At 33.7% G+C, this 57,671-nt stretch carries 61 protein-coding genes, 1 tRNA gene and 1 riboswitch (2 of these 63 cut by a window edge); of the genes, 54 read left to right on the top strand and 8 right to left on the bottom strand.

Features of this window, described 5'->3' with window-relative positions; genetic code table 11:
- From WMO18_RS00900 to WMO18_RS00870, 7 genes are all read left to right on the top strand, one after another.
- Positions 1–481 carry the 3' portion of a DnaJ domain-containing protein gene (locus tag WMO18_RS00900; RefSeq protein ID WP_211147529.1) on the top strand. Its footprint begins 134 nt before the window's first position, so only the last 481 of its 615 coding nucleotides appear in the window; the start codon falls outside the window, past its left edge; the stop codon is at positions 479–481.
- Positions 481–1,014, top strand: a complete 534-nt coding sequence (locus WMO18_RS00895) for a hypothetical protein (RefSeq protein ID WP_022505657.1) — start codon at positions 481–483, stop codon at positions 1,012–1,014. The genes WMO18_RS00900 and WMO18_RS00895 overlap by 1 nt, the downstream gene beginning before the upstream one ends.
- A 13-nt stretch (positions 1,015–1,027) precedes the next feature.
- Positions 1,028–3,154: an SH3 domain-containing protein gene (locus WMO18_RS00890; protein WP_211147528.1), complete on the top strand. Its 2,127-nt coding sequence runs from the start codon at positions 1,028–1,030 to the stop codon at positions 3,152–3,154.
- Positions 3,155–3,168: 14 nt separating this feature from the next.
- Positions 3,169–3,972, top strand: a complete 804-nt coding sequence (gene proC / locus WMO18_RS00885; RefSeq protein ID WP_211147527.1) for a pyrroline-5-carboxylate reductase — start codon at positions 3,169–3,171, stop codon at positions 3,970–3,972.
- A 61-nt stretch (positions 3,973–4,033) separates the two neighbouring features.
- Positions 4,034–4,681 (top strand): hypothetical protein, encoded by a 648-nt coding sequence (locus tag WMO18_RS00880; protein ID WP_022505660.1) that lies wholly within the window; start codon positions 4,034–4,036, stop codon positions 4,679–4,681.
- A 21-nt stretch (positions 4,682–4,702) separates the two neighbouring features.
- Positions 4,703–5,644 (top strand): YesL family protein, encoded by a 942-nt coding sequence (locus WMO18_RS00875; protein WP_211147526.1) that lies wholly within the window; start codon positions 4,703–4,705, stop codon positions 5,642–5,644.
- Positions 5,637–6,557 carry a hypothetical protein gene (locus WMO18_RS00870; protein WP_211147525.1) on the top strand — a complete coding sequence of 307 codons (921 nt, stop codon included), beginning with the start codon at positions 5,637–5,639 and terminating at the stop codon, positions 6,555–6,557. The genes WMO18_RS00875 and WMO18_RS00870 overlap by 8 nt, the downstream gene beginning before the upstream one ends.
- A gap of 116 nt (positions 6,558–6,673) precedes the next feature.
- On the opposite strand, the gene WMO18_RS00865 is transcribed toward WMO18_RS00870, so the two are convergent.
- The 3 genes from WMO18_RS00865 to WMO18_RS00855 form a co-directional block, all read right to left on the bottom strand.
- Positions 6,674–6,835, bottom strand: a complete 162-nt coding sequence (locus WMO18_RS00865; protein WP_211147524.1) for a hypothetical protein — start codon at positions 6,833–6,835, stop codon at positions 6,674–6,676.
- A 172-nt stretch (positions 6,836–7,007) separates the two neighbouring features.
- Entirely contained in the window at positions 7,008–7,235 is a 228-nt protein-coding gene (locus tag WMO18_RS00860) for a hypothetical protein (protein WP_138157913.1), read from the bottom strand.
- A 12-nt stretch (positions 7,236–7,247) separates the two neighbouring features.
- Positions 7,248–8,486: a Y-family DNA polymerase gene (locus WMO18_RS00855; protein ID WP_138157912.1), complete on the bottom strand. Its 1,239-nt coding sequence runs from the start codon at positions 8,484–8,486 to the stop codon at positions 7,248–7,250.
- Positions 8,487–8,625: 139 nt separating this feature from the next.
- Between WMO18_RS00855 and WMO18_RS00850 the strand changes: the two genes are divergently transcribed.
- A complete protein-coding gene (locus WMO18_RS00850; RefSeq protein WP_211147523.1) occupies positions 8,626–9,945 on the top strand; it encodes an MATE family efflux transporter in 1,320 nt (439 codons plus the stop codon).
- A 107-nt stretch (positions 9,946–10,052) separates the two neighbouring features.
- Here WMO18_RS00850 and WMO18_RS00845 read toward each other — a convergent pair whose 3' ends face one another.
- Positions 10,053–11,765, bottom strand: a complete 1,713-nt coding sequence (locus WMO18_RS00845) for a phospho-sugar mutase (protein WP_211147522.1) — start codon at positions 11,763–11,765, stop codon at positions 10,053–10,055.
- A gap of 212 nt (positions 11,766–11,977) precedes the next feature.
- Between WMO18_RS00845 and WMO18_RS00840 the strand changes: the two genes are divergently transcribed.
- A complete protein-coding gene (locus WMO18_RS00840; protein WP_211147521.1) occupies positions 11,978–13,075 on the top strand; it encodes a hypothetical protein in 1,098 nt (365 codons plus the stop codon).
- A gap of 182 nt (positions 13,076–13,257) precedes the next feature.
- Here WMO18_RS00840 and WMO18_RS00835 read toward each other — a convergent pair whose 3' ends face one another.
- Entirely contained in the window at positions 13,258–13,992 is a 735-nt protein-coding gene (locus WMO18_RS00835) for a YebC/PmpR family DNA-binding transcriptional regulator (RefSeq protein ID WP_211147520.1), read from the bottom strand.
- 252 nt (positions 13,993–14,244) lie between these two features.
- Between WMO18_RS00835 and WMO18_RS00830 the strand changes: the two genes are divergently transcribed.
- The 22 genes from WMO18_RS00830 (at position 14,245) to WMO18_RS00725 (ending at position 33,901) form a co-directional block, all read left to right on the top strand.
- A complete protein-coding gene (locus WMO18_RS00830; RefSeq protein ID WP_211147519.1) occupies positions 14,245–15,123 on the top strand; it encodes a YicC/YloC family endoribonuclease in 879 nt (292 codons plus the stop codon).
- 9 nt (positions 15,124–15,132) lie between these two features.
- Positions 15,133–15,381, top strand: coding sequence for a DUF370 domain-containing protein (locus WMO18_RS00825; protein WP_022506101.1), 249 nt, complete (start codon positions 15,133–15,135; stop codon positions 15,379–15,381).
- Positions 15,374–15,949 (top strand): guanylate kinase, encoded by a 576-nt coding sequence (gmk, locus tag WMO18_RS00820; RefSeq protein ID WP_211147518.1) that lies wholly within the window; start codon positions 15,374–15,376, stop codon positions 15,947–15,949. The genes WMO18_RS00825 and gmk overlap by 8 nt, the downstream gene beginning before the upstream one ends.
- 22 nt (positions 15,950–15,971) lie before the next feature.
- Positions 15,972–16,175, top strand: a complete 204-nt coding sequence (rpoZ, locus tag WMO18_RS00815) for a DNA-directed RNA polymerase subunit omega (protein ID WP_022506103.1) — start codon at positions 15,972–15,974, stop codon at positions 16,173–16,175.
- Positions 16,165–18,609, top strand: coding sequence for a primosomal protein N' (gene priA / locus WMO18_RS00810; protein ID WP_211147517.1), 2,445 nt, complete (start codon positions 16,165–16,167; stop codon positions 18,607–18,609). Before rpoZ ends, priA begins: the two co-directional genes overlap by 11 nt.
- 10 nt (positions 18,610–18,619) lie before the next feature.
- Positions 18,620–19,084 (top strand): peptide deformylase, encoded by a 465-nt coding sequence (def, locus tag WMO18_RS00805; protein ID WP_022506105.1) that lies wholly within the window; start codon positions 18,620–18,622, stop codon positions 19,082–19,084.
- Positions 19,084–20,001 carry a methionyl-tRNA formyltransferase gene (gene fmt, locus WMO18_RS00800; RefSeq protein ID WP_211147516.1) on the top strand — a complete coding sequence of 306 codons (918 nt, stop codon included), beginning with the start codon at positions 19,084–19,086 and terminating at the stop codon, positions 19,999–20,001. The genes def and fmt overlap by 1 nt, the downstream gene beginning before the upstream one ends.
- Positions 20,002–20,004: 3 nt before the next feature.
- A complete protein-coding gene (locus tag WMO18_RS00795; RefSeq protein WP_022506107.1) occupies positions 20,005–20,709 on the top strand; it encodes a zinc metallopeptidase in 705 nt (234 codons plus the stop codon).
- A 3-nt stretch (positions 20,710–20,712) separates the two neighbouring features.
- The gene (rsmB, locus tag WMO18_RS00790; protein ID WP_022506108.1) at positions 20,713–22,041 is read left to right on the top strand and encodes a 16S rRNA (cytosine(967)-C(5))-methyltransferase RsmB; all 1,329 of its coding nucleotides are present in this window, start codon (positions 20,713–20,715) and stop codon (positions 22,039–22,041) included.
- Positions 22,042–23,073, top strand: coding sequence for a dual-specificity RNA methyltransferase RlmN (gene rlmN, locus WMO18_RS00785; RefSeq protein WP_022506109.1), 1,032 nt, complete (start codon positions 22,042–22,044; stop codon positions 23,071–23,073).
- Positions 23,074–23,075: 2 nt separating this feature from the next.
- On the top strand, positions 23,076–23,801 hold the full coding sequence (locus tag WMO18_RS00780) for a Stp1/IreP family PP2C-type Ser/Thr phosphatase (RefSeq protein ID WP_022506110.1): 726 nt from the start codon (positions 23,076–23,078) through the stop codon (positions 23,799–23,801).
- A gap of 12 nt (positions 23,802–23,813) precedes the next feature.
- Positions 23,814–25,955 (top strand): Stk1 family PASTA domain-containing Ser/Thr kinase, encoded by a 2,142-nt coding sequence (gene pknB, locus WMO18_RS00775; RefSeq protein WP_022506111.1) that lies wholly within the window; start codon positions 23,814–23,816, stop codon positions 25,953–25,955.
- A 12-nt stretch (positions 25,956–25,967) separates the two neighbouring features.
- Positions 25,968–26,855 carry a ribosome small subunit-dependent GTPase A gene (rsgA, locus tag WMO18_RS00770; protein WP_022506112.1) on the top strand — a complete coding sequence of 296 codons (888 nt, stop codon included), beginning with the start codon at positions 25,968–25,970 and terminating at the stop codon, positions 26,853–26,855.
- Positions 26,852–27,475 carry a thiamine diphosphokinase gene (locus WMO18_RS00765; protein ID WP_022506113.1) on the top strand — a complete coding sequence of 208 codons (624 nt, stop codon included), beginning with the start codon at positions 26,852–26,854 and terminating at the stop codon, positions 27,473–27,475. The genes rsgA and WMO18_RS00765 overlap by 4 nt, the downstream gene beginning before the upstream one ends.
- A 9-nt stretch (positions 27,476–27,484) precedes the next feature.
- The gene (locus tag WMO18_RS00760; protein WP_211147606.1) at positions 27,485–28,189 is read left to right on the top strand and encodes a hypothetical protein; all 705 of its coding nucleotides are present in this window, start codon (positions 27,485–27,487) and stop codon (positions 28,187–28,189) included.
- Positions 28,190–28,199: 10 nt separating this feature from the next.
- Complete coding sequence (gene ybaK, locus WMO18_RS00755; RefSeq protein WP_211147607.1) at positions 28,200–28,685, top strand: Cys-tRNA(Pro) deacylase; 486 nt, start codon at positions 28,200–28,202, stop codon at positions 28,683–28,685.
- Between the two features lie 38 nt (positions 28,686–28,723).
- A tRNA-Ala gene (locus tag WMO18_RS00750) sits at positions 28,724–28,799 on the top strand.
- A gap of 148 nt (positions 28,800–28,947) precedes the next feature.
- Positions 28,948–29,052, top strand: a riboswitch (TPP riboswitch).
- A 58-nt stretch (positions 29,053–29,110) separates the two neighbouring features.
- Complete coding sequence (gene thiS / locus WMO18_RS00745; RefSeq protein WP_022506116.1) at positions 29,111–29,305, top strand: sulfur carrier protein ThiS; 195 nt, start codon at positions 29,111–29,113, stop codon at positions 29,303–29,305.
- 57 nt (positions 29,306–29,362) lie between these two features.
- Complete coding sequence (locus WMO18_RS00740; protein WP_138157898.1) at positions 29,363–30,133, top strand: thiazole synthase; 771 nt, start codon at positions 29,363–29,365, stop codon at positions 30,131–30,133.
- Between the two features lie 13 nt (positions 30,134–30,146).
- Positions 30,147–31,400 (top strand): 2-iminoacetate synthase ThiH, encoded by a 1,254-nt coding sequence (gene thiH / locus WMO18_RS00735; protein WP_022506118.1) that lies wholly within the window; start codon positions 30,147–30,149, stop codon positions 31,398–31,400.
- Positions 31,393–31,986: a thiamine phosphate synthase gene (locus WMO18_RS00730; RefSeq protein WP_211147608.1), complete on the top strand. Its 594-nt coding sequence runs from the start codon at positions 31,393–31,395 to the stop codon at positions 31,984–31,986. The genes thiH and WMO18_RS00730 overlap by 8 nt, the downstream gene beginning before the upstream one ends.
- 268 nt (positions 31,987–32,254) lie before the next feature.
- Positions 32,255–33,901, top strand: coding sequence for a PASTA domain-containing protein (locus WMO18_RS00725; protein ID WP_211147609.1), 1,647 nt, complete (start codon positions 32,255–32,257; stop codon positions 33,899–33,901).
- A 43-nt stretch (positions 33,902–33,944) separates the two neighbouring features.
- Here WMO18_RS00725 and WMO18_RS00720 read toward each other — a convergent pair whose 3' ends face one another.
- Positions 33,945–34,586, bottom strand: coding sequence for a helix-turn-helix domain-containing protein (locus WMO18_RS00720; protein WP_211147610.1), 642 nt, complete (start codon positions 34,584–34,586; stop codon positions 33,945–33,947).
- A gap of 64 nt (positions 34,587–34,650) precedes the next feature.
- On the opposite strand from WMO18_RS00720, the gene WMO18_RS00715 reads away from it, so the two are divergent.
- The 3 genes from WMO18_RS00715 to WMO18_RS00705 all read left to right on the top strand — a co-directional run bounded on the left by WMO18_RS00715 (position 34,651) and on the right by WMO18_RS00705 (position 37,153).
- A complete protein-coding gene (locus WMO18_RS00715) occupies positions 34,651–35,283 on the top strand; it encodes a histidine phosphatase family protein (RefSeq protein WP_022506123.1) in 633 nt (210 codons plus the stop codon).
- Positions 35,284–35,350: 67 nt separating this feature from the next.
- Positions 35,351–36,424 carry a 3-isopropylmalate dehydrogenase gene (gene leuB / locus WMO18_RS00710; RefSeq protein ID WP_211147611.1) on the top strand — a complete coding sequence of 358 codons (1,074 nt, stop codon included), beginning with the start codon at positions 35,351–35,353 and terminating at the stop codon, positions 36,422–36,424.
- Positions 36,425–36,442: 18 nt separating this feature from the next.
- Complete coding sequence (locus tag WMO18_RS00705) at positions 36,443–37,153, top strand: CpsB/CapC family capsule biosynthesis tyrosine phosphatase (protein ID WP_211147612.1); 711 nt, start codon at positions 36,443–36,445, stop codon at positions 37,151–37,153.
- 55 nt (positions 37,154–37,208) lie between these two features.
- Here WMO18_RS00705 and hisF read toward each other — a convergent pair whose 3' ends face one another.
- Positions 37,209–37,964 (bottom strand): imidazole glycerol phosphate synthase subunit HisF, encoded by a 756-nt coding sequence (hisF, locus tag WMO18_RS00700; protein ID WP_138157892.1) that lies wholly within the window; start codon positions 37,962–37,964, stop codon positions 37,209–37,211.
- Positions 37,964–38,578, bottom strand: coding sequence for an imidazole glycerol phosphate synthase subunit HisH (gene hisH / locus WMO18_RS00695; protein WP_211147613.1), 615 nt, complete (start codon positions 38,576–38,578; stop codon positions 37,964–37,966). The genes hisF and hisH overlap by 1 nt, the downstream gene beginning before the upstream one ends.
- 209 nt (positions 38,579–38,787) lie before the next feature.
- On the opposite strand from hisH, the gene WMO18_RS00690 reads away from it, so the two are divergent.
- From WMO18_RS00690 to WMO18_RS00595, 20 genes are all read left to right on the top strand, one after another.
- Entirely contained in the window at positions 38,788–39,666 is an 879-nt protein-coding gene (locus WMO18_RS00690; RefSeq protein WP_211147614.1) for a MurR/RpiR family transcriptional regulator, read from the top strand.
- Position 39,667: 1 nt separating this feature from the next.
- The gene (locus tag WMO18_RS00685) at positions 39,668–40,903 is read left to right on the top strand and encodes a BaiN/RdsA family NAD(P)/FAD-dependent oxidoreductase (RefSeq protein WP_211147615.1); all 1,236 of its coding nucleotides are present in this window, start codon (positions 39,668–39,670) and stop codon (positions 40,901–40,903) included.
- A 4-nt stretch (positions 40,904–40,907) separates the two neighbouring features.
- Positions 40,908–41,576, top strand: coding sequence for a (d)CMP kinase (cmk, locus tag WMO18_RS00680; protein ID WP_211147616.1), 669 nt, complete (start codon positions 40,908–40,910; stop codon positions 41,574–41,576).
- Entirely contained in the window at positions 41,576–42,259 is a 684-nt protein-coding gene (locus tag WMO18_RS00675) for a lysophospholipid acyltransferase family protein (protein ID WP_211147617.1), read from the top strand. The genes cmk and WMO18_RS00675 overlap by 1 nt, the downstream gene beginning before the upstream one ends.
- Positions 42,259–44,235, top strand: a complete 1,977-nt coding sequence (locus WMO18_RS00670) for a bifunctional 4-hydroxy-3-methylbut-2-enyl diphosphate reductase/30S ribosomal protein S1 (RefSeq protein WP_211147618.1) — start codon at positions 42,259–42,261, stop codon at positions 44,233–44,235. Before WMO18_RS00675 ends, WMO18_RS00670 begins: the two co-directional genes overlap by 1 nt.
- Before the next feature lie 120 nt (positions 44,236–44,355).
- Entirely contained in the window at positions 44,356–44,907 is a 552-nt protein-coding gene (locus WMO18_RS00665; protein ID WP_022506133.1) for a TIGR01440 family protein, read from the top strand.
- Positions 44,908–44,916: 9 nt separating this feature from the next.
- Entirely contained in the window at positions 44,917–45,513 is a 597-nt protein-coding gene (locus WMO18_RS00660; protein ID WP_138157886.1) for a hydrolase, read from the top strand.
- 2 nt (positions 45,514–45,515) lie between these two features.
- Positions 45,516–47,501 (top strand): NAD-dependent DNA ligase LigA, encoded by a 1,986-nt coding sequence (gene ligA, locus WMO18_RS00655; RefSeq protein WP_211147619.1) that lies wholly within the window; start codon positions 45,516–45,518, stop codon positions 47,499–47,501.
- Positions 47,502–47,594: 93 nt separating this feature from the next.
- Complete coding sequence (locus tag WMO18_RS00650; protein WP_211147620.1) at positions 47,595–48,536, top strand: ATPase, T2SS/T4P/T4SS family; 942 nt, start codon at positions 47,595–47,597, stop codon at positions 48,534–48,536.
- Positions 48,526–49,002 (top strand): stage III sporulation protein AB, encoded by a 477-nt coding sequence (locus WMO18_RS00645; protein ID WP_367286226.1) that lies wholly within the window; start codon positions 48,526–48,528, stop codon positions 49,000–49,002. Before WMO18_RS00650 ends, WMO18_RS00645 begins: the two co-directional genes overlap by 11 nt.
- 9 nt (positions 49,003–49,011) lie before the next feature.
- A complete protein-coding gene (gene spoIIIAC / locus WMO18_RS00640; protein WP_022506138.1) occupies positions 49,012–49,206 on the top strand; it encodes a stage III sporulation protein AC in 195 nt (64 codons plus the stop codon).
- Entirely contained in the window at positions 49,203–49,598 is a 396-nt protein-coding gene (locus tag WMO18_RS00635; protein WP_138157882.1) for a SpoIIIAC/SpoIIIAD family protein, read from the top strand. The genes spoIIIAC and WMO18_RS00635 overlap by 4 nt, the downstream gene beginning before the upstream one ends.
- Entirely contained in the window at positions 49,595–50,719 is a 1,125-nt protein-coding gene (locus tag WMO18_RS00630; protein ID WP_367286225.1) for a stage III sporulation protein AE, read from the top strand. Before WMO18_RS00635 ends, WMO18_RS00630 begins: the two co-directional genes overlap by 4 nt.
- Positions 50,716–51,180: a stage III sporulation protein AF gene (locus WMO18_RS00625; RefSeq protein WP_367286224.1), complete on the top strand. Its 465-nt coding sequence runs from the start codon at positions 50,716–50,718 to the stop codon at positions 51,178–51,180. Before WMO18_RS00630 ends, WMO18_RS00625 begins: the two co-directional genes overlap by 4 nt.
- Positions 51,181–51,609: a SpoIIIAG-related protein gene (locus tag WMO18_RS00620; protein ID WP_367286223.1), complete on the top strand. Its 429-nt coding sequence runs from the start codon at positions 51,181–51,183 to the stop codon at positions 51,607–51,609. It abuts the gene before it with no gap.
- Positions 51,610–51,611: 2 nt separating this feature from the next.
- The gene (locus tag WMO18_RS00615) at positions 51,612–52,151 is read left to right on the top strand and encodes a SpoIIIAH-like family protein (protein ID WP_211148103.1); all 540 of its coding nucleotides are present in this window, start codon (positions 51,612–51,614) and stop codon (positions 52,149–52,151) included.
- A 64-nt stretch (positions 52,152–52,215) separates the two neighbouring features.
- Positions 52,216–52,626, top strand: coding sequence for a transcription antitermination factor NusB (nusB, locus tag WMO18_RS00610; RefSeq protein ID WP_248004721.1), 411 nt, complete (start codon positions 52,216–52,218; stop codon positions 52,624–52,626).
- Complete coding sequence (locus WMO18_RS00605; RefSeq protein ID WP_211148102.1) at positions 52,626–53,558, top strand: tRNA (adenosine(37)-N6)-threonylcarbamoyltransferase complex transferase subunit TsaD; 933 nt, start codon at positions 52,626–52,628, stop codon at positions 53,556–53,558. Before nusB ends, WMO18_RS00605 begins: the two co-directional genes overlap by 1 nt.
- Positions 53,503–54,750 (top strand): exodeoxyribonuclease VII large subunit, encoded by a 1,248-nt coding sequence (gene xseA, locus WMO18_RS00600; RefSeq protein ID WP_367286222.1) that lies wholly within the window; start codon positions 53,503–53,505, stop codon positions 54,748–54,750. The genes WMO18_RS00605 and xseA overlap by 56 nt, the downstream gene beginning before the upstream one ends.
- A 1-nt stretch (position 54,751) precedes the next feature.
- A protein-coding gene (locus tag WMO18_RS00595; RefSeq protein WP_367286221.1) for a DNA polymerase III subunit alpha crosses the window boundary here: on the top strand, positions 54,752–57,671 show its 5' portion. The gene runs 590 nt beyond the window's last position; only the first 2,920 of its 3,510 coding nucleotides appear in the window; it begins with the start codon at positions 54,752–54,754; its stop codon lies off the right edge, out of view.

Raw genomic sequence — 57,671 nt, 5'->3', positions numbered from 1 at the left:
AGATGAAAAAATGAAAGAAATAAACGAAGCATATGATATGATTATGGATATGAGAAAGAACAAAAATTCTCAGAATCAATCATCATATGGTTCAAGTGCCGGTTATGGTGGTGAATCTGACCCAATTTTCCAGAGAGTTCGTCAGCTGATTATGACAAACAGTCTTGATGAAGCTGACAGAATGTTGGATTCAATGGCAGATTCTCAGAAGATTGCTGAGTGGTACTTCCTAAAGGGTATGATTGCTTCAAAGAAAGGTTGGGGAGAACAAGCCTTTCAGTATATCCAAAGGGCAGTACAAATGAATCCCGGTAATCCTGAATATACAGCAGCTTATCAGAACATAATGCGTGCAAGACAGTATGGTGCAGGTGGTGCATATAATCAGCCTAATCAACAGTATGGCTGTAGTTGTTGCGATATGTGTGCCGGTATGATGTGTGCAGATATGTGTTGTAACTGCTGTGGTGGTGGATGCTAATGAAACAAACTCAAGCCTTTAAAATTGCCATTGGTGGTGTAATTTCTGCAGTATCTTTAGCACTTATGATGTTTACAGGTATTTTTCCTTTTGGCACATATGCCTTTCCGGTTCTATCAGGAATTTTTCTAATTTCAATTTTCCTGGAATTTGGTTTTGGTTGGTCAATGCTTGTTTATGCAGTAATCTCCATAATGTCAATTTTGTTTGTTTCCGATAAAGAGGCAGCACTGTTCTTTACTTTGTTTTTTGGTTATTATCCTGTAGTAAAAAGCTATATAGAAAGACTAAAAAGTAAAGTGGTTCAGTATATCATAAAATTTGCAATTTTCAATGCTGCTTGTGTATCTGTTTATTTCTTAATGCTTTTTGTTTTTTCATTACCAAAGGATGCATTTGAAGTTTTTGGAGTTAACATTCCTTTAATTTTTCTATTAGCAGGTAATTTGATTTTTATACTTTATGACTTTGCAATTAAGGTAGCAGTTGCTCAGTACATAGATAAGTATAGAAAAATATTTTTTAAACAATGAGTGGGTGATTTCAATGGATAATTCGTTTTCAGCTAGAAAAGCTATTAGTGTTTTTCTGGCTATGATAATCGTAATTTCAACCTTTTTTGTTATGCCTATAACTTCTTCAGCTTATAGCAACAAGTATAAAGTTACTGCAAACGGTAATTTTAATATGAGAAAGTCAGCTAGTTCAAAAGGTAAAGTTGTTAAGAAAATAAAAAAGGGACAAGCACTTTACATTCAAAAGAATAGTAGTGGTAGCTGGGTTTATTGTAAAGACAGCTCAGGAAAAGCAGGTTATGTTCCGGTAAAGCATATTAACAAAACTAAGGGCTCATCTGTTTATATGACTTGTAAAACTACCGATAATGTAAATTTAAGAAAAGGTGCCGGTACTTCCTACGGAGTAATTACTGTTGTTCCAAGTGGCACAACAATGAATATGTCCAATAACGGTAATTCTTCATGGTCAAAGGTAAGTTACAACGGCTCAACAGGTTATCTTTCTAAATCTTACATAAGCATTTATTTTAAAACTACAAAAACATCACCAACACCTCCATCTACAGGTGGTGTAACAAAAGGTCCTCTTACTTTAAAGAGTACATCAGCCTCTGTATATAAAGGCAGTTACTACGGTATTCAGTATAGCAATACTTCAAGTTCAAAGATAAAGTGGACTTCAAGTAACTCTAAAGTTGCAACAGTTGATGATGAAGGTATTTTGTATGGTAAAGCAAATGGCTCAACAACAGTTAAAGCCAGTGTTGGTTCAAATTCTTTGTCTTGTAGTGTAAATGTTCGTGCAAAGAATAATAGTGTAAATATTTCAAATAAAAAATATAATATCACTAAAGGTAAATCAGTTTATTTAACTTCTTCTTCATCCGGTGCAAGTTGGTCCAGTTCAGATAATTCAGTAGCTACTGTTACAAATTATGGTTTGGTAACAACTAAGAAAGCCGGTAAAGCAGTTGTTTATTGCAAAACATCTTATGGTTGGGCAAGTTGTTTGCTAGATGTTAAGGGTGCAGAAGCTGTAAAGTTTACATATGCAAATCCTAACTCAGCACCAAAGAATAGCACAGTAACATTTGTTGCTATTACAGATAAAAGCAGAAGTGCAGTTAAATTTGATGTTACAATCGGTAGCAAAAAATATACTGTAAAAGCAACAGAAAAATCCGAAAGTGGTAACAACTACATTTGGAAAGGTAAGAAAAAGTTAACTGAGTCCGGTAAGTACAAGGTAGTTGCTTATTCACAACACAACGGTACTTGGTCAAAAAGTGTCGGTAGTTATGGTAAAGCTTTTGTAACTAAGGTTACCAGCAATACAGAAACTTCTTGTGAAGAAAGACACGCAAGTAACAGTGTTATTAACTTTATCTCTAACTACGAAGGTCTGCTTTCAAATGCTATGTTTGACCCATTAACCAGTTTCCCTTGCTTAACTGTTGGTTATGGTAGAGTTATTTATTCAGGTGACTCATTCTACAACGGAATGACCAAGAGTGAAGCTATGGCTTATCTAGTTGATTCTGTAGAGACTGATGGTTATGTTACTAAGGTAAATAATTTCCTACTTGGCAACAAAATAAAGTTTAATCAAAGACAATTTGATGCTTTAGTTACACTTGTATATAACTGTGGTACAGGTATTTTATCCAACGATAGTGATATTATTAATATGTTTGTTAATCATTCATATCCAAGTTCAAGTTCCAACCCAACTAAGGTTAAGACAACTGCGAAAGTTTCTATGAAAAAGTCTGCATCTGATAGTTCAGCTAATGTAAAAACTATTTCCAAAGGTGCTACACTTAAACTTGCCGGTGCTTCAATATACAGTAAAAAATATTATAAGGTAATTGACAGTAAGGGTGCAGTTGGTTATATTAACTACAAGTATCTAAATGTAACTTCTTATAACAAGAAAGGTACTCGTGACCTAAAGAATGTGTTTATCAAGGACTTTATCAGCAATATTTTCTGTTACCATCATGCCGGTGGCAGTTGCTATGCAGGACTATTGTATAGAAGAATTGATGAAGGTGAAATGTACTATTACGGTGACTATACCCGTGATGGTGAAAAGAATAAAAACAACTTCTATTATCGTTGTGTATATCATAACCCAAGCTTTGGTTGTAGCTAAAAGGAGAGAGAATAATGGATAAAAAAATAGGTTTTATTGGTGCAGGTAATATGGCAACTGCCATTATTAACGGACTGCTAAAGAATAAGGTGGTTGCACCTGAAAACATTAATGTTTTTGATGTTAACGAAAATCAGCTTAAGCTAATGGCTGAAAAAGGTGTTACTACTTGTGATACTTCTACTAAGGTAGTTACTGATAGCAATATTATTGTTTTAGCAGTTAAACCTCAGAACTATGAAGAAGTGCTTAGTGGTGTTAAAGACTCAGTAAGCGAAGAAAAGATTTTTGTTTCTATTGCAGCAGGTATCTCAATTTCTTATGTACAAAAGGCCCTAGGATGCAATTGTCCTATGGTTAGAGTTATGCCAAATACACCATTACTACTAGGTAAAGGTGCAACTGCTCTTTGCCCATCAGATAATATCAGTGATGAGGACTTTTCTGTAGTAAAGGATATGTTTGGTCTTAATGGTGCAGTAGAAGTGTTTACTGAGGATCATATGAATGAAATTATTGCAGTAAACGGCAGTAGTCCGGCATATATTTACCTATTTGCAAAGGCAATGGCTGACTATGCTAATGAGTGTAACATTCCTTATGAAAGTGCGTTAAACCTTATTGTTGCTACCCTAGAAGGCAGTGCAGCTATGATTAAGGATAGTGGTGACTCTCTTGATACTCTTATTAAGAAAGTATCTTCACCGGGTGGTACTACTCTTGCAGCACTAAAAACTTTAGAAGACTACAAATTCTATGATGGTATCAAAGAAGCTATGAAGTCTTGTACAAATCGAGCAGAAGAGCTTGGTAAATAATCATAAATAAATAAATCCTTTCATATATATTCTTACATAAGGACAACTTATGGAGGTATATATGAAAGGAATAGTTTTAAAAATTAAATCACCAAAAAATTTTCACAACAGAAAAAATAACATAACCTACTTTATAAAAAGATACGGTATCTTTGCTATGTTTCTTATTTCAATTTTAGTAGGTTTTATTCTGGGTATATATTTCGGGGTAAATACCGATTTAGAATTTAAAAAGTCCTTTGACTTTTTATTTCCAACTGATTTTACAAGTAGAGCAAGTCTTGATTATTTGGGTGTGTTTAGTTGTAATTTTGCCCCTATATTTATATTTTTTGTGGCAATATTTTTACTTGGATTTTGTCCATGGGGCAACGGACTTACACCACTTGTTACTATGTTTAAAGGTTTTGGTATGGGTCTATCCTTAACAACCTTATGTTCAATCAGTGGTCTAAAGGGTTTTGGATTTTTCCTGCTTGCTATGATACCCGGTTTTTTTGTTTCTTCTGCTTCACTTGCTTTACAAGGTGAAAAGACCTTTCATCTTTCAGCAAATGTTTTTAAGGTGATTATCAAGAAAGAGAATATTTCTCTTGAATTAAGAGAATTTGTTGAAGATTCAGCCACTTGCCTTTTTATAGCAATGGTTGGTTCTGTGGTGGATTCGGTACTGTTTTTGTTACTGTATTTTCACTTCTTTAACATATAAAATTCAGGATAAGGAATTATAATGGCGACAGAAAGAAAAAAATTTACTTTTGAAAATCTAGTTTCTATTTATTTTAGAAAAATACATAAAATCATTTTTACAAATTTACTTTTTGCTTTACCATTTGGTATTGTAGGTTTTTTGCTACACCTTATAGGTAACAACTTTGGTTCAGTACTTAACATTGTTATTACTACACTTGTTATACCTATATGTTATCCACTATATGCAGGTGTAACCAAGGTAACAAGAAACCTTGGTCGTGGTGAAGATGTAGATGTTTTTACAACTTTTATTAGTGGTGTAACCGAAAATTATAGGCAATTTTTAATTCATAGTATTATACTTTACTTTGTGTTTACTATAGGAGTTTTCTCTTTTTCTTTTTATGCAGGAATGGCAAAAGTCCTTGGTGGCTCAATGTATGTAATGCTTGTGGTAGAGATTTTAATTGCTTTGTGGGTACTTTTTATGTATCTATATATTCCACTAATGACAGTAACTTTTGAATTATCCGAAAAGGATATTCTCAAGAACAGTGCATTAATGGCCATCGGTGAACTAAAGGTTAACTTTGCTGCACTTTTCTCTTTAGCAATTTTAACTGCAATTTGTGCAACACCACTTATATTCTGTATGGGTAACGGTGTGGCAGTTTTAGTGGTTTCTGCTATTATGTTACTACTGATTTATCCTGCATCATTTTCTCTTGTATCTAACTTTTTTATTCAAGAAAATATGATGATGATGATTACAGGTAAAGCTGATTTAGTTCACGATAGAAAAAGTACAGAAGAAAAGTTAGCTCAACTACGCAATGAGTCCAAAGAAGACTTTAGTGATGTTGATGTAGAAAAAGTTAAGAAAAGTAAAGAGGACTTTATTTTCCATAAAGGTAAAATGATTAAAAGGGATGTTCTATTACAAATGATAGAAGAGAAAGAGAGTGAAAAGAATGAGTGACAATAAAAGACCTTATGATGATGAACAGGTCAATATTAATGACCTTAATGATGGTTTAGACAAAACAAAGGTCTTTAACCTTAACAGTAAAAGTGATAATCAAAATACCGGTGAATATGTTTCAAAACATTCACTAAGTAATGATGATTATGGTGATGACTTTTCCAGTGATAATCAGGATAATGAAGAAATCAGTAGCTATTCTCAAGCAGATAAAGCTAACTATAAAGATGATTATGATATGGGTCAGGTTGATGATGAACCAAAACCTATTATTTCTCGTACAGATACATATGGTTCACCTAAGAAGAAAAATAACAACAAAAAGTCTCTTATTATCGGCTTGATTGCAGCAGCAGTTGTACTTATTATTGTTGTAGTTGTTATAGTTCTCAATAGCTGCGGCAAAAATAAAAGTGATAACACAACTACTTCAACTACTACTTCTTCTACAACTACAGTAACTACAACTTCAGAAGAATATTCTACATCTGAAGAAGATACTACAGAATATACAACTGAACCTACAACAGAAGAAACTACAGAGCCTACTACCGAGGAAGAAACAACAGAGCCAACTACTACAGAAGCAGAACCAACAACTGCTCCTAATTCCGGTACCGGTAGTGGTGTAACTGCTTCATTTGCACCATATAAGTGCATTACTCCTGATGGTGATGTTATTTCTGATGACTTTTCTAAGGAACTAAAGGGTGATGTTTCTTTATCACTAAATAGTAACGGTACTTACACTTTAAAGGTTGGTAATGTAGCTAACGAAAGTGGTAATTACGAAATTGACGGTAATTCAATTACTTTAGGTTCATATGACGGCAATATTTACTTCGATAATGCCGGTAATCCGGTAGGTGTTACAGTTTATGTTGATGATTATACAGTGTCATTTAACTAAATAAATATTTATAAAAACTAAGGTGCAGTAATTTTTACTGCACCTTTTCTATACCTAATAAATCAATTAATTTAATATTAACTGAGTAAATACCTTGAAACAATATTATTATTTTTCTACTTTTTCAAATCCCAAACAACATCACCTTTACTATGTTTATTTAATCTTTCTAATGCAATTTGTCTACCATTAAAATCTTTAGTTTCCTTTTTAAAAAGCTCAACTTTATCAGGTGAAACTTCAAATGACCCTCTTATTGGTACTGTAAGTACTGACATAGTTGTTTTCTCCTTTTAGTTACCATTTTTTAATATTATATCACACTTAAAAACAATATAATTCTATATGATTTATTGTGTTTAGTCAATTAGTTACTGAGTTTTCAATATAATTTGATTGATGCTATTTTGACTTAACAACATAGTTATTCATTCCCAATATAGTGTAAAATTATTTTTCAACAAACCATCGGTTACTTTCTAAATATAAATACCTTGTGTGGTTCATAATTTGACAGGTGTATCTAACACCAACACCACCACTTTTAAGGGAACTTGCAAAACGAATATCGGTGATTTTGTCAATTTTATATTTTCTGCCATCATCCCAGTTTATCACCAAAGGTAACAAACTTCCATCTTCATCAAATTTTGCCGTAACGCTAACATATTCTTTCATAAAATTTCTCCATTAAAAAAATCCTACAGGGTGAATAATATGGTCATCTTTTGGATTTAATAAAGTAAGGTTTTTGTCTTTCATCAAAAAGGCAGGGCGTACTGCATAGTTGCCAAATCTATTTTTTAGTGAATCAAGTGTCTTATCCAGCTTTTCATCTCTAATATCCTTGTTGTTATCCTCAAAGAAAGATAGCTGGAATGGTGAATTGTCACCAATAAGCCCACTAACAGATACACCGATTGACCGTATAGGTTTTCTAAAGTTATAGTTGTTTCTAAATAATTCCAAAGCCTTGTCACGAATATCACCGGTACAACTGCTGAAATTCTTTAGCTGACCTTGCCTAGTGAAAGAGAAAAGGTCTTTATCTCTAATAGATATAGTGACAGTTTTACACCTAAAGCCTAATTCTCTCATTCTCCTGCCAACACTGTCACTTAGTATTTGTACAATCATTTTTACATCAGAATAATTTTCCAAATCTCTGGGTGTGGTTGTAGAGTTACCGATAGATTTTACATCAGGTCTTTCATCAAATTGTGCAACAGGAGAAGAGTCAAGACCATTTGCAAAGGTGTGTAGAACTTCACCCATTTTGCCTAAGTTACTGTTAAGTATCTCTACAGGACAATTTGCAATGTCGCCAATTGTGTATATACCGATAGTGTGTAAATGCTTTTTAGTTGCTCTGCCAACATAAAGTAAGTCCTCGCAAGGGAGAGGCCACACCTTGTTTTTGTATCCGTCATAACCGTCAATATCAATCTTAGTTATAGCATCAGGTTTCTTGTAGTCACTGCCTAGCTTTGCAAAAATTTTGTTAAAGCTAACACCGATACTAACAGTAATTCCAAGTTCATATTTAATTCTTTCGTTAATTTCTTTTGCAATTTCATAACCACTTCTATTGCAACCGGTAACATCAAGCCATGCCTCATCTAAACCAAAGGACTCAACTCTATCGGTATATTCAGCATACATAGCCTTAGTCAATTTTGAGAATTTCATATATTGGTCAAAGTGTGGTTCAATAACAACAAGTTCAGGACACTTATTTTTTGCTTGCCAAATAGCATCACCGGTTTTTACAAAATATTTTTTGGCAAGTTCATTTTTAGCTAGAATAATACCATGCCTGTTTTCGGCATCACCTGCAACGGCAAGTGGCTTATCTCTGTATTCCGGATGTAGTAAAGACTCTACACTGGCATAAAAACCATTGCAATCACTGTGTAATATTGTTCTCATTTTGCTTTTCCTTTCCTTTGTTCTATATAATTATAGAACATTTGTTCTATAAAGTCAATACCATAAATGGGACAGTAAATTTATGTTGATATTCTTGTTTAATTGTGTTACAATCAGTTACTATGGAATGGGGGATTATATGACCATAGCAAAAAGTAATAACAAAAGTGTTACCAAGAAATTTGTAAGATATGTTTCTCAAAATGTTTTGGGAATGATAGGCATGTCACTATATATTCTTGCAGATACTTTTTTTATTTCAGAGTCAGTTGGTGCTAACGGTATTACGGCTCTAAATATTGTGTTGCCTATATATAGCTTTATTTTTGCAATAGGTGCAATGATTGGTGTTGGTTCAGCAATACGATTTTCTATTAATAAAAATAAAGGCTCAAAAAGTAAAACAAATTATTTCTTTAATGCACTGTTTTGGGGAACAACTATAGGTCTTATATTTTCATTAATAGGTTTATTTTTTCCGGGACAAGTTGTTTCTATTATGGGTGGTGACAGTACCATTGTAGAAGTGGGAAGAGGTTACACAATGATATTTATGTCATTTGCACCATTTTTTATTTGGAATCATATTTTCAATGCATTTGTTTTAAATGACGGTTCACCATCAATAGCAATGTCAGCAACATTATTCAGTAGTTTGTTTAATATTATATTTGACTATGTGCTAATGTTCCCACTAAATATGGGTATGGAAGGCGCTGCCCTAGCAACTGCATTGTCACCGATAGTAGGTGTAATGATTTGCTTTATCCATATCTTTTCAAAGAAAAATACAACATCATTAAAGCCACAGAAACCATCATTTAAGAAGCTTGTTTATTCTTGTCAGGTTGGTATATCCTCATTTGTAGGACAAATTTCATCAGGTGTTATCACAATAGTATTCAACTTCCTTATTTTAGGTTTAACAGGTAACACAGGTGTTGCAGCTTACGGTATCGTAGCAAATGTTTCTCTTGTGGGAATTTCCGTATTTAATGGTGTATCACAAGGTAGTCAGCCTTTATTTAGCGAACATTACGGTAAAGGTGATAAAGACGATATAAAAATTTTAAGAAAACTGAGTATTATAACTTCTTTGTTACTGTCGGCAATAATGATTTTACTTATCTTTGTGTTTACAGATTTTATTGTTGGTATGTTTAACAGTGAAAATAATCTATTACTTGAAAAGTATGCAGTAGTAGGTTTAAGATTATATTCAATAGGCTTTATATTTGCAGGTTTAAATGTAGTAGGTTCAGGTATATTCAGTGCAACAAATTTTCCTAAGTGGGCATTTGCAACATCAATGGCAAGAGGTTTTGTACTGATTATACTTTCGGCAGTTGTTATGTCAATTTTATTCGGTATGACAGGTGTGTGGTTAGCTTTTGCAGTGGCAGAGCTTTTGACACTAATAATCACTTCAGTAGGTTTAACCAAGATTACAAAATTCTAAATTTTATATTTATAATAAATTAAGGTGGCTGTAATCAGCCACCTTTTTATACGCAAAAATAGGCTATGTAGAAACTCTACATAGCCATAATTTTATGATTAATTAAATTAGTTTAGACCTAACTGAGCCTTAACATCATCAGCAATCTTGTTACCAATTTCGACTGATTCTTCTTCTGTCTTACCGATAGAAGTAATGTAAAGCTTAATCTTTGGTTCAGTACCACTAGGTCTTATGATAACTGCATTACCACCTAAGCAGAAGTGAAGTACATTTGACTTTGGTAGGTCAATAGGTGTGATTTCACCTGTAGCAACATCTTTTTCTTCACTCTTTAGGTAATCGTAAATTTTCTTAACAGTTTCACCGTTAACAGTCTTTAGTGGGTTTTCACGAAGATTATCCATAATTTCCTTCATCTTCTTCATACCACTGGCACCATCAAATTCAAATGAAAGTGTTGTGTTTCTGTAATAGCCGTATTCTTTGTAAATTTCATCAATTACATTAGCAAGTGTCTTACCTTGCTTTCTGTAATAAGCAGCCATTTCACAGATTAGCATTGAAGCAACAACAGCATCCTTATCTCTTACATAAGTACCTGCAAGATAACCGTAGCTTTCTTCAAAACCAAATACAAATCTTTCTTTTTCATTCTTTTCTTCAAGTCTTAGGATAACTTCACCAATGTACTTAAAGCCTGTTAGAACTTTCTTTAGTTCACAGTTGTACTTCTTACAGATTTCATCAATTAGTAGGGAAGTAACAATAGTTCTTACAACGATAGGATTTTTAGGTAATGTGCCTTTTTCTTTTCTAACGCTTAGTAGGTAGTTAGTTAGCATAATACCTGTTTCGTTACCTGTAATTAGTCTGTATGTGCCATTATCAGGAACTGCAATACCAACTCTATCAGCATCAGGGTCAGTAGCAAGTAGTAGGTCAGGCTTAACCTTTTCACACATATCAAGACCTAACTGTAGAGCTTCCTTGATTTCAGGGTTAGGGTAAGGACAAGTTGTAAAGTTACCGTCAGGCATTTCCTGTTCAGGAACAACTGTTACATCATTAATACCGATTTCCTTTAGAACTCTTCTAACCAGCTTGTTACCTGTACCGTTAAGTGGTGTGTAAACAACCTTTAGACCTGAGTCAGCACATAGACCTTCATTTACCTGCTGTTCTTTAACATTAGCAAGGTATTCTGTATATACATCATCATTAACATATTCAATAAGACCTTCTTCAACTGCCTTGTCAAAGTCCATAGTCTTAACACCTGTGAACATATCAATCTTTTGAATTTCATCATAAACTGCACCGGCAGCATTGTCTGTCATCTGACAACCGTCACTACCATATGCTTTATAACCATTATATTTTGCAGGGTTATGAGAAGCAGTAACCATAATACCTGCTTTACAACCAAAGTGTCTTACTAGGAAAGAAAGAACAGGTGTTGGTTGTAGTTCACTGGTGATATATGCCTTAATGCCGTTAGCAGCAAGAACCTTAGCAGCTTCATTCATAAATAGGTCAGCTTTAATTCTGCTATCGTGGCTAATTGCAACTGCACCACCACCAATGTTATTTACATAGTTTGCAAGACCCTGAGTAGCCTGACGAACAACATAAATGTTCATTCTGTTAGTACCTGCACCGATAACCCCTCTAAGACCGGCAGTACCAAATTCTAGGTTCTTGTAAAATCTTTCGTAAATTTCATCTTCATTGCCTTTAATTGCAGCTAATTCTTCAATTAAATCTTTATCTTCCTTGGCGTTTTCGCACCATACATTGTATAAAGTGTTAGAATCCATCTCAAGTTTCTCCTTTATGAGTTGCTTTTTCTTTAAGGAACATATTTCCTTGCTTAAAAATATACCACAAAATCAACCTTCTATCAATAAGTTTTTTGGATTTTTATTAAATTGTTATAACTTTATCAATATATATAAAAATAAAAATGTTGATTTATTGAGAATAATATTGTATAGTAGTATATAGCAAAATTTTTGAAAGGAATATTCTAATGGATAATAACGAAAACAATATCAACAATGAAAACCTAGTTGAGGAAAATACCTCAGCTAAGGAAACTAACGGTGTAGACGAAAACGGTGGTTATGTATCACAGTTCGGTGAATTAACAAATGCAGATGGTGAACCACTGGAAACTACTGCACCAACAGAAGAACCAAAGAAAAAGTTCTTCCTATTTAAGTACATTCACCCAAGTATCTTTATTGCAATTTGTGTATTCTTAGTAGCACTTATTGCTTTTGGTGTTTATTGGATTTTTGGTTCAAAGACAATCACAGGTACATGGATGAGAGAAGTAGAGAACAACAGTTCAGCATCTTCAACTGCTGATGAAGTTGAGAAGATTGCAGTATATTACACATTTGAAAAAGCAGATTCTAACGGTAAGGGTACTTACTATATGAATGTTCAGGGTGAACAGTCTAAGGGTGAATATAAGCTATCAACCAGTGGCGATAAGAAAAAGATTACTATCGGTAATTCAGAACTTACATACGAAGTAACAGGTGTTAAGCTATTTGGTAACGCAACACTTAAGTTAACTCAGGATGCTTATACAGACCAGTCAACAGGTAAAAAGGTTGAGTCTCAGACAATTGAAATGAACCAAGACAAAAATCCCGGTTATGATGAAATGTCTATGAAGGACTACAAGACTGATAAGGACCTTATCGGTAAATGGAATACAGAATACAAGATTTCTTATTACTATGGTATGTATCAGCTAGATTGCGACATTGAAATCAAGGATAACGGTATTATGACTGTTCATGCAAGTAACAGTGATATTGGTATGGACTCAACATACTACTATGCTTATTCTGCTGAAAATGGTAAGCTAACATTTAAGGGTGTTACTGATAAAGATAAGAATAAGGCAACTCTTGAATATAAACTAAAGGACGGTATCCTAACTATTGTTGATAAGAATAACAAGACAATGTTTAGTGAGTCAATCCTAGGTTCTGCTCAGTTCTATAAAGACGGTGAAAAGAAGCCTGAAGGTATCACAACAGTTACTACAACAACTGCACCATCAACAGAAACTGCTACACAGGCTGCAACTCAAACAACAAAAGCTAAATAAGAATGTTTAAATCTAAAGCCACAACTTTTACAGTTGTGGCTTTTTTATGCTTTACTATATTATAATTATTTTATAACTACTAATAATTATTCATACTTTTAAAATTTAAAGACAAAAGAAAAGGACGGTTATTTATATTTAACCGTCCTAAATTATTGAAATAGATGTAATTCAAAAACTAATTAGTCCATTTCCCAGTTATGCCAAACATTCTGAATGTCATCATTTTCTTCAAACATATCAAGCATCTTCTGCATCTTAGCCTTAGTTTCTTCATCTTCAATCTTTGTGTATGTTGATGGTACTTCTTCAACTTCAGCAGATACAAATTCATAACCCTTAGCAGCAAGGTCATCACGAATAGCAGAGAAGTCATCTGGCTCTGTGTAAATTGTGAAGATGTCTTCATCAGCCTCAAAGTCAGAAGCACCTGCTTCAAGAGCTTCTTCCATTACAGTGTCTTCATCTTTGTCAAAGTCTTCTCTTTCAACAACAAGAACACCTTTCTTTGAGAACATAAAACCAACACAACCCGGTGTACCCATATTGCCACCAAACTTATCAAAGTAGTGACGAACTTCACCGGCTGTTCTGTTTCTGTTATCTGTAAGAGCCTCAACAATTACAGCAATACCTGATGGGCCGTAACCCTCATATGTAACAGATTCATAGCTGTCACCTTCATTAGAAGATGCAGCCTTTTTAATAATTCTTTCAATGTTGTCATTAGGAACATTAGCAGCCTTAGCCTTAGCAATACAATCACGAAGTTTTGAGTTTACATTAGGGTCAGCAGAACCACCGTCACGAATAGCAACAATAAGTTCTCTACCAATCTTTGTAAATACCTTTGCTCTGGCAGCATCATTTTTGCCTTTCTTCTGCTTAATGGTACTCCATTTATTATGTCCTGACATTTATATCATCCCTTATATTAAAATTTGCCTTAAAATTATATCACAAATATAGGAAAAATGCAAATATATTTATTTGTTATTCTTGTTTAGAAAAATGCTTAAAATATATATTACAATTTGGTTACAAAAGTGCGTTATACTCTTGAATGTTTGCTATAATAGGTATTAAATACAATATAGGGTACTATGCAAATACGAAATGCCCATATATGTATAAAATGAATTTTTTAATTAATATACGAGGTTATAATAATGGTTCGTTCAATGACAGGCTTCGGAAGACACGAAGCAACTGTTGACGGCAGAGATATTGTAGTAGAAATCAAGAGTGTAAACCACCGTTACTATGAATTTAATTGCCGTACAACAAGAGGCTATAACTTTCTTGAAGAAAAGTTAAAGTCTTATATTAAAGAAAAGGTTAGCAGAGGTAAAATTGATGTTTATGTTTCTTTAAGCCAAAAGGAAGACACAGAGTCAATTGTAAAGATTAACCCAAGTTTAGCACAAGGTTACATTAATGCACTAAAGAAACTTTCAACAGACTATGGTGTAGCAGATGATATTTCTGTTTCTACTGTTGCTCAGTACAACGATATTTTCCAAGTACACAGAGCACCTGAAGATGAGGAAGAAGTTTGGAATGCAGTTAAGGAAGTTCTTGATGTAGCACTTGATAACTTTATTAAGATGAGAGAAGTAGAAGGAGAGAAGATGAAGGCTGACATTATGTCAAGAGCCGAAACTATCCTTTCTATTGTTTCAAAGATTGAAGAAAAGTCACCTGAAAGAGTAAAAGATTATGAATCCAGACTAAAAGAAAGAATTGAAGAACTTTTAGGTAGTGCTGATTTTGATGAACAGAGAATTTTAACAGAGGTTGCAATTTTTGCAGATAAGGTTGCAGTTGATGAAGAAACTGTTCGTCTAAGAAGTCACTTTGACCAGCTAAAATTACTTATGAATAGCGATGGTGAAATCGGTAGAAAGATTGACTTTATTATTCAAGAAATGAATAGAGAAGCCAATACTATCGGTAGTAAAGCTAACGACAGCACACTATCTCATATGGTAGTTGATATTAAGGCTGAAATTGAAAAGATTAGAGAGCAAATTCAAAACATTGAATAAAGGTGCTTTATGAAACTTATTAATATTGGATTTGGTAATTTAGTTAATTCAAGCAGAATCATCTCTGTAGTCAGTCCTGATTCTGCTCCTATAAAACGAATTGTTCAGGATAGTAAGCAGAAAAGTATGCTTATTGATGCTACTTACGGCAGAAGATGTAAAGCAGTTATTATTACAGACAGTGACCATGTTGTACTTTCTGCTATTTCTCCTGAAACAATAGGTAACAGATTGGAGGGTGAACAAAGCGATGAATAACAAAGGACTACTTATTATTTATTCCGGTTTTTCCGGAGTAGGTAAGGGAACAATTATGAAGGAAATGCTAAAGAAAGAAGATAATTTCCGACTATCTGTTTCTGCTACTACAAGAGCTCCGAGACCGGGAGAAGTAAACGGTAGAGAATATTACTTCATTTCAAAAGAAGAATTTGAAGAAATGATTAAGAATGATGAGTTCTTTGAATATGCTCAGTATTCTGATAATTATTACGGAACACCTAAGAAACCTGTTGAAGAAATGCTAAAGAAAGGTCTTGATGTATTTCTTGAAATCGAAGTTCAAGGTGGACTTCAAATGATGGATAAGCGACCTGATGCACTTAGTATTTTTATTGTGCCACCATCATTAGAAGAACTTGAATCTCGACTTCGTGGCAGAAATACCGAAACCGAAGAGGTTATCAAGAAACGTCTTTCAGCAGTGGAATTTGAAAAACAGTTTGTTCCAAAGTATGATGTTAAGGTTGTTAATGACAAGGTTGAAGATGCAGTAAATCAAGTTATTGATATAGTAAAAAAAGAGAAAGAAAAAAGGAATAATTAATTTATAAAAAGGAGATATAATTATGCGTTTAGCTTCAGTAGATGATATGTTATCAGGTAAGGAAAGTCGTTATGCACTAGTAATCGGTGTAGCAAAGAGAGCAAGAGAAATTGCACAGGAATTTGAAGAACAGGGTATAATTACTGACGAAAAGCCGGTTCTTCTTGCTATCGAAGATTTTAAGAATCACAAGTACAACCTACTTGAACCAGAAGATGAAGAATGATGAATTCCTCATTGCAGGAATTGCAGTAGATAATACTACTTACGGTTTTGACAGACTCTTTAGCTATAAAGTACCGGATCATTTGTCTAATGTAAAAGTTGGACAGAGAGTTCTTGTACCTTTTGGCAGAGGAGATAGATTTCGTCAAGGAATGATTTTGTCTTTGTCTTATGGTAAAGAAGAAAATCTAAAAGAAATTTCATCATTACTAGATGATAAGCCTATCTTTACCCAAGAAATGATTGATACAGTAAATTTTATCCATGACAGATATTTCTGTACTTATTATGACTCTGTAAAGGTAATGCTACCGGTAGGAATAAATTATAATATTTCTACATTTTATACAGCAGTAAAGGTTAATGATGATGTACTAAATTCTCTAACTGACTATGAAAGAGAAATTTATGATTATCTTTTATCAGAGAATAAACCGGTAAAAAAAGAAACAATCTTAAATGTTTTTTCTATAGGAGAAAATTCCCTTAATAAACTTTACCGTCAAGGTGTAGTAAATAGAGAAGATGATGCCTTTAGAAAAACTAAAGATGCAACAGTAAAAATGGTGTCACTTTGTGATGATGTTGATATTAATGATTATAAGTTAACACCAAAACAACAGAAAGTTGCAGAACTTTTAACTGTTGTGGATAAAGCTTCTGTAAAGGAAGTTTGTTACTATACAGGCTACACCCAGTCAGTAACCGATTCTTTAGTTAAGAAAAAGATTGCAAGGTACTTTACTGATGAAGTGATGAGAATACCTTATACTGTTTCAGATGTAAAGAAAGATGAAGTGGTTTTAAGCCCATCACAACAGTCTGCTTTTGATAATTTATACAGTAAATATTGTGATGACAAAGCTTCAGTTTCTTTACTTTATGGTGTTACCGGTAGTGGCAAAACCTCAGTATTTATGAAGTTAATTGAAAAGTGCTTTAATGACAATAAGGGTACAATTTTAATGGTACCTGAAATTGCATTAACACCTCAGTTAATTAAAATATTTACCTCAAGGTTTGGTGACAATGTTGCAGTATTCCATAGTGGTTTATCAATAGGCGAAAGACTTGATGAATATAAAAGGGTCAGTAGAGGAGATGCAAAAATTGTTCTGGGTACAAGAAGTGCAGTTTTTGCCCCACTAAAAAATATCGGTTTGATTGTTATGGATGAAGAACAAGAAAGTTCCTATAAATCCGAACAAACACCAAGATATAACGCAAGAGATATTGCAAAGTTTAGGTGTTATAAACACAATGCTTTGTTACTTCTTTCTTCAGCAACACCAAGTGTAGAAAGCTTTTATATGGCTGAAAAAGGAATTTATAATCTTGTAAAATTAACAGAAAGATATGGTAAAGCAACATTACCACAAGTTTCTGTTGTTGATATGAATGAAGAACAAATGAAAGGTAATTTTAGTAACTATTCAACAACACTAAAAGAACTTATTTCAAGTAACTTAATTCATAAAAAACAGTCCATTATTCTTCTTAACAGAAGAGGATACAATACATTTTTAAGTTGTAGAAGTTGTGGTCAAGTTGTAACTTGTCCCAATTGTTCGATTTCTATGACATACCATAGTGCAAACAATAGAATGATGTGTCACTATTGTGGCCATTCAGTTCCTTATACGGATGAGTGTCCGGACTGTCATCAGCATACACTTAAGTTTAGTGGTGCAGGTACTCAAAAAGCAGAACAAGAACTTGTTGATATGTTTCCAAGTGCAAGAGTATTAAGGATGGATGCTGATGCCACAATGACAAAAAGTAGTTATGAAACAAAACTTACTGCTTTTGCAAATGGTGAATATGATATTCTTATCGGTACACAAATGGTAGCTAAAGGTCTTGACTTTCCAAATGTAACATTGGTAGGTGTTATCAATGCCGACCAAATGCTTTATTCTGATGATTACAGAAGTTACGAAAGGGCATTTTCTCTGCTAACTCAAGTAGTTGGTAGATCCGGCAGAGGTGACTCAAAGGGTGTTGCAGTTATCCAAACTTCAACACCGGAAAATTATGTTATAGGTCTATCGGCAAAGCAAGACTATGATACATTTTATAAAGGTGAAATAGGAGTGAGAAAAGCTCTGCTTTATCCTCCTTTTTCCGACATTTGTCTTATAGGTTATCAAGGTATAATGGAAGGTGCAACAATAAAGTGTGCAAATGCCTTTCAAAATGCCTTAATTAACAAAATTAAAACTAATTATAGCAGTATGCCTTTAAGGGTGCTTGGACCAAGCCAAGCCTATGTTTATAAGGTAAATAATAAATATAGATACAAGACTATAATTAAGTGTAGAAATTCAAAAGATTTCCGTAGTGTTATTAAGGAAACATTACTTGAATTTTCTAAGAATAAGGAATTTAAAAATATAGGTATAACAGTAGATATAAATCCACTGTCTTTTAATTAGGTGAATGAGTATGGCTATTAGAAATATTGTAAAAGATGGAGACGAGATTCTTCATAAGAAATGTAGAAATGTAGAGAAGTTTGACGATAAGTTGGCAACACTTCTTGATGATATGGCTGAAACAATGCACAAAGCTGACGGTGTAGGTCTTGCAGGTCCACAGGTTGGTATGCTAAGAAGAGTTGTTGTTATTGATATTGGTGAGGGTGTAATTGAACTTGTTAACCCTGAAATTATTGAAACAAGTGGTGAACAAGAAACTGCAGAAGGTTGTCTATCTTTCCCCGGAGAATACGGTATCACTAAGCGTCCAATGTATGTAAAAGTAAAGGCTCAAGACCGTAACGGTAATTTCTTTGAAATGGAAGGTGAAGAACTTTTAGCAAAGGCTTTCTGTCACGAAATTGACCATCTAAACGGTATTGTATTTAAGGATATTGTTGTTAGAATGTTAGACCCAGAGGAGTTAGGCTAATGAATGTTGTTTTTATGGGTACTCCGGACTTTGCAGTTCCATCATTAGAAAACATTGCAAAAGTTCATTTTGTACAAGCTGTCTTTACTCAGCCGGATAAACCGGTAGGCAGAAAAATGATACTAACACCACCTGATGTAAAGGTTTGTGCTGAAAAGTTAGGAATACCTGTCTATCAACCGGTAAAAATAAAGGATAGCGATAGCTATGAAATTATTAAGGAACTTAACCCTGATGTAATTGTTGTTGTTGCTTATGGACAGATTTTACCTGAAAATATTTTGAATATTCCAAAGTATGGTTGTATCAATGTTCATGGTTCTTTACTCCCAAAGTACAGAGGTGCAGCACCCATTCAGTGGTCCGTTTTAAACGGTGACAAAGTTACCGGTGTTACAACAATGTATATGGAAAAGGGTCTTGATACCGGTGATATTCTTGAAACTAAGGAATATGAAATCGGCATCAACGATACTGCCGGTAAAGTTTTTGATACATTGGCAGAAATGGGTGGTAAGCTAATCCTTGATACACTTGAAAAAGCAGAAAAAGGTGAACTTCATTCTATCAAGCAAGATGACAGTAAAAGTTCATATGCAAAAATGCTTGATAAGTCAATGTGTAATATTGATTTTTCAAAGACTAATTTACAAGTTCATAACCAAGTTAGGGGACTTTCACCATGGCCTGTTGCCTCAACAAAACTTAATGGCAAAGTCCTAAAAATCTTTGAAACAAGACTTACAGAGGGTAAAGGTAAACCCGGTGAAATTTTAAACACAAATCCACTTACTATTGCTTGTGGTGAAGGTGCAGTTGTTGTAAATACTGTTCAACTACAGGGCAAAAAAAAGATGGATTCTAAAGCTTTTTTACAAGGTCATAAACTTGAAAAAGGCACAGTTATAGGAGAATAAATTATGTATCATTACTTTTATGGTATTGACTGGACATATATTGTATTTATGCTACCATGCCTTATTTTGTCACTTATATGCCAGGTCAAAGTAAACAGTAATTTTAGCAAGTATAGCAATGTAAGGAATATGCGTGGTATGACAGGTGCTCAAGCAGCTGAGTATGTTTTAAACCATTATGGTGTTCATGGTGTTCGTATTGAGCAAGTTGCAGGTAATTTAACAGACCACTTTGACCCAAGAACAAATGTTATCAGACTTTCCGATAGTGTTTATAATGTAGCTTCTGTTGCAGCAGTAGGTGTTGCTTGTCACGAAGCAGGTCACGCAGTACAACACGCTACAGGTTATGTACCAAACAAAATTCGTGGTGCTATTGTGCCAATTGCTAGGGTAGGTTCTAGCTTAGGATGGATACTTTTCTTAGTAGGTTTATTTTTGCCAACACAGTTTTCATTCTGCTTATGGCTAGGTATCATATTCTTCTCAGCATCAGTTCTTTTTACTTTCGTAACTTTACCTGTAGAATTTGATGCATCAAGAAGAGCATTAAAGTGTATCAGAGATACTAACCTACTTTACCCTGAAGAATATGAAGGTACAAAGAAAGTTTTACAAGCAGCCGCTATGACTTATGTTGCTTCAGCAGCAACTGCTTTACTACAATTACTAAGACTTATTTTTATTGCAAATAATAGGAGAAGATAATAGATGAAAAGCCCAAGAAGAGTAGCATTTGATGTGCTTTATAAAATTGAAACTGAAGAGTCCTACAGTTCAATTGCAGTGAATAAAGCATTAAAAGAGAATAATCTTAATAAGCTAGACTCTTCTTTTGCCTCAGCAATTATTTACGGAGTACTGGAAAAGAAGATAACTCTTGACTATGTAATCCGTAGCTTTTCTTCTGTAAGACTAAAGAAAATAGAAACCAAAACTTTAGTAATCCTTAGAATGTCAGTTTATCAGATGCTTTATATGGACAAAGTTCCGGATAATGCATCTGTTAACGAGGCAGTACAACTTGCAAAGAATTTAAGACTTTTTAAGTCATCAGGTTTCATTAACGGTATTCTTAGAAGTATCTCAAGAGCAGAAACCAAGTGTGATTTAAGTAAAATTAAAGACAAAACAAAATTACTTTCAGTTAAGTATTCTGTTCCGGAAGATATTATTAAATTATGGCTTGACAGTTATGGCGAAAAGGTAACTACCCATATGCTAAATTCAGTAGATGGCAGACCTCCACTATATGCCAGAGTTAATACACTTTTAACTGATGAAGATACTTTAATTGAAAATCTTAGAGAAGAAAATATTATTGCTGAAAAGTCTATTTTAGAAAATGTAATTACTCTGAAAAATACAGGTTCGGTAGAAAATATTAAAGCCTTTCAGTACGGAGAATTTTACATACAAGACCTTTCTTCAAATATAGCATTAACAACATTATCACCTAAAGAAAATAATGTTGTGTATGATGTTTGTTCAGCACCCGGAGGTAAGTCCTTTACTGGTGCAATCCTAATGAATAATAAAGGTAAGATAAATTCTTATGACCTTTATGAACATAAAATCAAGCTGATTTATTCCACTTCTAAAAGGTTAGAAATAAGTATTATAAATACTAAAATTAATGATGCAACTTCATTTGATGAAGAGAATGTTGCCGATATAGTTATTTGTGATGTTCCATGTTCAGGACTTGGATTACTTCGCAGAAAACCGGAAATCAGATATAAAGATAATATAGTTAATAATGACTTAACAGAAATACAGTATAAAATTTTATGTTCATCTGCTAATCTAGTAAGAAACGGTGGAAAATTAATGTATTCCACTTGTACCCTTAACCCAAAAGAAAACAATCTTTTAGTAGAAAAATTCCTAAGTGAACATAAAGATTTTGTAGGTGAGAAGTTAATTCTCCCAAAGAATATTAAAAGAACCATAAAGGAAAATGAATATGAATGTTCATTGTTCCCACAAACTAATAATTCAGATGGTTTCTACTTTGCAATACTGAGAAAGGGTGATTAAATGACTGATTTAAAATCAATGAATTTACAAGAAATTGAAGAGCTTATTTCATCATTAAATTGCCCAAAGTTTAGAGCAAAACAAATTTTCCAATGGATAAACAAAGGTGTAACTTCCTTTGATGAAATGAAGAATGTACCAAAGGACTTAAAAGAAAAGTTAAGTGAATATTGTTACATTTCTGTTGCATATATTGAAAAAAAGCAAATTTCACGGTATGATGGTACAGTTAAGTATTTGTTTAAATTTAATGATGAGCAGTGTGTTGAGTCTGTTGTGATGAGTTACCACCACGGACACACAATCTGTATATCAACTCAAGTAGGTTGCAAGATGGGTTGTAAGTTCTGTGCAACAGGTAAGCAAGGTTTTACAAGAAACCTTACTGCCGGTGAAATGATTGCCCAGATAGAATCAGCCCAAAAAGACCTTAACATAAGAATTTCCAATATTGTTCTTATGGGTATGGGTGAACCACTTGATAACTATGACAATGTAATGAAGTTCCTTGATTTGGTTTCATCAGATGATGGACTGAATATAGGGAAAAGGCATATTACCTTGTCAACCTGTGGTATTGTTCCACGAATTTATGATTTGGCTGATAGAAAGTTACAGATTACACTTTCTGTTTCTCTCCATGCACCAACTGATAAAATGAGAAGTGCAACAATGCCAATTAACGATGCTTATAACATTGATGAGCTTATGAAAGCCATCAAGTATTATATAGATAAAACCAATCGTAGAGTAAGTTTTGAATATGCTATGATTGATGGTGTAAATGATAGTGACGAAGCAGCTAATATACTTGGTAATTTAATAAAAGGTATGCTGTGTCATGTTAACCTAATTCCTGTAAATGATGTTACAGGTAATGATTATCGCAAGAGTAACAAAGAAAGGTTAATATCATTTACCAATGTACTTGCTAAATATGGTATTACTGCTACTGTAAGAAGAACTTTAGGCAGCGATATTGATGCAAGTTGTGGACAACTAAAAGGTAAGCACAAGAAAGGAGGAAAGTAATCTTGAATATACATAGTAAAACAGATAAAGGTCTTGTCAGAAACGATAATCAGGATTATTGTCTTTCCGGAAGAATGTGTGACGGTGCAGTATGGGCTGTAGTTTGTGACGGTATGGGTGGTGCTAATGGTGGCCACACAGCCTCAACAACTGCTTGTGAATATATAGCTAGGGAAATGAAAAATCTATATACCAGTGATTTCACAAACGAAGAACTATATGCACTACTTACAAACATAGTTTCCGGTGCAAACCTTGAAGTTTATAATTTAGCTCAAAAAAATATTGAACTTATCGGAATGGGCACTACTTGTGAGTGTGTATTCCTAAGGGACAATATTCTTCATATTGTACATATAGGTGACTCAAGAACTTATCTTGTTCGTAATCATAAGGCTTATCAGCTAACTAAGGACCATTCTTTAGTTCAAGAAATGGTAAGTCGTGGTGAAATTACAGAAGATGAAGCCTTAGTTCACCCAAACAAAAACTTTATTACTAGAGCAATCGGTGTAAAGAATACTATCAAAGTGGATTATACTCAGTACGAATATAAACCGGGAGATATTGTTATTATTTGTACCGATGGTTTAACTAATTGTGTCAGCAAAGAGGAAATTGCAGAAGTTGTAAATAACAACCCTAAGAACCAAATTACCGACAAGTTAGTTGAAGAAGCTAAATTCGGTGGTGGCACAGACAACATTACCGTTATTACAATATATTAAGGAGGAAGAGTTATGATAGATAAGTACACAGGCAAAAAGCTTGACGGTAGATATGAAATCCAAGAACTTATTGGTGTTGGTGGTATGGCCAATGTTTATAGGTGTTACGATACTGTTGACGATAGAGAAGTTGCAATCAAAATTCTAAAGGATGAATTTCTTGATAATGCAGACTTTATCAGAAGATTTAAAAACGAAAGTAAATCTATTGCTGTTCTTTCACATCCAAACATTGTAAGGGTTTATGATGTTTCTTTTGGTGATATGATTCAGTATATTGTTATGGAATATATTGACGGTATTACTCTTAAGGAGTATATCGCTCAGCAAGGTGTAATTCAGTGGAAAGAAGCATTGCACCTAACAACTCAAATTTTAAGAGCATTACAACACGCTCATGAAAAGGGTATTGTTCACCGTGACATTAAGCCACAGAACATTATGTTGCTTCAAGACGGTACTATCAAAGTAACTGACTTTGGTATTGCCCGTAACTTTAATTCTGCTACAAGAACAATGACAGAACAAGCAATCGGTTCTGTTCACTACATAGCACCTGAACAAGCAAAGGGTGGCAACACCGACGGTAAAACAGATATTTATTCTGTTGGTGTTATGATGTATGAAATGCTAACAGGTAAACTTCCTTTCGTAGCTGATAATGCAGTTTCTGTTGCTATTATGCAACTTCAGTCTACTCCAAAGCTACCAAGAGAGATTAATCCTGACATTCCACAAGGTCTTGAAGAAATCACTCTTCATGCTATGCAGAAAGACCCTAAGGATAGATATGAGTCAGCTCAAGCAATGCTTAATGATATTGACCGTTTTAGATTAAATCCAAGCATTGTATTTGGTTACAGCCTTCCAAAGCCAATAGAACCAAAATCTGCTGAAAAGAAAAGAGAAGCTAAGAAAAAGGATGAAACAAAGAGAATCTTTGAAGAAAAGAAAGTTGATGATAACAAAGATTCCAATAAGTTTGTTCCGGAAGATTTTGATAGTGAAGAACCTGAAAAGAAAGTTAGATCAAAGAAAAAGTCTGCAATCCTAGGTGTTGTAGCATCATTTATAGTTTGCCTAATCGGTTTTGGTATTTACTTTGTAACTTCTGCATTCTCAAATTCAAATGCAGATACAGATGTTCCAAATTATGTTGGCAAAACAATCCTTGATGTTAAGCAAGGAGATAATAAAGAGAACTTTGTTTTTCAACTGGACTTTGAATATGACTCAACTAAAAAGGAAGGTGTTATCCTTTCTCAACAACCTGAAGCAGATTCAAAGAAAGTTAAGAAAGGTTCAACTATTCAGCTAACTGTAAACGGCAAAAATTCTGATGTAACAGTTCCTCATCTTCTAAATACAACAGAGGAAGATGCTATTAAAGAACTAGAGTCAAGAAACCTTGTACCTGAGATTGTTTATGTACAGAGTGAAGATGTTAATGTTGACTATGTATCATCAGAATTCCCAAATCCGGGACAGAAAACAACTATCGGTTCATCAGTATATCTTTATGTTTCAAAAGGCCCTGCTGAAAAGAAAGTTAAAATTCCTGATGTAACAGGTAAAGATATTTCTGAAGCTAAGGAAATTCTTGAAAGTAAAGGTCTATATGTAGAATACGAATATGACGAAAACAGTTATGAAGAAAAGGATACTGTTATTAGACAAAATCCTTTACAGGGTGGTACTGTAAAGAAGGGCTATACTGTAAAACTTGTTCTTTCAGGTGGTAAAAAGGATGCTCAGTCTATTCAGATTGATGTTCAGTTGCCAAAGAATGAAACAAACAGTGTTTCACTACAGGTTGTATTTGATGGCAATGTATTTGCAACAACAAATGTTATTCCATCAGAACTAAAGACATATAGCTTTACTTTGACAGGTACAGAAACCGATTCAAAGGTTAAGGTATATCTAAACGGTCAGCTATATCAGGAATATACAATTGACTTCCAGAATAAGAAGGCAACCCCAACATACCATGACTATGTTATAGCAACAACTACAACTACTGCACCTCCTACTACTCAGGAAGATACAACTGTTGCACCTACTCAGGATATAACAACAGTTTCACAAGATACAACAAACTATAACACAGAGCCAACTCAAGAACCACAACCTACTACTGCTCCGGCATATTAAAGGTGTTTTTTAATGAATAGTGTAGAGGGTAGAATTATAAAAGCAATCAGTGGTTTCTATTATGTAGAAACCACTGACAATACATATGAATGTAAGGCAAGAGGTTCTTTTCGTAAGACAAGCAAAACTCCTGTAGTTGGAGATTTAGTGACAATCTCTATACCTGAAAGTGGTTATCCTACAGTTGAAGAAATATATAAGCGAAAGAACTCTATTGTTAGACCACCAATGGCAAATATTGACACATTGGTTATAGTCTGTAGTACAGTTTCTCCTGCACCAAACTATACAGTTATTGACAAGATGACTGCAACTGCTGTATATAACAATATTGAACCGGTTATTGTAATCTCAAAGTCAGATATAAAAAGTGGTGAAGAAATATATAACATCTATAACAGTACAGGTATCAAGACTATACTTTATTCTTCTGTTACAGGGGAAGGTGTAGATGAAATATATTCACTTTTACCTAACAAAATCACTGCCTTTATTGGCAACAGTGGTGTTGGTAAGTCAACTTTACTTAATAAGCTTTTTCCTGATTTTCAGCTAAAAACAGGAGAAGTTAGTGATAAACTTGGCAGAGGTCGTCATACAACAAGAACTGTTGAATTACTGAAGTTTAATGGTGGTTATGTTTGTGACACACCCGGGTTTTCAACTATGCAACTTGAAAAGTTTAATATTCAAGACAAAACCCAACTTCAATATATGTTTCCTGAATTTGAAGATTATATCGGTCAGTGTAAGTTTACTTCATGTAGCCATACTTGTGAAAAGGGTTGTGCTATTCTACAAATGGTAGAAGAAGGCAAAATTCAAAAGTCACGACACAATAGCTATGTTGATATGTATAATGAAATAAAAGACATTAAAGAATGGGAGAGAAGAAAATGAGATGTGTAATTATTTCCGGTTCACCGGATACAAATGTAGAAGAAATCAAAAGCCTATGTACAAGTGATGACTTTATTGTTTGTGCTGATTCAGGTTATTCTTTTGCAAAGAAAGCAGGTCTGACTCCAAACCTAATTATCGGTGACTTTGATTCACTAAAGGAAGAACTACCACAGAACACAGAAGTTGTTAAGCTAAATACCCATAAGGATGATACTGATACAGAACATTGTGTAATGGAATGTATCCGTAGAGGCTATAAGGACTTCTTACTACTAGGTTCAATCGGTGGTAGAACCGACCATACATTTGCAAACATTGCAACTCTGGCATTTCTCTCAGAATATAACTATAACGGTATTGCAAGAAACAACGGTGAGGAAATTCGTATCCTAAAGGAAGGTTCATACGAAATGAACAACAAGAAAGGCCTTATTTTCTCAGTGTTCCCTTATGGTTGTGAAAGTGTAAATGTTACATATAAAGGTGCAGAATATATGTTAAACAACAAGACTTTAACATATAATGTATCTCGTGGCATTAGCAATGTTTTTGTTGATGATGAAGCTGAAATCACAATCAACAGAGGCAGAGCAATCCTATTAACTTATTATAAATAAGAGGTTTTTATGCTATATAATATGTGTGGTTTAAATGTTTATTATGAACCCAAATATAAACAGACAATTACTCGTTCTGAAAAATATTTAGCAAAAAATCAAAATTTAAAACCAGACATAACTCTTAATGTTACAGAAGAAAGGATAGATAACTATATCCTTTCTTTTCCTCATATATCAAGGTCACTTGCTGAGTATGTAATTTATGGAATGATATTTTACGAAGCAATCTTAGATTATGACGGAATACTTCTTCATTCATCAGCAATATCTGTTGATAATGAAGCCTATCTTTTTACTGCAAATAGTGGTACAGGAAAGTCAACCCATTGTGCTTTGTGGATGAAGTATTTTGGGGACAGAGCCGTTATGATAAATGACGACAAACCGGTTATCAGAATAATTGATAATAAGATATATGCTTGTGGCACACCTTTTTCAGGTAAACATGATATTAATAAAAATATTTTAGTACCACTAAAAGGTATTTGTTGTATCAACCAAGGCAAAGAAAATGTTATCAATAAAATATCTACCAAGAAAGCTATAGGAAAATTCCTGCCACAAACACTTTGTATTAATGATAAACAAAAAATGTCAAGCCTATTAACTGTTCTTGATAAAGTTCTCAGCAATGTAAATGTGTATGAACTGTTTTGTGATATTTCTGAAGATGCAGTAAAAACATCTTATAATATGATGAGCAAAAATTAGTGGTGATATTATGGCAAAAAAACAAGAAAAAACTAATGTAATGAGAATTCTTGACCAAAAGAAAATTGAGTATTCTCACTATGCTTATGATAATACAAAACTTAACGCAGAAGAAGTAGCAAATGCTCTTAATCAAGAAGTAGGCAAGGTTTTTAAAACCCTTGTAACTGTTGGTAAAAGTAAAGAACATTATGTTTTTGTTGTACCGGCAAATAAAGAACTTGATTTAAAGAAAGCTGCCAAAGTTGCAAAAGAAAAGTCAATAGAGATGATTCACCAAAAAGAACTTTTGCCACTAACAGGATATATCCATGGTGGCTGTTCGCCAATCGGTATGAAAAAGCAGTTTAAAACTTTTATCCATAAGACTGCTAATGACTATGATACTATCTACTTTTCAGCAGGTAGGGTAGGTAACCAGGTTGAGTTGTCACTATCCTCATTGCAAAAGGTAATTCCTGTTGAAGTAGCTGATATTATAAAAGATAATTCTTGATTTTTTCATTACCTTGTGATAGAATTATCTTATTGAACGGGGATGTAGCTCAGCTGGGAGAGTACCACAATGGCATTGTGGGAGTCGAGGGTTCGAGCCCCTTCATCTCCACCAAAGAAAAGCCCATAGATAAGCCACTTTTAGCTAACCTATGGGTATTTTTTTATTTCTTTAAAAGAAAATGACGAAAAAACGGCGTAAAAATTAAAATAAAATTTTAAACTATTGAAAATAATAATAAGTAAGAGTATAATATTATTAAAGTAAAAATTATGGGAGCTTGTGTTACAGGCTGAGAGGAAGATATAATCTTCGACCATTACCTGATTTGGATAATGCCAACGTAGGGATATATTTATTAATGTATTTTGAGAAGTTACCCAAACATAGGGTAGCTTCTTTTTTTACTTATAGGAGGTGCAAAAGTGGTAACAATTAACGGTAAAGAAGTTGATATGTCAGGAAAGACTATTTCACAGTATCTGGAAATTGCAAACTATAACCCAAAGACTATTGCAGTTGAATGTAATGAAGTAATTATCTCAAAGTCTGATTATGAAACAACTGTACTAAAAGATGGTGATGTAGTAGAAGTTGTTAGCTTTATGGGTGGAGGCTAATTTCTTCTTAAGAAAAAATAAAACAAACTTGATATACATTGAAAGAAGGAAATTATAATGGAAAATGATAAACTTATCATTGGTGGTCATGAATTTAACTCAAGATTTATTTTAGGTTCAGGTAAGTATTCTATGAAACTTATTGACTCAGCTATTAAGGATGCCGGTGCTGAAATTATTACACTTGCAGTTCGTAGAGCTAATACTAAGGAACAAGAAAATATCCTTGATTATATTCCAAAGGGTGTTACATTACTACCTAATACAAGTGGTGCAAGAAATGCTGATGAAGCAGTAAGAATTGCAAGACTAGCCAGAGAACTTGGTTGTGGCAACTTTGTAAAGATTGAAATTATGAGAGATAGTAAGTACCTGCTTCCTGATAACCAAGAAACTATTAAGGCTACAGAAATTCTGGCAAAAGAGGGTTTTGTTGTAATGCCTTATATGTATCCTGACCTAAATGTTGCTCGTGATTTAGTTAATGCCGGTGCAGCATCAATTATGCCTTTAGCTTCACCAATCGGTTCAAATAAAGGTCTAGCTACTAAAGATTTTATCCAAATTCTAATTGATGAAATTGATTTACCAATTATTGTAGATGCCGGTATCGGTAAACCTTCTCAGGCTTGTGAAGCAATGGAAATGGGTGCATCAGCAATTATGGCAAATACTGCATTAGCTACTGCCGGTGACTTACCATTGATGGCATCTGCATTTAAGAATGCTATAGAAGCCGGTAGAAAGGCATACTTATCAGGATTAGGCAGAGTTCTAACTCGTGGTGCATCTTCTTCAGATCCATTAACAGGTTTCTTGCGTAATTAAGAGGTGAATTTTAATGGAAAACGAATTTTTAATTGACTCAGAGTTTTTGTCACCAAAAGCACTTGAGAAGAAACATAGACTGGAGAATGACCCATCATACCGTAAAAACCATATGGAATATATGCCCGGTATGGAAGTTATTGAGTCAGATGTTTGTAAGAATGTAATGGACCATATGAATTCTTATGACTATTCAAAATATACTGCAAAAGATGTACGAAAAGCACTTGAACATGAAACTTGTTCTATAGAGGATTTTAAAGCACTTTTATCACCTGCAGCAGAACCATTCCTAGAACAAATGGCTCAGAGAGCAAGAGTAGAAACAAGTAAGCATTTTGGCAATACCGTATATATGTTTACGCCGTTATACATAGCAAATTATTGCGAAAACTATTGTGTTTATTGTGGCTTTAACTGTTACAATCACATTAATCGTATGAAACTTTCAATGGAACAAATTGAAAAAGAAATGAAAGTTATTGCCGATAGTGGTATGGAAGAAATTTTGATTCTTACCGGTGAAAGCAGAGGTCAAAGCAATGTAGAGTATATTGGTGAGGCTTGTAAATTAGCACGAAAGTATTTCCGTATGGTAGGACTTGAGGTTTACCCTGTTAATACTGATGAATATGAGTATCTTCATAAATGTGGTGCTGACTATGTAACAGTATTCCAAGAAACTTATGATACAGATAAATACGAGACACTTCATTTGCTAGGTCATAAGAGAGTATGGCCATACCGTTTTGATGCTCAAGAAAGAGCATTAAGAGGTGGTATGAGAGGTGTTGCTTTTTCAGCACTTTTAGGACTATCAGATTTTAGAAAAGATGCTTTAGCAAGTGCACTTCATGTGTATTATTTACAGAGAAAGTACCCTCATGCAGAAATGTCCTTGTCTTGTCCAAGACTAAGACCGATTATCAATAATGAAAAGATTAATCCACTTGATGTACACGAAACTCAACTTTGCCAAATTCTATGTGCATATCGTATCTTTTTACCATATGTAGGTATTACAGTTTCTTCAAGAGAAAGTGCAGAATTCAGAAATGGTATTGTAAAGATTGCAGCAACAAAAGTTTCTGCCGGTGTATCTACCGGTATCGGTGATCACGAAAGTAAGTATAGTGGTAAAGAAACAGAAGAAGAACAAGGCGATGAACAGTTTGAAATTAATGATAACCGTAGCCTAAAGAAAATGTATGATGAAATTACAGATGAAGGCTTGCAACCTGTTCTAAACGATTACCTATATGTCTGATATTATTGTTATTTCCAACAGTTCAATCTGTAAAGAAGATTTCTTATTACGCATTGAAAAACTTGCAAAAGCAAAACCTAAGGCAATTGTACTTAGGGAAAAACATTTGCCGGAAAATGACTATGAAGATTTAGCTAAAAAGGTAATTGAAATTTGCAATAAATATAATACTCAATGTATCTTGCATAATTTTCCTAAAGTTGCAGAAAAGCTAAATCACAATGCTTTGCATTTACCTTTGCAAGTTCTTGCAACACTTACAGATAAAGAAAAATCACAGTACAAAATTTTAGGTGCATCTTGCCATTCGGTAGAGGATGCAGTAAAAGCCCTGAAACTAGGTTGTACCTATATTACAGCAGGTCATATTTTTGATACTGATTGCAAGAAAGGTTTGCCGGGTAGAGGACTTGATTTTCTTAAAGCAGTTTGCAGTAGTGTATCAATACCGGTATATGCAATAGGTGGTATTTCACCAAAAAACTTTTCAATGGTTAGAAATGCCGGTGCAGATGGTGGTTGTATAATGAGCAGTGCAATGAATTGTACTAATCCACAAAAATATTTAAATTCTTTTACAGAATAATAAATTATATAATAAATCCATTAGTAGGAAAGATACAACCTATTAGTGGATTTTATTTTTATTAATCAAAGTCCTATAAATAAGCTATATGTATATAATAATAAATAATACAAATTTTGACAGAGAAAAAGAACAATCACCTATTAGTTAACAAAACTGTAACATCAAAAGGTAATAAATTTTCTTGAATATGTACTTTTACTATGATATAATGTTTTAAGCATTAAACTAAGTTAATAGTGTAAAAATATAAAAAGGAGTGAGAAGTATGGCACTATGTATGGGCTGTATGAAAGAAATAGGCGATGAACAAATCTGTCCTGATTGCGGCTTTAACAATACAGAAACTCAGCCAGAACCTTTCCTAGGTTTTCATACTGTTTTAAAAGATAGATATATTGTTGGTAGAGGTATCGACACAAATGGTGAAAGTACCCGTTACCTAGGTTATGATAAAGAAGAAAAGAAGAAAGTTATCATTAGAGAATTCCTACCAATCGGTATTTTTGACCGTTCAAAAGGTGAGAAAGACCTTGTTGTAGGATATAATGATGAAACTGTTTTCAAGAACTTGCGTTCTAACTTTATTTCATATTACAAGATTGTACAAGAACTTAATAATATGTCAGTAATGATTAAAATTCTTGATATATTTGAAGAGAACAATACTGCATATGAAATTGAAGAATATCTTGAACTGAACCACTTTGAAGATTATCTAAAGAGAAATAACGGACAACTTGAATGGGAAGTTGCAAGACCACTGTTTATGCCACTTATCTCTGCTTTAGAGTCACTTCATAAGAGAGGTATCGGTCACTACGCAGTTTCACCATCAAACTTATACATAACAAAAGACGGCAAGCTTAAACTTTCAGGTTTCTGTACTGCTATGGAAAGAAAGAGAGGTACTCCACTAAAGAGTCAGCTTTATAGTGGTTGCGCTGCTCCTGAACAATATGAAAAGAACTTTACTCTTGATATTGTTACCGAAATTTATGGCTTTACAGCAACACTTTTCCATACATTAACAGGTCATGTTCCTGCTAATGCAAGAGAAAGACTAAAGGACAGTAGTCTACTTATGAGTACTAATACTGTTAAGAGATTACCTCCTCATGTTGTTACTGCTTTAGCAAATGGTTTACAGGTTGACAGAAAAGAAAGAATTGCAGATTTTGATGAACTCAGAAGTCAGCTTTCTGTTGCTCCGACTGCTCAGGCGATTCAAGAAGAAATCAGCAAAACAGCCAGTCTATCCGATCCAAGTAAACAACAAATAGAAGAAAAGAAAAATAACGAAAACAAGAAAGTTACTTTAATTGCAGCACTTATTTCTTTTGTAGTATTTGTTGGTATCGGTGCAGTACTTGTTGCTACTAACTGTTTTGGTTTAGTAAATGGCAACCATGGTGGTGTTCAAGATACAACAGCTACTAAGGCATGGAGTGGTCCGGTAGTAGATAACTTTGTTGGTAAGAAATATTCAGCAGTAAAAAGTCAGCTAAAGGGTTCTGATAAATATATTATCAATATTAATTCAGAGGAAAAGTTTAGCGATAATATCGAAGAAGGTTATATTTGTGAACAAACACCGGCTGCCGGTACACCAATTACTTCAGAAGATGAAGCAGTAAATATCAGCCTAACAATCAGTAAAGGTGCTAAGATGAGAACTTTACCTGATATTGCCGGTAAGGATATTAAGACAGTTGCAGCAATGCTTGCAGATACAGGTGTACTTGTAATGCAAGAAACCGAGTATAACTCAAAGTACCCTAACAATACTGTAATTGACTATAAGAACCTAAAGTCAGGTGACCAAATTGAATACGATAAAACTGTTACAATTAAGGTTTCTTTAGGTGCTGAACCAACTTCAACTGAACCAAATACAGGTTCTGCCGATAATTAATTTAAACCAAAAAAGGTGGGATAAATTCCCACCTTTTATAATATTATTTTTTGATTATTCTTTCTGCGTTATGAACAAGGTTAAATACAGAACTGGCTATATCATCATATTTTTTATTGATAATATCGTAGGAGAGGTAAACTTTGTTTTCATTTCTTCTACTTTTGCTAAATTCATTTATTTTGTCAGTCAGCCTACCTTTTCTGTGCTGATAAGTGGCCTCGGAGTAACAGTTGCAACTTTCTTTAGTAAGTGTAAAGAATTCCTCGTTGTTAAGATTGTTGTTTCTATAAAGTAGTCTTATTACATTGTATATACTGCACATTAACATTTCTGTGGTACATCTTGTAATATCTCTGTGGTTTATTTCCGAAAGAATTCTGTAGGTAAAATCAATACTGTCCATTATGATTTTTTCACTTGGATTTTCAGCAGTTATTGTTTTTTTAGTACCTTCACTAATAGCAATAACATCTCTTTCACTTGTTCTGCCAAGAAGATAATCGCAACTAACATTATAGTAATCAGCCACTTTTACAACAAAGTCAAGACCACATTCTCTGATACCTTTTTCATAGTGGGAGAGAAGTGCTTGACTGATTCCTAAGTCACTTGAGGCTTGCTTTTGGCTGATTCCTTTTTCTTTTCTAAGATAACTGATAATACTACCAAATGTATTATTCATACAATCACATCCTTATACTATGAGTATAATACAAAATAAACTATTTGTAAAGATAGGAGTAATTATGAAATCATACTATATACACTTTATCTGTCACGGAAATATTGATGAAACTCATAAAGGTAAATATATAGGTACAACAAATGTTCCACTTTCCGATAAAGGCAAAATGGAGCTTAAGAAACTTGACCACAATATGAAGTACCCGGGTGCAACTGCACTGTTTACCAGTCCATTAAAAAGATGTAAAGAAACTTGTGAGATTCTTTATCCGAATATGAAACCCATTGTTATTGACCAACTTTCTGAATGTAACTTTGGTGAATGGGAAGGCAAAACTGCCGATGAGCTAAAGGATGATGAACTGTTTAAACAGTGGATTGGTGGTAGTAGTGAAGTAAAGCCACCACATGGCGAAAGCTCAGCAGACTTTACAAGAAGAATTTGCCATATGTTTGAGGATATTGTTACAGGCCTTATGAAAACCGGTACAACTGATGCAATTATTGTAACTCATGGTGGTGTAATTATGACGCTACTTGCTATTTACGGTTTGCCACAGGCTAAACCATTTGATTGGGTAATGGATGGTGGTTACGGTTATTCTATCCGTATTACTCCAATGTTGTGGCAGAGAGATAAAGTATCCGAAGTATTCCAAAAAATCCCTCTACCTAAGGAAGATGGTGAGGAATAATATTTACATATTTATTTTTTTGTGATATTATATTAACAGAGTTTTTTAATAAAGAAGGAGATTAAAAATGAATAAGTACAATATTTGTCTATTAAAGGGTGACGGTATCGGTCCTGAAATTGTTAACGAAGCAGTTAAGGTACTTGATTGTGTTGCTGATAAATATGGTTTTCAGGTAAATTATGATGAGGCTCTACTAGGTGGCTCAGCAATTGACGCTAAGGGTACACCACTACCTCAGGAAACTATTGATAAATGTAAAGCATCCGACTCTGTACTTCTTGGTGCAGTTGGTGGTCCTAAGTGGGATAAGCTACCGGGTAAAGAAAGACCTGAAGCAGGTCTATTAGGTATTCGTGGTGCATTAGGTCTATTTGCTAACCTACGCCCGGCAGTTATCTTTGAACCACTAAAGAGTGCATCTCCTCTAAAGGATGAAATCATCGGCGATAAGCTTGATGTTATGGTTGTTCGTGAACTAACAGGTGGTATCTACTTTGGCAAAAGAGGTAGAAGAGAAGCTGACGGTGAAGTTGAAGCATATGATACAGAACAGTATAAAGTTTCAGAAATCAAGAGAATTGCTAAGGTAGCTTTTGAAATGGCTATGAAGAGAAACAAAAAGCTTACTTCTGTTGATAAGGCTAATGTTCTTGAAGCATCTCGTCTATGGAGAGAAACAGTAATCGAAATGTCAAAGGATTATCCTGAAGTTGAACTAAATCACCTATATGTTGACAACACAGCTATGCAGCTTGTTATTAACCCAGGTCAGTTTGATGTTATCCTAACAAACAATATCTTTGGTGATATTCTTTCTGATGAAGCATCAATGATTTCCGGTTCTATCGGTATGTTAGCATCAGCATCTCTATCAGATTCTAGCCTAGGTCTATATGAACCAATCCACGGCTCAGCACCTGACATTGCAGGTCAGAATATTGCTAACCCTCTTGCTACAATTCTTTCTGTTGCAATGATGCTAAAGTATTCTCTAAATGAACCAAAGGCTGCTGAAGCTATCGAAAATGCAGTTAATAAGGTTCTAGCAGAAAACAGAACTCCTGATATTTATGAAGAAGGTAAGAACAAGGTTACTTGCTCAGAAATGGGCGACCTAGTTTGTAAGGCTCTTGCATAAGAATTTTTGAGGTATTTTATGAATTTATATGATGTTCATTCACACATTTTGCCACAAATTGATGACGGTGCAGAAAATGTGGATGTTAGTGTCAATATTATAAATACTTTGTATAACCAAGGAGTAAGGCATATTTGTCTTACTCCTCATTACTATACCCATCAAGAGAGTATGGACTCTTTTTTAACTCGTAGGGAAAGTTCTTTTAATTTACTGAAACCAATTTTACCAAGTGATATTGAATTTTGTCTTGGTGCTGAGGTTTATGTAACAGATATTATAATGAACAATAAGTCGCTAAAGCCTGTTTGTTACGGTAACAGTGATTATATTTTATTGGAGTTTCCTTACTCTACAACCTTTACGGGAAGTTCCTATGAATTCTTATTTAGAATTATAAATCAGTATGGTGTAATGCCAATACTTGCTCATATTGAAAGATATGAAAGTTTAATTAAAAATCCTAAATTGTTACAGAAACTTTCAAGTGAAGGTGTAATGTTCCAAACAAATGCAGTTTCTTATAAGAATAAAGCCATATTCAGAAAATTTAAAAAACTACTTAATAAGGATTTAATTCACTTTATAGGTAGTGATGCTCATAATATGATTAGAAATTCACCAACAACCTATGGTGAAACATTTGAATTAATAAATAAAAAAGTCGGAGATTTTCCGGTAGATAATATAAATCAAAATGCAAAAAGACTTTTTGAAATAGCAAAGTAAAAGGCACAACCGTTTAATCAGTTGTGCCTTAATTTTATAGTTTAAAATATTAATATTATAGTCTAACAGAAATATTATTTTCTCTTAAATACTCTTTAAGTTTAGGAATAGGTATTTCACCAAAATGAAATAGTGATGCTGCAAGAACTGCATCAGCTTTACCTTTTTCAAAAGCATCAAGGAAGTGCTCATATGCACCTGCACCGCCGGAAGCAATAACAGGAATATTTACCTTTTCAGAAATTGCTCTTGTAAGTCCCAGGTCATAGCCTTGCTTTTGACCATCTTCATCCATACTGGTTACAAGTAATTCACCTGCACCTCTTTTTTCTGCTTCAATAGCCCATTCTACTGCATCAATACCTGTAGGTGTTCTGCCACCGGCAGTATAAACTTCCCATGAGTCACCTTTTCTCTTAGCATCAATAGCAACAACAACACATTGTGCCCCAAATTTATAAGATGCCTCGTTAATAAGTTCAGGTCTGTATACAGCAGCAGAGTTAACAGAAACCTTGTCAGCACCTGCTCTTAGCATTGTGGTAAAGTCATCAACTGTACGAATACCACCACCAACTGTAAAAGGAATGAAAATAGAATTTGCAACCTTTTCAACAATATCAACCATAGTATCTCTGCCATCACTTGTAGCAGTAATATCTAGTAGTACAAGTTCATCAGCACCTTCTTTGTCGTACTGAATAGCAGCTTCTACGGGATTACCGGCATCAACAAGGTTTACAAAACTCATACCTTTAACTACTCTACCGTTTTTTACATCAAGACAAGGAATTATTCTCTTAGCATACATTACTTAACCATCTCCACAAAGTTCTTTAACATTTTTAGTCCAACTTCACCACTTTTTTCAGGGTGGAATTGTGTGGCAATAATATTGCCTTTTTGTACAGCAGCATCAATCTCTATACCATACTGTGTTGTAGCAGCAACAATATCCTTGTCCTGTGCTTTTAAGTAGAATGAATGTACAAAATATACATAAGGTTCACCTTCAATATCCTTGAAGATACCGTTCTTTTGTTTGATAGAAATATTATTCCAACCCATATGTGGAATTTTTAAAGTTCTGTTTTGATTAGGGATTTTTGTAATAGTACCCTTGAAAATATCAAGACCCTTTACACCGGGAGTTTCTTCACTTTCAGGGAAAAGTAACTGAAGACCAAGACAAATACCTAGGAATGGTTTGCCACTTTTTGTGTATTCAATGATGGTGTCCTTGATACCTCTCTTAGTCATTGTGTCCATAGCATCACCGAATGAACCAACACCGGGAAGTATAGCACCATCAGCATTTAAAATTTCGTCTTTATCGCTAGTAACTTTACAGTCAGCACCAATAAATTTCAGTGCCTTGTAAACACTTTGAATGTTACCTGCACCATAGTCAATTATTGCAATCATTATAAATCTTCCTTTCATTAGGATGTGATTATTTTAACATACTAAAGTGTTTTTTGCAAGAATTTGCAATTTATAATTTATATTGTTTCAAAGACTCATAAACCTACAAAATATTACCATTTATTTTGGTGGAATTTTGATTGAAAAAATTATTTCTTTGTGTTAAAATAAAATTAATTGTGTAAAGATATAAAGAGGTATATAGAATCATGGTTAAACATCTATTAACAAGAATAGAAATGAAAATGGATTCTTTCTCTAAAGGACAGAAAAGAATCGCAATGTATATAGAAGAAAGCTACGACAAAGCAGCATATATGACTGCTTTAAAGCTAGGTGAAACAGTTGGTGTCTCAGAAAGTACAGTAGTTAGATTTGCTTCTGAACTTGGTTATGAGGGCTATCCTGAATTACAGAAAGCTATGCAGGAAATGATTAAGGAAAAGTTAACTTCTGTACAGAGAATTGAAGTTACCGAAACAAGAATCGGTGACAATGATGTTCTTACTTCTGTTCTAAATTCTGATATTGACAAAATCAGAAGAACAATTGAAGAAATTTCTCATGAAGACTTTAACAATGCAGTAAAAGCACTTTCTAAAGCAAAAGAAATTTATGTTTTTGCAGTTCGTTCAACTTCATCTCTTGCAACATTTCTAGGTTATTACCTACAACTGATTTACGGCAATGTACATATTATCAATACAACATCTAAAAGTTCAACATATGAAAATCTATTTAGAATTTCAAAAGACGATGTAATGATTGGTATTAGTTTCCCAAGATATTCCACTACTGCAGTAGAGGCTATGGAATTCGCAAGAGAAAGAGAAGCTGAAGTTGTTGCCATTACCGATAGTATGGCTTCACCTTTAGTAGAGTGTGCTAACAATGTACTTATTGCCAGAAGTGATATGGCATCAGTAGTTGACTCTTTGGTAGCACCACTTTCACTAATTAATGCACTGGTTGTTGCTTGTGTACTTGAACAGAAAGAAAAGGTTAAACACACATTCCAAGAACTTGAAGAGGTTTGGACAAAGCAAGGTGTTTATACTAAACGAGAAAAAGAAAAGGATACTAAATAATATGCCTAATGTAGTTGTAATTGGTGGTGGTGCATCAGGCCTTATGGCTGCCGGTACTGCTGCATATTATGGTGCTAATGTTACATTGCTTGAGAAGAATAGCCGTACCGGTAGAAAAATTCTGGTAACCGGTAAAGGTAGATGTAATATTACAAATAACTGTGACAAAGATACATTTATTGCAAATGTTCCTACTAATCCAAGATTTTTATATAGTGCAATTAATAATTTTGATTGCCAAGATACAATAGATTTCTTTAATGATTTAGGACTTGAAACTAAAACTGAAAGAGGAAACAGAGTTTTCCCTGTTTCAGATAAAGCAATGGATGTTGCCGATACACTTTATACTTTTGCAAAGCATAATGGTGTAAAAATCATTGAGTCAACTGCAAAGGTTATTTTAACTTCTGAAGGTAAAGTCAGTGGTGTACTTGATACAAAAGGTAATAAATATGATGCCGATTGTGTAATAATTGCTACCGGTGGTATGAGTTATCCCGGTACAGGTTCAACAGGTGATGGCTATAAGTTAGCAAAAACTGTCGGTCATACTATTACAGAAATAAAGCCATCATTAGTAGGATTAATTTCAAGTGACGAATTTTGCAAGGAACTTCAAGGACTTTCACTAAAGAATGTTAATCTAACAACCTATGAAAATGGGAAAGAAATTTTTAGTGAACAAGGTGAAATGCTTTTCACTCATCAAGGTGTATCAGGACCTCTTGTATTATCGGCAAGTTCTCATATGAGAAATTTTGAAAAGAAAAGTTATAAAATCTCCATTGACCTTAAACCTGCTTTATCTGAAGAAAAGTTAGATTTAAGACTTCAAAAAGATTTTTCTGAACATAAGAATAATCAAATTAACAATTCATTAGGTAAATTATTACCTAAGAAAATAATTCCTGTTGTCTTGAAAATGTGGGGCATAGACCCAACTAAAAAATGTAATTCAATTACAAAAGAAGAACGACAGGAATTAAACAAAATATTAAAGAATTTTACTGTAAAAATTAAGTCCCTTGGCAGTATCAAAGAAGCAATTATAACTTCCGGTGGTGTTTCTACTAAGGAAATCAGCCCTAAAACTATGGAAAGCAAAATCCTTTCAGGTCTGTTTTTTTGTGGTGAAGTTATTGATGTTGATGCTTACACAGGTGGATTTAACTTGCAAATTGCCTTTTCTACCGGTAGACTTGCAGGATATTACAGTGCTATAAAGGAAGGTTAAAATTATGTCTATTGCTATTGCTATTGATGGACCTGCCGGTGCAGGTAAGTCATCACTTTCAAAGGAAGTTGCTAAGGAACTTTCTTTTATTTATGTTGATACAGGTGCTTTGTACAGAACTATTGGTCTTGCGGCATCTCGTAAAGGACTAAAGAAAGAAGATAAAGCAGAGATTATCTCAATGCTTAATGATATTGATGTTAAGTTAAGTTTTAATGATGAAGGAACACAGATTGTTCTACTTAACGGTGAAGATGTTTCAAGTTATATCAGAACACCTGAGGCCAGTATGTTTGCCTCAGCAGTTTCTGCTATTCCGGAAGTAAGAGCATTTCTTTTAGATTTACAGAGAAATATGGCTAAAAGTGATAATGTTATTATGGATGGCAGAGATATTGGCACAGTTGTTTTACCTGATGCCAAGATTAAAATTTTCTTAACTGCTTCTCCTGAAAAAAGAGCTATGAGAAGACACAAAGAAAATATAGAAAAAGGCATTGACTCAACTTATGAAGAAGTGCTAAAAGATGTTAATCAGAGAGATTATCAAGACAGTCATAGAGAAATTGCACCACTAAAACCTGCTGAGGATAGTGTTCTTGTTGATACAAGTGACTATGACTTTGAAGGTTCTAAGGAACTTCTCCTAAAAGTTATAAAGGAGAGAATGTAATGAGTGAACAGAAAAAAGAAACACAGAATGTAACAAACAATGAACCGGCAAAAATTAAAGAGCATAAGGCCTTTTATTTTGCTTGTAGAGCTATCGTAATTTGTATTTTTAAGTTACTATACAGATACACAGTAATCAGAGAATGTGAACTTCCAAAGAATGGTAGTTATATTATTGCATCAAACCATCTTTCAAATACAGACCCTGTATTTGTTGGTTTAACTCATAAACGAAGAGTATATTTTATGGCAAAGGTTGAACTGTTTAAAAATAAATTTTTTGGTGGACTGATTAAGATGCTTGGTGCATTTCCTGTAACAAGAGGTGCAAATGACGGTAAAGCTATTGCAACAGGTGAAGATTTAATCAATGACGGTAAAGTTATGACAATCTTCATTGAAGGTGGCAGAACAAAAACCGGTGAACTTATGAGACCAAGAAGTGGTTGTGCAGTAATTGCCCGTCAAACCAAAGCACCGGTTGTACCAATGTGTATCACAATTGTTGGTAACAAGAAAAATATTTTTGCAAAGCGTGTTATCCATATCGGTAAACCACTTTCTTATGAAGATCTAGGCTTCTCAAATGATGAAGAACCTTCACCAAGAGAATATAGAGAGGCTTCAAGAATTATTATAGAGCAAATCTCAAAATTTAGAGAAATGGATAGAAAAGATAAGTAATGAGTAAGATTATTGTTGCTGAGTCAGCAGGATTTTGTTTTGGTGTAAATAGAGCAATAAACATTCTCTATAAATTGATTGACGAAAATAAACCGGCTTGTACTTTAGGTCCTATTATCCATAATATGCAAATGGTTAATGAACTTAGAGAAAAAGGTGTCAGAACAATAGACAAGATTAGTGAAGCAAAAGAGAATGAAACTATTGTAATTCGTTCCCATGGTGTGCCACAGTCTATTGTTGATGAAATTAATGAAAGACACCTTGACTATATTGATGCTACTTGTCCATTTGTTTCTAAAATACATAAAATTGTAAGTGAAACAGATGATGATAGTATTGTTATTATTGCCGGTGACAAGAACCATCCTGAGGTTCAAGGCATAATGGGACACTGTAAGTCAAAGTGTTACACCTTTAAAAATCAAGAGGAATTACAGGAATTATTTAGTATAATTCCTCAAAAGAATTATAAAACCATAAAAATTGTGGCTCAAACTACTTTTGACCTAAAAGAATGGGAAAAAAGTTTAAAAAGTTTGAAAAATGTCTATACAAATACAAAAATTTTTGATACAATATGTAATGCAACGTCTATACGTCAGAGAGAAGCAGCCAATATCTCAAAGTCAGTTGACTTAATGTTTGTTATTGGCGATAAGCACAGTTCCAACTCTTTCAAGCTGTATAGTATCTGTTCATCCAACTGTGAAAATACTTTTTTCATTGAAACAGCTGATGAACTCCCACTTGAAATGGTGAAGAAAGCAGATAGTATTGGCGTAACTGCAGGTGCATCTACACCGGCAAGGATTATTAAGGAGGTACTGGATAAGATGAGTGAAGTAAATACATCCAGCGTAAATGAAAATGAACTAAGCTTTGAGGAGATGCTAGAAGAATCTCTAAAAAGTATGAATACAAATGAGAGGGTTATGGGTACTGTTATGAGCATCGCTCCTAATGGTGATGTATCAGTTGATGTTGGTAGAAAACAGGCTGGTTTTATTCCAAAAGACGAAATTTCATATGACCCAACTGAAACTGCTCAGGATGTTCTAAAGGTTGGCGACGAAATTGAACTTCTAATTATGAAGACTAACGACCAGGAAGGCACAATTATGCTTTCTAAGAAGAGAGTTGACGCTCAAAAGAATTGGGAAGAACTTGAAGCACTTAACGGTAGCGACGAAATCTTCACAGGTAAGGTTATCGAAGCTGTTAACGGTGGTATCATCGTTATGCTAAAGGGCAACAGAATCTTTATCCCAGCTTCACAGGCTACACTTTCAAGAGATGAAGACCCATCAGCACTAGTTGGTAAGGAAGTACAGTACAGACTTCTAGAAGTTTCAAGAAAGGGCAGAAGAAAGAGAGCTATCGGTTCTATTAAGTCTGTTCTAAAGGAAAAGAGAGCTGAAGAAAAGGCTAAGCTACTTGAAACACTAGCAGTTGGCAACCACTACAAGGGTGTTGTTAAGTCTTTAACAAGCTACGGTGCATTCGTTGACATCGGTGGCGTTTATGGTATGATTCATATTAGCGAACTAAGCTGGTCAAGAATTAAGCATCCATCAGAAGTTGTTAATGTTGGTGACGAAGTTGAAGTTTACATTAAGGACATTAACGAAGAAACAAAGAAGATTTCTCTAGGCTATAAGAAGGAAGAAGACAACCCATGGTTCATTCTTAAGAATAAATATCCGGTTGATTCTGTAGTTAAGTGCAAGATTGTTGGTCTAACAACATTCGGTGCATTTGCTAACATTATTCCTGGTATTGACGGTCTAATTCACATTAGCCAGATTGCTAACAAGAGAATCGACAAGCCTCAGGATGTTCTTTCTGTAGGTCAGGAAGTTGAAGCAAAGATTATTGCTATTGACTTTGATAAGAAGAGAGTTTCTCTTTCAATGCGTGCACTTCTACCTGAAGAAGCTGACAAAGCTGAAGACACAGCAGAAGTTGCTGAATAATTGATTTTTGAGAGGCATCTTTATTGATGCCTCTTTTTTGTGAAATAAGGCACCGTTATGGTGCCTTAATTTGCATTTTATATTTTTATTTTGTGATATATTTTACTTGAGGTGAGTATTATGAAAACAGATGTAAAGTCACAAACAAAAGAAGTATTTGATGAAGTAATTGAAAAGGCAAAGCTAAAGTCCGGTGATATTCTTGTAATCGGTTGTTCAACATCAGAGATTCATGGTAACCCTATGGGTACTGATAGCAACCTTAACCTAGCTAAAGAAGTTTACAGCGTATTTTATCCAAAGCTAAAGTCAATGGGTGTTTATATGGCAGTACAGTGTTGTGAACATCTTAACAGAGCTTTAGTAGTAGAAAAAGAACTTGCTGATAAATTATCTTTACCACAAGTAAATGTAATTCCTCAGCCAAAGGCAGGTGGTTCATCAGCTACAACAGCTTATGAACTTTTTGATAACCCGGTAATGGTTGAACATATTAAGGCTGATGCAGGTATTGATATTGGTGGTGTATTAATCGGTATGCACCTAAAAGAAACTGCAGTACCTCTAAAACTAAAGAATAAATTTATCGGTGAAGCAAGAATTATTGCTGCTCGTACTCGACCAAAGTTTATTGGTGGTGTAAGAGCTGTATATGATGAAAATTTACTTTAGGAGATGAATATGAACACATTTGACATCCAAACTAATAAAGAAGAATTTATCAGAATATATAAAGAAAATATCCACAGAGAAGGTAGTGAAGAACTACTAAAGTGGATTGAAAAGACAGATTTCTTCACAGCACCTGCAAGTACTCGTTATCACAATGCTTGTGAAGGTGGTCTTTGCGCACATTCACTTTCTGTATATCATACCTTAATGGATAAGCATTTTGATGAAGAAACCGATGATATTGAAAGTTTCACTATTTCATCATTACTTCACGATTTGTGTAAAGCTGAATTTTATACAGTAAGTATGCGTAATTCTAAAAATGAAGAAACAGGTAAATGGGAGAAAGTCCCTTACTTTACCATTGATGATAAATTTCCATACGGTCATGGTGAAAAATCAGTATTTTTAATTGAAAGAAAAATGCGCCTAAGACTTGATGAAGCTATGGCAATTCGTTGGCATATGGGTGGTTTTGATGAAGGTGGTGGCTTTTCTATTAGCCAGGCATATGATAAATACCCATTAGCAGTAAAACTTCATCTTGCAGACTTAGAGTCAACATATTTAAGGGAAAAGGGCACTTCTGAAGTGAATAAAAGATAATTATGGATATTAATAATGCGAAAAGTAGAGTAGAAGAATTAACCAATCTTCTAAACTACCACAACAATTTATATTATAATCAGGATAACCCTGAAATCAGTGACTATGAATATGATAAACTTTTAAGAGAACTTGAGGACCTTGAAAAGCAGTTTCCAACACTATTAAAGAAAGACTCACCAACCCAAAAGGTTGGTGGCAGTGCAGGTGAAAAGTTTAGTGAAGTTACTCATACAGTACAAATGATGAGCCTTCATGATTCATTTAGTCACGGTGAACTTCTTGATTTTGACCGTAAAGTCAGAGAAGTAGTACAAAATCCACTTTATGTAGTTGAACCTAAGTTTGATGGACTTTCTGTTTCTTGTGAATACGAGAACGGTGTATTTGTCAGAGGTTCAACAAGAGGTGATGGTTTTGTTGGTGAAGATATTACAGATAACTTAATCACAATTAAGTCTTTACCTAAACGACTAAAGAATGCACCTGAGTATCTTGAAGTTCGTGGTGAAGTTTATATGTCCGATGATAACTTCCTAAAACTTCTGAAGATTCAAGAGGATAACGAAGAAAAGCCTTTCAAAAACCCTCGTAATGCTGCTGCCGGTTCTTTGCGACAGAAAAATTCTAAAATTACTGCTCAAAGAAACCTAGATATTTTTATATTTAATATTCAGCAAATCAGAGGTGTAACTTTGACAAGTCATAAGCAAAGCCTTGATTATTTAACAGAACTGGGTTTTCCAACTGCTCCATTCTATAATAGATATGACAATATGGAAGATGTTATTGATGAAATTGAAAGAATCAATAATATTCGTGGTACATTTGGTTTCCCTATTGACGGTGCAGTAGTTAAAGTGGATGATTTTTCTCAGAGAGAATTATTAGGTGCAACTGCTAAATTTCCTAAATGGGCAGAAGCATATAAATACCCACCTGAAGAAAAAGAAACTAAACTTCTTGATATTGAAATTAATGTTGGCAGAACAGGTGCATTAACACCGGTAGGCATTTTTGAACCGGTATTTATTTCAGGCACAACTGTTAGTCGTGCAGTTCTTCATAATGAAGATTTTATCAAGGAAAAGGATATTCGTATTGGTGATACTGTAATTATCCGTAAAGCCGGTGAAATTATTCCGGAAGTTGTTTCTCTAAAATCTCATGGAGAAAATACTGTGCCATATGTATTCCCAACAGTATGTCCGTCTTGTGGCAGTAAAGTTACTAGAGATGGTGAAGAGGCAGCAATTCGTTGTACAAATACTGAATGTCCGGCACAGTTACTAAGACACTTAATCCACTTTGTAAGTAGAGATGCAATGGATATTGAGGGCTTAGGTCCGGCAGTACTTGAGCAACTTGTAAATTCTTCTTTGGTTAAGTCACCGGTAGATTTGTATAAACTTACTCCTATGGATGTATTAGGACTTGAAAGAAAGGCTGAAAAGTCAGCTCTAAACTTAATTGACTCTATTGAAAAGTCAAAGGAGCAAGAACTATACAGACTTATTTTTGCTTTAGGTATCCGTCATATAGGTCAAAAGGCTGCAAAATTACTTTGTGATAACCTTTTAACTATTGAGAATATAATGAACAGTAAAGTTGAAGATTACACCAACATTGATGGTTTTGGTACTGTTATGGCTGAAAGTATTGTAGAATATTTTAGCCATGAAGAAAGTATCAACCTAATTAAAGAACTAAAAGAATGTGGTGTAAAGATGCCACCTGTAGAGAAAAAGTCAGAAGAAGGCAAATTCGCCGGACTTACATTTGTTCTAACAGGTACACTTCCAACCTTAAAAAGAAGTGAGGCTTCAAAGATGATAGAGAATGCCGGTGGTAAAACTTCATCATCTGTAAGTAAAAAAACCAGCTATGTAGTAGCAGGTGAAGAGGCAGGTAGTAAACTAACAAAAGCCCAAAACCTAGGTGTTACTATTATTACAGAAGAACAACTTCTAAATATGCTGGAAAGTTAATTTAATAATTTTTTATGACTACTAATTGTTTATCAGTTAGTAGTCATATTTTTTTGCCCATAAACATATGATTTACAGAAAGGAATGAAATTTATGGACAAAACTTATGATGTGTTAAAGGATATTTTCAAGATTTTACCGGAAAGAATTGTACATTCAATCAGTAAACTACCTAGTGAAATCAAGGAAAATATTCAGGAAATTCGTTTACGAACTAACAGACCTGTTGCCTTAACTTGTGAAAGTGTAACTTACTATTTAACGGACAAGTCCTTTACTGCTGATTTGTTTAACAACCTAAACTACATTAAAGTATCTAAAATTGAAATTACAGAAACTTTTACAAAAGCTTGTACATATTCTGTGTATAACCGTCAGCAAGAAATTTCAAATGGTTTCATCACTATTAATGGTGGTCATAGAATGGGTATTTCCGGTACAGGTGTCTATTCTAAAGGTGACTTAGTTAATGTAAAGGATATTACTTCCTTAAATGTTAGAATTGCAAGAGAGTATATAGGTTGCAGTAGAAATTTACTTGAGCAACTTAATAATAATTTTGGCAGTATCTTAATTTGTGGCAAGCCTTGTTCAGGCAAAACAACTTTAATTAGGGATTTAGCAAGAGAACTTTCTCTAAATTATGGTAAGAAAGTTTGTGTTATTGATAGTCGTAATGAAATTTCTTCAACCTATAGAGGTGAGTTAACCAAAGATTTAGGTAACTGTGATGTGTATTCTATGTACAAAAAGACAGATGCTATTGAACATTCTGTAAGAAATATGGCACCTGACTATGTGGTTTGTGATGAAATAGTTACCGAAGAAGAAGTAAAAGCTATTTCTTATGGACTTAATTCCGGTGTTAATTTCATAGCTACCATTCATTCATCATCACCGTTTGAACTAAAGAACAAAGTGATTTTTAAGAAACTCCAAGAACTTAACGGCTTTTCTTCAGTTGTAATGCTGAAAAATATAGGTACTCCTTGTACAGTTGACTCAATAATCAGTATGAAAGAAATTGGTAAATAAATTGATTTTAAAATATATAGGTTTGTTTTTTGCATTCACTTTCTTTACTTCAATAGGCTTTTATATGTCCTATAAATTACAAAGAAGAAGAAAATACCTTTCCACAATACTTCTGTTCCTAAATAGATTACAAGCAACAATAACATTTAGAAAAGATGATATAGAAGAAATTGTTTTCAACTTAGCCGATGATGAACTTGCACCACTGAAAAATGCAGAAAATAACTACTATGAAAAAATAATAGAAAATCTCAATTTTAATAATAAAGATAGAGAACTTTTATCATCATTTTTCAAAGATTTAGGAACAACAGATATTGACGGTGAATTATCCCATATAAAAATGTATCAAGAACTTTTTTCAGAACAATATAAACTCTCAAAAGAAGACATAAAAAATAAAGGAAAACTCTACAGAATGTTAGGTCTGTTTTTGGGACTGGCATTTGTAGTGTTATTTATTTAAGGTGATTTTATGGAAGTAGATATGATATTCAAAATTGCAGCAATAGGAATTATTGTTGCAGTGCTAAATCAATTGCTAATTCGTAGTGGTAGAGAAGAACAAGCCTTGTTAACCACTATAATGGGTCTAATAGTAGCACTAATGATGATAATTTCACAAATCAGCACATTATTTGACACAATAAAGTCGGTGTTTGGTTTATGAGCGAAATATTATTAGTCTGTTCGGTAGCAGTTGTTGCATTTGTACTTTCTATTGCCTTAAAAAATACCCATCCATCAATATCCTTAATAATCATAATAACAACTTCAATTATCGTTTTACTTTATATTCTTGACTATATTGTTGATGTAGTAGATTACATAAATCTTCTATTCAAAAGTGTAAATATAAATACTGAGTATGTAACAATTCTTCTAAAGTGTACAGGCATATGTTTCTTAACGGAATTTTGTTGTGATATGTGCAAGGAAAGTGGTTGTAATTCATTGTCCTCACAAATTTCTTTTGCAGGTAAAGTAATTACCCTTGTAATGGCAATTCCTTTATTTAAAGAAGTACTGAAAATCTCACTATCTTTAGCAGGTGTACAATGAAAAAGATAGTTGTAATTCTTATAATACTTTTAATACCACTTTCACTTACAACAAAATGTTATGCAAGTACTTATTCAGATGCTTTAGAAGAAATCGGTGGTGGTACACTTACCGATAGCCTTGATGATAAAAGTAAAGAAATTCTAAAAGATTTTGGTGTAGATGAAAAGGACTACAACAGTATAATCAATATGTCTTTTTCAAATGTATTTCACAAAATTTTTGATATTGTAAATGATGAGGGAGTAACACCATTTTCTTCATCAGCACTAATTCTTTCTTTACTTCTTATTTATTCAGTATTTGATAATTTTAGGGATGGTCTAAAGAATAAAGAGCTAAAGTGCATTACAGATACAGTTTTTGTATTATTAGTTACCCTTTCAATCTCATCACCTGTAATTTCTGTTATAAATAGAGCAATAGAGTCAATTAACAATGCCGGTAGTTTTATGCTACTGTATATACCCATTATGGCAGTAATACTAATTACAAATGGACAAAGTATCACAGGTGCATCATATTATTCATTGGTTGTTATGGTAGGTGAAGGTGTTACTTATATTGCAAAGAATATTGTTTCACCTTTATTAAGTGTATTTTTGGGACTTTCTGTTACTTTTGCAATTTCTTCTGACCTTAATATGCAAGGCATTATAAATGAAATATCCAAAATTATAAAGTGGATAATCGGTTTTGCAATGACAGTTTTCTCAGGTTTACTAACCTTTAAAACTTTAATTACCACATCAGCAGATTCAATTTCCACCAGAGCGGTAAGGTTTACATTATCATCATTTATTCCTATAGTAGGTTCAGCTTTATCAGAAGCATATAAAACAATTCAAGGTAGTATGTGCTTACTAAAAACCGGACTAGGTGTCTTTGTAATTATTAGTGTAATGATTGTATTTTTACCTATTATAATTCATTGTTTATTGTGGATAATCTCACTAAATATAACCGGTGGCATAGGTAATATGTTAGGTATCAAAGGACCAATATCAATTATAAAATCTTGCAGTACAGTACTTACTACTTTACTTGTAATTATCTTATGTGTAATGGCTATTTATGTAATCAGTACTGCAATAATTTTAACAATGGGGAATGGTACATGAACTTAATCAGCAATACAGCAGTAATGTTATGCATATGTACAGTTGCTTGTATTTTAGTGAAGTTTTTAGTACCTGAGGGTGGAACAAGAAAGACACTTAACCTTATAATTTCTACTGTACTTGTAATTACTATGATAATGCCCGTAAAGTCTTTATTTACGGAAAATAATAAAATAAATATTAATATGCCAAATGAAACGAAAATATCGGAAGAATATAACGAAAAAGTCCTTTCTACAACAAAAACCAACCTAGAAAAATCTGTTAAGTCAATCCTAGAGCAGAATAACATCAATATAAATAATGCAGTAGTAACTCTAAAAACAGACCAAAATAATGGCATAATTATTGAGTTAATCAGCATATATATTACTAATGATAATCAGTTAACAAGTAGCAAAATAACTAACCTTATTAAAGAAAATTTCAGTGTTACACCACAGATAATTTTGGAGCAGTAAATGAAAGAAAAGTTACAAAAGCTTAAGCAAGATAAAAATTTAATAAGAGTGATTTATATTATTGGAATTATAGGAATTGCATTAATATTTTGTTCTACATTTTTTTCAAGTAAAAGTAGTGATGATACTATTAGTCCTCACTCAATAAGTGATTATCAATCTACCCAAGAAACAAGAATTAAAGATATGGTTGAGTCAATAGAAGGTGTAGGAAATGCGAAGGTGATGATAACAATGGAAAACTCAGCAGAACAAATTTATACAGATGATACCAAAGTAAAAGAAATTGAACCTGCAGTTAGAGGTGTACTTGTTATTTGTACAGGTGCAAATAATCCTGAAATAAAAGAAACTGTACTGGAATCAGTTACAAAAACTTTAAATATTTCATCAGATAAAGTTTGTATAACTAAGCTAAAGGAGAAATAGTTATGAAAATGAAAAAAAGAAATTTAATAGTAGCTGCCTTAGTAATTGCCTTAGGTGCAGCAGTATATTTAAATTGGCAGTTTGGTGGAGATAATACTCTACTGACTTCTTCAACAAAAGAACTGGGTGCTGCTGAATATGTAAATAATGATACAACAGTAACTTCACCGTCAAAGACAAATTTATCTTCAAAACAATCAAATTACTTTGCTGACGCCAGAACCAAGAGAGAACAGTCCCAAGATAAGGTTGTGGATATTGCAAAGGAAGTGCTGGAAAAATCCGACTCATCAACTGACTCAAAGGAAAGTGCAAAGACTCAAGCAGAAAAAATCGAAAAGTATATTACATACCAAACCAATATTGAAAACCTACTAAAAGCAAAAGGCTTTACAGATTGTCTATGTTGTATTACAGAAAAGGGTTGTTCTGTTGTAGTACCGAAAGAAGATATGAAAAAGTCAAGTCCTATGATTATCAAGGATGTTGTATATGGTCAAACAGGCATAAATTTTGAAAATATCACAATAACTGAGATTTAGCTATATTTACATTACCTTAAAAATATGATATAATCACATTAATATTTTTGAGGAGATAGTAATTATGAGTGATAACAATATTACACGCCGTGAAGAGAGAGAACAGGCTTTTTTAATTTGTTTTGAAAAGCTATTTACAAATAGTTCAATAGAAGAAATTTCAGAATGTGCTGAAGAATCAAGAGATGATACTTATTCAGATTTTGCCCTAAAATGTGCTGATGGTGTAACTCAGCATGTTGAAGAAATTGATGAAATTATTTCTTCACATTTAACAGGCAAATGGAAAATTGAAAGACTTAATAAAGTTTCCCTAAGTATTATGCGTCTAGCAGTTTATGAACTAAAATACCTTGATGATATTCCGGCAAATGTAACTATCAATGAGGCAGTAGAACTAAGTAAGAAGTTCTCAGGTGAAGATGAATATAAATTTGTCAATGGCGTACTGGGTGCTATTGCAAGGGATTTATAATGCCTTTGTTTCTTGGAATAGATACAAGCAACTATACAACATCAGTTGCTTTGTATGATAGTGACAACCGCAAGGACTATAGTGCAAGAAAGCTGTTACCTGTTAAAGCCGGTGAGAAAGGTATTCGTCAAAGTGATGCAGTTTTTCACCATACTCAGCAACTTCCTGACCTTGTAGAAGAAATTAAGAAGTATATTGACAAGCCTATTACAGCAGTAGGTGTATCAGCAAAGCCTAGACCTGTAGAGGGCAGTTATATGCCTTGTTTTACTGTGGGACTTGGTTTAGCAAGGTCACTTTCAGCATTACTAAATATACCTTTGTATGAATTTACCCATCAACATGGCCATATTGTTTCAGTACTTTATTCAGCTAATAGACTTGACTTAATAGGTAAGAAGTTTATTTCTTTTCATGTTAGTGGTGGTACAACTGAGGCTTTGCTTGTTGATGAAGATTTTAATATTGATTTAGTAGCCAATACACTTGACTTAAATGCAGGTCAAGCAGTTGACAGAATTGGTTTACTTCTAGGTTGTACTTTTCCTTGTGGTAAAGAACTTGAAAAATTTGCACTTAATTTTAAAGGTAAAGTAAAACCTAAACCAACACTAAAAGGTACAAATTGTTGTATCAGTGGTGTTGAAAATCAATGTAAAAAAATGATAGAAAATAATGTACCTAAAGAAGAAGTTGCTTTTTATTGCTTAAAGTATATTGAAGAAACTATCTATAAAATGGCTATTGCTTTAAAAGATAAGTACGGAGATTTGCCTCTGGTTTTTGCAGGTGGTGTTATGAGCAATAGCATAATTAGAGAAAGTATGGAAAAAAGATTAGATTGTGTTTTTGCAAAGCCTGAATATTCAACAGATAATGCAGTTGGTATTTCTTGCCTTGCATATAGAGGATGGAAAGATGCTACCGGTTGAACCTAAAATTTTAACTGTTTCACAACTGAATTTTTATGTTAAGTCAATATTGGATAGTGACCAAAGGCTTAATTATGTCTTTTTGTGTGGTGAGATTTCTAACCTAACTGACCATTATAGAAGTGGTCATATTTACCTTTCTCTAAAGGATAACAAGTCTGTTATTCGTGCAGTTATGTTTGCCGGAAATGCCCGTAACCTAAAGTTTAAACCTATGGAGGGTATGAAAGTAATTTGCCGAGGTAGAGTTACTTTGTATGAGGCTACCGGTCAGTATCAGTATTATATTGAAGATATGCAACCTGACGGTATAGGTGCTTTATATCAAGCCTATGAACAACTGAAAGAAAAATTGCAGTCAAAGGGTCTGTTTGATGAAAGTCATAAGAAACCTATTCCATATTGTCCAAAGACTATTGGTGTAATTACCAGCCCAACAGGTGCAGCAGTACAAGATATAAAGAATATTTTAACCAGAAGATTTCCTTCAGTTAATATTGTTCTATGTCCTGTTCTTGTTCAAGGTGATAATGCTGTTCCTCAACTTATTGATGCAGTTAATAAGTTAAATGAATATGATTTGTGTGATACCATCATCATCGGTAGAGGTGGTGGTTCCATTGAAGATTTATGGGCATTTAATGACGAGAATTTAGCCTATGCAATTTATAATAGCCACATTCCTGTAATTTCAGCAGTAGGTCACGAAACCGACTTTACAATTTGCGACTTTGTGTCTGATTTAAGAGCACCAACTCCATCAGCAGGTGCAGAACTTGCAGTGCCTGATAGAAACGAAATTTTGCAAAATCTAGATGCCCAAAGACAATATTTATCCTCATTAATGGATAAAAAGTTAATTGAAAATAAGAATATTATTTCAGAAATGACAACAAAATTATTGTCACTTTCACCGGATGATAAAATTGCAAAATTATATAATGACTTAGATTTTCTAAGTCAAAAGTATGAGAATAACAGTAACAGAATATTCCAGAATACTGCTAACAAAATTGAACTTCTGGCAACAAAACTAGAGTCACTAAATCCGGTATCAACTCTAAAAAGAGGTTATTCTGTTGTTACAAATAATGATAAAACCGTCACTTCAGTTAAGGATGTTAAAAATGGAGATACACTTGCTATTAATGTTACAGATGGCAAGATTATTTCTAAAGTTATAGGTGAGTAAAATGGCTTTTGTTCATTTACATTTACATAGTGAATATAGTTTATTAGATGGAGCCTGTCGTATTGATAGGCTCGCTTCTGCATGTAAAGAAAAAAATATGAATGCTTTGGCAATTACTGACCATGGTGTAATGTATGGTGTAATTGACTTTTATAGAGCATGTAAAAAGAACGGTATTAAGCCTATTATTGGTTGTGAAGTTTATGTTGCACCTAATTCGAGGTTTCAACAAGACAGAGATTATTACCACTTGATTTTACTTTGCGAGAATAATAAAGGCTATCAGAACTTAATCAAATTAGTTTCAGCCGGCTTTACTGAGGGCTTTTATAAGAAACCAAGAATTGACAGAGAATTACTTGAAAAGTATCATGAGGGTTTAATTTGTCTTTCTGCTTGTTTAGCCGGTGAAGTGCCACAGAGAATTTTGGCTAATGATTATAAGGGTGCAAAAGAAGTTGCAAAGTATTATCAGGATTTGTTTGGTAAAGATAATTATTTCCTTGAACTTCAAAACCATAATATAAAGGAAGAAATTTTAGTAGCAGATAAAATTAAGCAAATTTCAAGTGAACTGACTATTCCTATGGTAGTTACAAATGACTGTCATTATATTGAAAAGTCAGAAAGCAAAATGCATGAAGTGCTACTTTGTATTCAAACTAACCATACTATCTATGATGAAGATAAAATGAAATTTCAAACAGATGAATTCTATTTAAAGACAGAAGAAGAAATGAAAAGTCTTTTTCCTGACCTTACTTCTGCTTATGAAAATACGCAGAAAATTGCAGATAGATGTAATGTAGAATTTGAGTTTGGTGTAAGGAAACTTCCTAATTTTGATGTACCAAATAATGAGGACCATTACGAATATTTTAAGCGAAATTGTTATGAGGGTTTGTACAAGCATTATGGCAGTAATCCCGATAAATCTATTGTAGATAGACTTGAGTATGAACTAGGTGTTATTAAGTCAATGGGTTTTGTTGATTACTACCTAATCGTTAATGACTTTGTACAGTTTGCAAAGGGTAGTGGTATTCCTGTAGGACCGGGTAGAGGTTCAGGTGCAGGTTCACTTTGTGCCTATTGTATCGGTATTACAGGTATTGACCCTATAAAGTACGATTTACTTTTTGAAAGATTTTTAAACCCTGAAAGAGTGTCAATGCCTGACTTTGATATTGACTTTTGCAATAAAAGACGACCTGAAGTTATTCAGTATGTTATTGATAAGTACGGTAAGGATAAAGTAGCCCAAATTATTGCATTTGGTACAATGCAAGCAAGAGGTGTTGTTCGTGATGTAGGCAGAGCAACAGGTGTTTCATATGCAGTATGTGACCAAGTAGCAAAACTAATACCATTCGAAATCGGTATGACACTTGATAAAGCACTTCAACAAAATCCTGATTTAAAGAAAATGTATGATACAGATACTCAAATCAAAGACCTTATTGATATGAGTAAGCAAATTGAAGGTATGCCTCGCCATGCAACAATGCATGCTGCCGGTGTTGTAATTACCAAAGACCCTGTATCTGACTATGTACCACTTTCAAAGAATGACGATAATGTAGTAACTCAGTTTACTATGACAACCTTAGAAGAACTTGGACTTCTAAAAATGGATTTCCTAGGACTTCGTAACTTAACCGTTATTGATGATGCAGTTAAAATGATTCATAGGGAAAATAAAGATTTTTCAATAGAAAATATACCTTTAGATGACAAAGGCGTTTTTGATATGATGTCAAAAGGTCAGTCGGAAGGTGTGTTCCAGTTTGAAAGTGCCGGTATGAAAAGAGTTCTAACTCAGCTAAAACCTAATAGCCTTGAAGACTTAATTGCAGTTATTTCTTTGTATCGTCCCGGACCAATGGATAGTATTCCAACATATATTGAAAATCGCCATAATCCAAGCAAAATTAAATATAAACACCCATTACTTGAAGATATTTTAAAGGTTACTTACGGTTGTATTGTTTATCAAGAACAAGTAATGCAGATTTTCCGTAAACTTGCCGGTTACTCACTAGGTAGAGCTGATATTGTAAGAAGAGCCATGAGTAAGAAAAAGCATGATGTTATGGAAAAGGAAAGAGAAATTTTCATTAACGGTCTTGTAAATGAAAAAGGTGAAGTTGAAGTAGAGGGTTGTATTAGACGAGGTGTAGATAAAGCAACTGCAAATTCTATTTATAATGAAATGGAAAGTTTTGCTTCCTATGCTTTCAACAAATCTCACGCAGCTTCTTATGCAACAGTTTCTTACCAAACTGCATATCTAAAGTGTTATTATCCAAAGTACTATATGGCATCATTATTAACCAGTGTACTTGATAACCAAAACAAACTTTCTGTATATATTGAAGAATGTGAGCATATCGGTATCAAAGTATTACCACCAAGTGTAAATTATTCATATAGTGGATTTACACCTGTTGACAATAATATCCGTTTTGGACTTTTAGCAATAAAGAATTTAGGCAGAAACTTTATTGATGAAATAATTGAAGAAAGAAAGAATGGAAAATTCACTTCATTTTATGATTTTTGCAAAAGACTATATGGCAAGAATATGAATAGCAGAGGTATCGAAAGTCTGATTAAGTCTGGTGCTTTAGATAACTTAGGGGCAAACAGAAAGCAAATGCTTTCTGTTTATAAAAATATTCTTGAAAATTTAGAATATGACCATAGAAAAAATGTAGAAGGTCAGCTTTCTTTCTTTGATATGGGTGACAGTAAAGAAGAAAATACAAAAACGGTTAATATGCCTGATGTTTCTGAATTTCCATTTTCTGAACTATTAGCAATGGAAAAAGAAATTGCAGGTATGTACCTTAGTGGTCATCCTTTATCACAATATGATAATTATGCAAAACTTATCCGAGCTGATAGGGTAGGTGATGTAA

The organism is Ruminococcoides intestinihominis (genome assembly GCF_040096285.1).
Classification (GTDB): Bacteria; Bacillota; Clostridia; order Oscillospirales; family Acutalibacteraceae; genus Ruminococcoides; species Ruminococcoides intestinihominis.
This window is presented reverse-complemented; position numbering and strand designations above follow the sequence as displayed.

Bases quoted from the DNA above. Each gene is read 5' to 3' on its own strand.
- WMO18_RS00895 (WP_022505657.1), top strand. From the start codon at position 481: ATGAAACAAACTCAAGCCTTTAAAATTGCCATTGGTGGTGTAATTTCT.
- WMO18_RS00890 (WP_211147528.1), top strand. From the start codon at position 1,028: ATGGATAATTCGTTTTCAGCTAGAAAAGCTATTAGTGTTTTTCTGGCT.
- proC (WP_211147527.1), top strand. From the start codon at position 3,169: ATGGATAAAAAAATAGGTTTTATTGGTGCAGGTAATATGGCAACTGCC.
- WMO18_RS00880 (WP_022505660.1), top strand. From the start codon at position 4,034: ATGAAAGGAATAGTTTTAAAAATTAAATCACCAAAAAATTTTCACAAC.
- WMO18_RS00875 (WP_211147526.1), top strand. From the start codon at position 4,703: ATGGCGACAGAAAGAAAAAAATTTACTTTTGAAAATCTAGTTTCTATT.
- WMO18_RS00870 (WP_211147525.1), top strand. From the start codon at position 5,637: ATGAGTGACAATAAAAGACCTTATGATGATGAACAGGTCAATATTAAT.
- WMO18_RS00865 (WP_211147524.1), bottom strand. From the start codon at position 6,835: ATGTCAGTACTTACAGTACCAATAAGAGGGTCATTTGAAGTTTCACCT.
- WMO18_RS00860 (WP_138157913.1), bottom strand. From the start codon at position 7,235: ATGAAAGAATATGTTAGCGTTACGGCAAAATTTGATGAAGATGGAAGT.
- WMO18_RS00855 (WP_138157912.1), bottom strand. From the start codon at position 8,486: ATGAGAACAATATTACACAGTGATTGCAATGGTTTTTATGCCAGTGTA.
- WMO18_RS00850 (WP_211147523.1), top strand. From the start codon at position 8,626: ATGACCATAGCAAAAAGTAATAACAAAAGTGTTACCAAGAAATTTGTA.
- WMO18_RS00845 (WP_211147522.1), bottom strand. From the start codon at position 11,765: ATGGATTCTAACACTTTATACAATGTATGGTGCGAAAACGCCAAGGAA.
- WMO18_RS00840 (WP_211147521.1), top strand. From the start codon at position 11,978: ATGGATAATAACGAAAACAATATCAACAATGAAAACCTAGTTGAGGAA.
- WMO18_RS00835 (WP_211147520.1), bottom strand. From the start codon at position 13,992: ATGTCAGGACATAATAAATGGAGTACCATTAAGCAGAAGAAAGGCAAA.
- WMO18_RS00830 (WP_211147519.1), top strand. From the start codon at position 14,245: ATGGTTCGTTCAATGACAGGCTTCGGAAGACACGAAGCAACTGTTGAC.
- WMO18_RS00825 (WP_022506101.1), top strand. From the start codon at position 15,133: ATGAAACTTATTAATATTGGATTTGGTAATTTAGTTAATTCAAGCAGA.
- gmk (WP_211147518.1), top strand. From the start codon at position 15,374: ATGAATAACAAAGGACTACTTATTATTTATTCCGGTTTTTCCGGAGTA.
- rpoZ (WP_022506103.1), top strand. From the start codon at position 15,972: ATGCGTTTAGCTTCAGTAGATGATATGTTATCAGGTAAGGAAAGTCGT.
- priA (WP_211147517.1), top strand. From the start codon at position 16,165: ATGAAGAATGATGAATTCCTCATTGCAGGAATTGCAGTAGATAATACT.
- def (WP_022506105.1), top strand. From the start codon at position 18,620: ATGGCTATTAGAAATATTGTAAAAGATGGAGACGAGATTCTTCATAAG.
- fmt (WP_211147516.1), top strand. From the start codon at position 19,084: ATGAATGTTGTTTTTATGGGTACTCCGGACTTTGCAGTTCCATCATTA.
- WMO18_RS00795 (WP_022506107.1), top strand. From the start codon at position 20,005: ATGTATCATTACTTTTATGGTATTGACTGGACATATATTGTATTTATG.
- rsmB (WP_022506108.1), top strand. From the start codon at position 20,713: ATGAAAAGCCCAAGAAGAGTAGCATTTGATGTGCTTTATAAAATTGAA.
- rlmN (WP_022506109.1), top strand. From the start codon at position 22,042: ATGACTGATTTAAAATCAATGAATTTACAAGAAATTGAAGAGCTTATT.
- pknB (WP_022506111.1), top strand. From the start codon at position 23,814: ATGATAGATAAGTACACAGGCAAAAAGCTTGACGGTAGATATGAAATC.
- rsgA (WP_022506112.1), top strand. From the start codon at position 25,968: ATGAATAGTGTAGAGGGTAGAATTATAAAAGCAATCAGTGGTTTCTAT.
- WMO18_RS00765 (WP_022506113.1), top strand. From the start codon at position 26,852: ATGAGATGTGTAATTATTTCCGGTTCACCGGATACAAATGTAGAAGAA.
- WMO18_RS00760 (WP_211147606.1), top strand. From the start codon at position 27,485: ATGCTATATAATATGTGTGGTTTAAATGTTTATTATGAACCCAAATAT.
- ybaK (WP_211147607.1), top strand. From the start codon at position 28,200: ATGGCAAAAAAACAAGAAAAAACTAATGTAATGAGAATTCTTGACCAA.
- WMO18_RS00740 (WP_138157898.1), top strand. From the start codon at position 29,363: ATGGAAAATGATAAACTTATCATTGGTGGTCATGAATTTAACTCAAGA.
- thiH (WP_022506118.1), top strand. From the start codon at position 30,147: ATGGAAAACGAATTTTTAATTGACTCAGAGTTTTTGTCACCAAAAGCA.
- WMO18_RS00730 (WP_211147608.1), top strand. From the start codon at position 31,393: ATGTCTGATATTATTGTTATTTCCAACAGTTCAATCTGTAAAGAAGAT.
- WMO18_RS00725 (WP_211147609.1), top strand. From the start codon at position 32,255: ATGGCACTATGTATGGGCTGTATGAAAGAAATAGGCGATGAACAAATC.
- WMO18_RS00720 (WP_211147610.1), bottom strand. From the start codon at position 34,586: ATGAATAATACATTTGGTAGTATTATCAGTTATCTTAGAAAAGAAAAA.
- WMO18_RS00715 (WP_022506123.1), top strand. From the start codon at position 34,651: ATGAAATCATACTATATACACTTTATCTGTCACGGAAATATTGATGAA.
- leuB (WP_211147611.1), top strand. From the start codon at position 35,351: ATGAATAAGTACAATATTTGTCTATTAAAGGGTGACGGTATCGGTCCT.
- WMO18_RS00705 (WP_211147612.1), top strand. From the start codon at position 36,443: ATGAATTTATATGATGTTCATTCACACATTTTGCCACAAATTGATGAC.
- hisF (WP_138157892.1), bottom strand. From the start codon at position 37,964: ATGTATGCTAAGAGAATAATTCCTTGTCTTGATGTAAAAAACGGTAGA.
- hisH (WP_211147613.1), bottom strand. From the start codon at position 38,578: ATGATTGCAATAATTGACTATGGTGCAGGTAACATTCAAAGTGTTTAC.
- WMO18_RS00690 (WP_211147614.1), top strand. From the start codon at position 38,788: ATGGTTAAACATCTATTAACAAGAATAGAAATGAAAATGGATTCTTTC.
- WMO18_RS00685 (WP_211147615.1), top strand. From the start codon at position 39,668: ATGCCTAATGTAGTTGTAATTGGTGGTGGTGCATCAGGCCTTATGGCT.
- cmk (WP_211147616.1), top strand. From the start codon at position 40,908: ATGTCTATTGCTATTGCTATTGATGGACCTGCCGGTGCAGGTAAGTCA.
- WMO18_RS00675 (WP_211147617.1), top strand. From the start codon at position 41,576: ATGAGTGAACAGAAAAAAGAAACACAGAATGTAACAAACAATGAACCG.
- WMO18_RS00670 (WP_211147618.1), top strand. From the start codon at position 42,259: ATGAGTAAGATTATTGTTGCTGAGTCAGCAGGATTTTGTTTTGGTGTA.
- WMO18_RS00665 (WP_022506133.1), top strand. From the start codon at position 44,356: ATGAAAACAGATGTAAAGTCACAAACAAAAGAAGTATTTGATGAAGTA.
- WMO18_RS00660 (WP_138157886.1), top strand. From the start codon at position 44,917: ATGAACACATTTGACATCCAAACTAATAAAGAAGAATTTATCAGAATA.
- ligA (WP_211147619.1), top strand. From the start codon at position 45,516: ATGGATATTAATAATGCGAAAAGTAGAGTAGAAGAATTAACCAATCTT.
- WMO18_RS00650 (WP_211147620.1), top strand. From the start codon at position 47,595: ATGGACAAAACTTATGATGTGTTAAAGGATATTTTCAAGATTTTACCG.
- spoIIIAC (WP_022506138.1), top strand. From the start codon at position 49,012: ATGGAAGTAGATATGATATTCAAAATTGCAGCAATAGGAATTATTGTT.
- WMO18_RS00635 (WP_138157882.1), top strand. From the start codon at position 49,203: ATGAGCGAAATATTATTAGTCTGTTCGGTAGCAGTTGTTGCATTTGTA.
- WMO18_RS00630 (WP_367286225.1), top strand. From the start codon at position 49,595: ATGAAAAAGATAGTTGTAATTCTTATAATACTTTTAATACCACTTTCA.
- WMO18_RS00625 (WP_367286224.1), top strand. From the start codon at position 50,716: ATGAACTTAATCAGCAATACAGCAGTAATGTTATGCATATGTACAGTT.
- WMO18_RS00620 (WP_367286223.1), top strand. From the start codon at position 51,181: ATGAAAGAAAAGTTACAAAAGCTTAAGCAAGATAAAAATTTAATAAGA.
- WMO18_RS00615 (WP_211148103.1), top strand. From the start codon at position 51,612: ATGAAAATGAAAAAAAGAAATTTAATAGTAGCTGCCTTAGTAATTGCC.
- nusB (WP_248004721.1), top strand. From the start codon at position 52,216: ATGAGTGATAACAATATTACACGCCGTGAAGAGAGAGAACAGGCTTTT.
- WMO18_RS00605 (WP_211148102.1), top strand. From the start codon at position 52,626: ATGCCTTTGTTTCTTGGAATAGATACAAGCAACTATACAACATCAGTT.
- xseA (WP_367286222.1), top strand. From the start codon at position 53,503: ATGCAGTTGGTATTTCTTGCCTTGCATATAGAGGATGGAAAGATGCTA.